The organism is Deefgea rivuli DSM 18356 (assembly GCF_000620145.1).
In the GTDB taxonomy this organism is placed as follows: Bacteria; Pseudomonadota; Gammaproteobacteria; order Burkholderiales; family Chitinibacteraceae; genus Deefgea; species Deefgea rivuli.
Genome location: NZ_JHVM01000012.1, coordinates 1 through 57,295, shown reverse-complemented (window position 1 = coordinate 57,295; position 57,295 = coordinate 1). Strand labels below are relative to the sequence as shown.

59 protein-coding genes, 1 tRNA gene and 1 rRNA gene (1 of these 61 cut by a window edge) are annotated in these 57,295 nt (G+C 50.0%); 22 read left to right on the top strand and 39 right to left on the bottom strand.

The annotated features are described in order from the left end of the window. The 4 genes from Q320_RS0105970 to fabI all read right to left on the bottom strand — a co-directional run. Window positions 1-667, bottom strand: the 5' portion of a protein-coding gene (locus Q320_RS0105970) for an acetate/propionate family kinase (protein WP_027468249.1). The gene continues 521 nt to the left of window position 1, outside the view; only the first 667 of its 1,188 coding nucleotides appear in the window; its start codon is at window positions 665-667; its stop codon lies off the left edge, out of view. Further along, the gene (locus Q320_RS0105965; protein WP_027468248.1) at window positions 667-1,608 is read right to left on the bottom strand and encodes a phosphate acetyltransferase; all 942 of its coding nucleotides are present in this window, start codon (window positions 1,606-1,608) and stop codon (window positions 667-669) included. Before Q320_RS0105965 ends, Q320_RS0105970 begins: the two co-directional genes overlap by 1 nt. A 9-nt stretch (window positions 1,609-1,617) precedes the next feature. Beyond that, window positions 1,618-3,837, bottom strand: coding sequence for a DUF3141 domain-containing protein (locus Q320_RS18685; protein ID WP_051534514.1), 2,220 nt, complete (start codon window positions 3,835-3,837; stop codon window positions 1,618-1,620). 65 nt (window positions 3,838-3,902) lie between these two features. Continuing rightward, the gene (fabI, locus tag Q320_RS0105955; RefSeq protein ID WP_027468247.1) at window positions 3,903-4,685 is read right to left on the bottom strand and encodes an enoyl-ACP reductase FabI; all 783 of its coding nucleotides are present in this window, start codon (window positions 4,683-4,685) and stop codon (window positions 3,903-3,905) included. Between the two features lie 452 nt (window positions 4,686-5,137). Here fabI and Q320_RS0105950 point away from each other — a divergent pair, with 452 nt between their 5' ends. Together Q320_RS0105950 and Q320_RS0105945 are read left to right on the top strand one after the other, a co-directional pair. Next, window positions 5,138-5,713, top strand: a complete 576-nt coding sequence (locus Q320_RS0105950) for a TetR/AcrR family transcriptional regulator (protein ID WP_027468246.1) — start codon at window positions 5,138-5,140, stop codon at window positions 5,711-5,713. Further along, the gene (locus Q320_RS0105945) at window positions 5,700-6,176 is read left to right on the top strand and encodes an HPP family protein (protein WP_027468245.1); all 477 of its coding nucleotides are present in this window, start codon (window positions 5,700-5,702) and stop codon (window positions 6,174-6,176) included. The genes Q320_RS0105950 and Q320_RS0105945 overlap by 14 nt, the downstream gene beginning before the upstream one ends. A gap of 33 nt (window positions 6,177-6,209) precedes the next feature. Here Q320_RS0105945 and Q320_RS0105940 read toward each other — a convergent pair whose 3' ends face one another. Together Q320_RS0105940 and Q320_RS18680 are read right to left on the bottom strand one after the other, a co-directional pair. Beyond that, window positions 6,210-7,178 carry a TDT family transporter gene (locus tag Q320_RS0105940; protein ID WP_156938996.1) on the bottom strand — a complete coding sequence of 323 codons (969 nt, stop codon included), beginning with the start codon at window positions 7,176-7,178 and terminating at the stop codon, window positions 6,210-6,212. Between the two features lie 497 nt (window positions 7,179-7,675). Then, complete coding sequence (locus Q320_RS18680; RefSeq protein ID WP_051534513.1) at window positions 7,676-8,611, bottom strand: Na/Pi cotransporter family protein; 936 nt, start codon at window positions 8,609-8,611, stop codon at window positions 7,676-7,678. A gap of 317 nt (window positions 8,612-8,928) precedes the next feature. On the opposite strand from Q320_RS18680, the gene Q320_RS0105930 reads away from it, so the two are divergent. Beyond that, a complete protein-coding gene (locus tag Q320_RS0105930) occupies window positions 8,929-9,333 on the top strand; it encodes a hypothetical protein (protein WP_027468243.1) in 405 nt (134 codons plus the stop codon). A gap of 243 nt (window positions 9,334-9,576) precedes the next feature. Here the strand turns inward: Q320_RS0105930 and Q320_RS0105925 are convergent, their stop codons facing one another. After that, window positions 9,577-9,942 carry a nucleotide pyrophosphohydrolase gene (locus Q320_RS0105925; RefSeq protein ID WP_035852697.1) on the bottom strand — a complete coding sequence of 122 codons (366 nt, stop codon included), beginning with the start codon at window positions 9,940-9,942 and terminating at the stop codon, window positions 9,577-9,579. Between the two features lie 502 nt (window positions 9,943-10,444). Between Q320_RS0105925 and Q320_RS22170 the strand changes: the two genes are divergently transcribed. Then, on the top strand, window positions 10,445-12,916 hold the full coding sequence (locus tag Q320_RS22170; protein ID WP_051534512.1) for a methyl-accepting chemotaxis protein: 2,472 nt from the start codon (window positions 10,445-10,447) through the stop codon (window positions 12,914-12,916). A 63-nt stretch (window positions 12,917-12,979) separates the two neighbouring features. Here the strand turns inward: Q320_RS22170 and Q320_RS0105910 are convergent, their stop codons facing one another. Both Q320_RS0105910 and Q320_RS0105905 read right to left on the bottom strand, forming a co-directional pair. Next, window positions 12,980-13,486 (bottom strand): DUF1269 domain-containing protein, encoded by a 507-nt coding sequence (locus tag Q320_RS0105910; RefSeq protein ID WP_027468240.1) that lies wholly within the window; start codon window positions 13,484-13,486, stop codon window positions 12,980-12,982. A gap of 173 nt (window positions 13,487-13,659) precedes the next feature. Then, a complete protein-coding gene (locus Q320_RS0105905) occupies window positions 13,660-14,040 on the bottom strand; it encodes a VOC family protein (protein WP_027468239.1) in 381 nt (126 codons plus the stop codon). 144 nt (window positions 14,041-14,184) lie between these two features. Between Q320_RS0105905 and Q320_RS18670 the strand changes: the two genes are divergently transcribed. Further along, window positions 14,185-15,039, top strand: a complete 855-nt coding sequence (locus Q320_RS18670) for a helix-turn-helix domain-containing protein (protein WP_051534511.1) — start codon at window positions 14,185-14,187, stop codon at window positions 15,037-15,039. On the opposite strand, the gene rlmF is transcribed toward Q320_RS18670, so the two are convergent. Both rlmF and Q320_RS0105890 read right to left on the bottom strand, forming a co-directional pair. Continuing rightward, a complete protein-coding gene (gene rlmF / locus Q320_RS0105895; protein ID WP_027468238.1) occupies window positions 14,995-16,005 on the bottom strand; it encodes a 23S rRNA (adenine(1618)-N(6))-methyltransferase RlmF in 1,011 nt (336 codons plus the stop codon). The two genes, Q320_RS18670 and rlmF, sit on opposite strands and share 45 nt — an antisense overlap. 102 nt (window positions 16,006-16,107) lie before the next feature. Further along, window positions 16,108-16,452: a hypothetical protein gene (locus Q320_RS0105890; protein WP_027468237.1), complete on the bottom strand. Its 345-nt coding sequence runs from the start codon at window positions 16,450-16,452 to the stop codon at window positions 16,108-16,110. A 102-nt stretch (window positions 16,453-16,554) separates the two neighbouring features. On the opposite strand from Q320_RS0105890, the gene Q320_RS0105885 reads away from it, so the two are divergent. The 7 genes from Q320_RS0105885 to Q320_RS0105855 all read left to right on the top strand — a co-directional run bounded on the left by Q320_RS0105885 (window position 16,555) and on the right by Q320_RS0105855 (window position 20,960). Next, on the top strand, window positions 16,555-16,977 hold the full coding sequence (locus Q320_RS0105885; RefSeq protein WP_027468236.1) for an SMI1/KNR4 family protein: 423 nt from the start codon (window positions 16,555-16,557) through the stop codon (window positions 16,975-16,977). An 89-nt stretch (window positions 16,978-17,066) separates the two neighbouring features. Continuing rightward, the gene (locus Q320_RS0105880) at window positions 17,067-17,420 is read left to right on the top strand and encodes a YkgJ family cysteine cluster protein (protein ID WP_027468235.1); all 354 of its coding nucleotides are present in this window, start codon (window positions 17,067-17,069) and stop codon (window positions 17,418-17,420) included. A gap of 391 nt (window positions 17,421-17,811) precedes the next feature. Further along, window positions 17,812-18,240, top strand: coding sequence for a protease inhibitor I42 family protein (locus Q320_RS0105875; RefSeq protein WP_027468234.1), 429 nt, complete (start codon window positions 17,812-17,814; stop codon window positions 18,238-18,240). Between the two features lie 61 nt (window positions 18,241-18,301). Then, window positions 18,302-18,838, top strand: coding sequence for a peptide deformylase (gene def, locus Q320_RS0105870; protein WP_027468233.1), 537 nt, complete (start codon window positions 18,302-18,304; stop codon window positions 18,836-18,838). Beyond that, on the top strand, window positions 18,831-19,172 hold the full coding sequence (locus Q320_RS0105865) for a translation initiation factor Sui1 (protein WP_027468232.1): 342 nt from the start codon (window positions 18,831-18,833) through the stop codon (window positions 19,170-19,172). The genes def and Q320_RS0105865 overlap by 8 nt, the downstream gene beginning before the upstream one ends. A 197-nt stretch (window positions 19,173-19,369) precedes the next feature. Next, window positions 19,370-20,095: a substrate-binding periplasmic protein gene (locus Q320_RS0105860; protein WP_027468231.1), complete on the top strand. Its 726-nt coding sequence runs from the start codon at window positions 19,370-19,372 to the stop codon at window positions 20,093-20,095. A 277-nt stretch (window positions 20,096-20,372) separates the two neighbouring features. After that, window positions 20,373-20,960, top strand: coding sequence for a GNAT family N-acetyltransferase (locus tag Q320_RS0105855; protein ID WP_027468230.1), 588 nt, complete (start codon window positions 20,373-20,375; stop codon window positions 20,958-20,960). 98 nt (window positions 20,961-21,058) lie between these two features. On the opposite strand, the gene Q320_RS0105850 is transcribed toward Q320_RS0105855, so the two are convergent. Continuing rightward, window positions 21,059-21,565: a DUF6622 family protein gene (locus Q320_RS0105850; RefSeq protein WP_035852692.1), complete on the bottom strand. Its 507-nt coding sequence runs from the start codon at window positions 21,563-21,565 to the stop codon at window positions 21,059-21,061. Between the two features lie 207 nt (window positions 21,566-21,772). Here Q320_RS0105850 and Q320_RS0105845 point away from each other — a divergent pair, with 207 nt between their 5' ends. Continuing rightward, the gene (locus tag Q320_RS0105845; RefSeq protein WP_027468228.1) at window positions 21,773-22,192 is read left to right on the top strand and encodes a VOC family protein; all 420 of its coding nucleotides are present in this window, start codon (window positions 21,773-21,775) and stop codon (window positions 22,190-22,192) included. A gap of 70 nt (window positions 22,193-22,262) precedes the next feature. Here the strand turns inward: Q320_RS0105845 and Q320_RS0105840 are convergent. The 3 genes from Q320_RS0105840 to Q320_RS0105830 form a co-directional block, all read right to left on the bottom strand. After that, a tRNA-Leu gene (locus Q320_RS0105840) sits at window positions 22,263-22,347 on the bottom strand. Between the two features lie 196 nt (window positions 22,348-22,543). Beyond that, window positions 22,544-24,034, bottom strand: coding sequence for a glycoside hydrolase family 13 protein (locus tag Q320_RS0105835; protein ID WP_027468227.1), 1,491 nt, complete (start codon window positions 24,032-24,034; stop codon window positions 22,544-22,546). A 175-nt stretch (window positions 24,035-24,209) separates the two neighbouring features. After that, complete coding sequence (locus Q320_RS0105830) at window positions 24,210-24,812, bottom strand: arylesterase (RefSeq protein ID WP_035852684.1); 603 nt, start codon at window positions 24,810-24,812, stop codon at window positions 24,210-24,212. Between the two features lie 435 nt (window positions 24,813-25,247). Between Q320_RS0105830 and Q320_RS0105825 the strand changes: the two genes are divergently transcribed. From Q320_RS0105825 to Q320_RS0105795, 7 genes are all read left to right on the top strand, one after another. Next, a complete protein-coding gene (locus Q320_RS0105825) occupies window positions 25,248-25,493 on the top strand; it encodes a hypothetical protein (protein ID WP_027468225.1) in 246 nt (81 codons plus the stop codon). A 227-nt stretch (window positions 25,494-25,720) separates the two neighbouring features. Then, on the top strand, window positions 25,721-26,776 hold the full coding sequence (gene dinB / locus Q320_RS0105820; protein ID WP_027468224.1) for a DNA polymerase IV: 1,056 nt from the start codon (window positions 25,721-25,723) through the stop codon (window positions 26,774-26,776). Between the two features lie 238 nt (window positions 26,777-27,014). Further along, window positions 27,015-28,928, top strand: coding sequence for a type IV pilus assembly protein FimV (locus tag Q320_RS0105815; protein WP_027468223.1), 1,914 nt, complete (start codon window positions 27,015-27,017; stop codon window positions 28,926-28,928). A 99-nt stretch (window positions 28,929-29,027) separates the two neighbouring features. Beyond that, window positions 29,028-29,963, top strand: a complete 936-nt coding sequence (gene hemC / locus Q320_RS0105810; protein ID WP_035852667.1) for a hydroxymethylbilane synthase — start codon at window positions 29,028-29,030, stop codon at window positions 29,961-29,963. Next, on the top strand, window positions 29,960-30,739 hold the full coding sequence (locus Q320_RS18665; protein ID WP_051534510.1) for a uroporphyrinogen-III synthase: 780 nt from the start codon (window positions 29,960-29,962) through the stop codon (window positions 30,737-30,739). Before hemC ends, Q320_RS18665 begins: the two co-directional genes overlap by 4 nt. A 36-nt stretch (window positions 30,740-30,775) precedes the next feature. Further along, a complete protein-coding gene (locus Q320_RS18660) occupies window positions 30,776-31,819 on the top strand; it encodes a uroporphyrinogen-III C-methyltransferase (protein WP_051534509.1) in 1,044 nt (347 codons plus the stop codon). After that, window positions 31,816-33,015, top strand: a complete 1,200-nt coding sequence (locus Q320_RS0105795) for a heme biosynthesis HemY N-terminal domain-containing protein (RefSeq protein WP_027468221.1) — start codon at window positions 31,816-31,818, stop codon at window positions 33,013-33,015. The genes Q320_RS18660 and Q320_RS0105795 overlap by 4 nt, the downstream gene beginning before the upstream one ends. A 71-nt stretch (window positions 33,016-33,086) precedes the next feature. Here Q320_RS0105795 and Q320_RS0105790 read toward each other — a convergent pair whose 3' ends face one another. From Q320_RS0105790 to pyrE, 22 genes are all read right to left on the bottom strand, one after another. After that, window positions 33,087-33,548: a SixA phosphatase family protein gene (locus Q320_RS0105790; RefSeq protein WP_027468220.1), complete on the bottom strand. Its 462-nt coding sequence runs from the start codon at window positions 33,546-33,548 to the stop codon at window positions 33,087-33,089. Window positions 33,549-33,632: 84 nt separating this feature from the next. Further along, window positions 33,633-35,711, bottom strand: coding sequence for a polyphosphate kinase 1 (gene ppk1 / locus Q320_RS0105785; protein ID WP_027468219.1), 2,079 nt, complete (start codon window positions 35,709-35,711; stop codon window positions 33,633-33,635). A 236-nt stretch (window positions 35,712-35,947) separates the two neighbouring features. Then, the gene (locus Q320_RS0105780; RefSeq protein WP_027468218.1) at window positions 35,948-36,214 is read right to left on the bottom strand and encodes an oxidative damage protection protein; all 267 of its coding nucleotides are present in this window, start codon (window positions 36,212-36,214) and stop codon (window positions 35,948-35,950) included. A 212-nt stretch (window positions 36,215-36,426) separates the two neighbouring features. Beyond that, complete coding sequence (gene ychF / locus Q320_RS0105775) at window positions 36,427-37,518, bottom strand: redox-regulated ATPase YchF (RefSeq protein WP_027468217.1); 1,092 nt, start codon at window positions 37,516-37,518, stop codon at window positions 36,427-36,429. Window positions 37,519-37,803: 285 nt separating this feature from the next. Then, complete coding sequence (locus tag Q320_RS20630) at window positions 37,804-38,415, bottom strand: YecA/YgfB family protein (RefSeq protein ID WP_027468216.1); 612 nt, start codon at window positions 38,413-38,415, stop codon at window positions 37,804-37,806. A gap of 144 nt (window positions 38,416-38,559) precedes the next feature. Beyond that, window positions 38,560-39,933, bottom strand: a complete 1,374-nt coding sequence (glmU, locus tag Q320_RS0105765) for a bifunctional UDP-N-acetylglucosamine diphosphorylase/glucosamine-1-phosphate N-acetyltransferase GlmU (RefSeq protein ID WP_027468215.1) — start codon at window positions 39,931-39,933, stop codon at window positions 38,560-38,562. A gap of 185 nt (window positions 39,934-40,118) precedes the next feature. Further along, entirely contained in the window at window positions 40,119-40,547 is a 429-nt protein-coding gene (locus Q320_RS0105760) for a F0F1 ATP synthase subunit epsilon (RefSeq protein ID WP_027468214.1), read from the bottom strand. 11 nt (window positions 40,548-40,558) lie between these two features. After that, the gene (gene atpD / locus Q320_RS0105755) at window positions 40,559-41,938 is read right to left on the bottom strand and encodes a F0F1 ATP synthase subunit beta (RefSeq protein ID WP_027468213.1); all 1,380 of its coding nucleotides are present in this window, start codon (window positions 41,936-41,938) and stop codon (window positions 40,559-40,561) included. A 36-nt stretch (window positions 41,939-41,974) separates the two neighbouring features. Beyond that, window positions 41,975-42,844, bottom strand: a complete 870-nt coding sequence (gene atpG / locus Q320_RS0105750) for a F0F1 ATP synthase subunit gamma (protein ID WP_027468212.1) — start codon at window positions 42,842-42,844, stop codon at window positions 41,975-41,977. A gap of 28 nt (window positions 42,845-42,872) precedes the next feature. Beyond that, entirely contained in the window at window positions 42,873-44,414 is a 1,542-nt protein-coding gene (gene atpA / locus Q320_RS0105745; RefSeq protein ID WP_027468211.1) for a F0F1 ATP synthase subunit alpha, read from the bottom strand. Window positions 44,415-44,422: 8 nt separating this feature from the next. Next, complete coding sequence (locus tag Q320_RS0105740; RefSeq protein ID WP_027468210.1) at window positions 44,423-44,959, bottom strand: F0F1 ATP synthase subunit delta; 537 nt, start codon at window positions 44,957-44,959, stop codon at window positions 44,423-44,425. Window positions 44,960-44,966: 7 nt separating this feature from the next. Continuing rightward, window positions 44,967-45,437, bottom strand: coding sequence for a F0F1 ATP synthase subunit B (locus Q320_RS0105735; RefSeq protein WP_027468209.1), 471 nt, complete (start codon window positions 45,435-45,437; stop codon window positions 44,967-44,969). A gap of 33 nt (window positions 45,438-45,470) precedes the next feature. After that, window positions 45,471-45,755, bottom strand: a complete 285-nt coding sequence (atpE, locus tag Q320_RS0105730) for a F0F1 ATP synthase subunit C (RefSeq protein ID WP_035852616.1) — start codon at window positions 45,753-45,755, stop codon at window positions 45,471-45,473. A 95-nt stretch (window positions 45,756-45,850) separates the two neighbouring features. Further along, window positions 45,851-46,672 carry a F0F1 ATP synthase subunit A gene (gene atpB, locus Q320_RS0105725; protein ID WP_027468207.1) on the bottom strand — a complete coding sequence of 274 codons (822 nt, stop codon included), beginning with the start codon at window positions 46,670-46,672 and terminating at the stop codon, window positions 45,851-45,853. After that, on the bottom strand, window positions 46,665-47,018 hold the full coding sequence (locus tag Q320_RS18650) for an ATP synthase subunit I (protein ID WP_051534508.1): 354 nt from the start codon (window positions 47,016-47,018) through the stop codon (window positions 46,665-46,667). The genes atpB and Q320_RS18650 overlap by 8 nt, the downstream gene beginning before the upstream one ends. A gap of 230 nt (window positions 47,019-47,248) precedes the next feature. Then, window positions 47,249-48,085, bottom strand: coding sequence for a ParB/RepB/Spo0J family partition protein (locus Q320_RS0105715; RefSeq protein ID WP_027468206.1), 837 nt, complete (start codon window positions 48,083-48,085; stop codon window positions 47,249-47,251). An 83-nt stretch (window positions 48,086-48,168) separates the two neighbouring features. Next, window positions 48,169-48,954 (bottom strand): ParA family protein, encoded by a 786-nt coding sequence (locus Q320_RS0105710; RefSeq protein WP_027468205.1) that lies wholly within the window; start codon window positions 48,952-48,954, stop codon window positions 48,169-48,171. Window positions 48,955-49,003: 49 nt separating this feature from the next. Further along, window positions 49,004-49,654 carry a 16S rRNA (guanine(527)-N(7))-methyltransferase RsmG gene (rsmG, locus tag Q320_RS0105705; protein ID WP_084282402.1) on the bottom strand — a complete coding sequence of 217 codons (651 nt, stop codon included), beginning with the start codon at window positions 49,652-49,654 and terminating at the stop codon, window positions 49,004-49,006. Then, the gene (mnmG, locus tag Q320_RS0105700) at window positions 49,651-51,567 is read right to left on the bottom strand and encodes a tRNA uridine-5-carboxymethylaminomethyl(34) synthesis enzyme MnmG (RefSeq protein WP_027468203.1); all 1,917 of its coding nucleotides are present in this window, start codon (window positions 51,565-51,567) and stop codon (window positions 49,651-49,653) included. Before mnmG ends, rsmG begins: the two co-directional genes overlap by 4 nt. 163 nt (window positions 51,568-51,730) lie before the next feature. Beyond that, the gene (ppgK, locus tag Q320_RS0105690) at window positions 51,731-52,510 is read right to left on the bottom strand and encodes a polyphosphate--glucose phosphotransferase (RefSeq protein WP_027468202.1); all 780 of its coding nucleotides are present in this window, start codon (window positions 52,508-52,510) and stop codon (window positions 51,731-51,733) included. A gap of 120 nt (window positions 52,511-52,630) precedes the next feature. After that, window positions 52,631-53,218 (bottom strand): DUF4124 domain-containing protein, encoded by a 588-nt coding sequence (locus tag Q320_RS0105685; RefSeq protein ID WP_027468201.1) that lies wholly within the window; start codon window positions 53,216-53,218, stop codon window positions 52,631-52,633. Window positions 53,219-53,232: 14 nt separating this feature from the next. After that, window positions 53,233-53,874 carry an orotate phosphoribosyltransferase gene (gene pyrE, locus Q320_RS0105680; protein WP_027468200.1) on the bottom strand — a complete coding sequence of 214 codons (642 nt, stop codon included), beginning with the start codon at window positions 53,872-53,874 and terminating at the stop codon, window positions 53,233-53,235. 199 nt (window positions 53,875-54,073) lie between these two features. On the opposite strand from pyrE, the gene Q320_RS0105675 reads away from it, so the two are divergent. Both Q320_RS0105675 and Q320_RS0105670 read left to right on the top strand, forming a co-directional pair. Then, window positions 54,074-54,847: an exodeoxyribonuclease III gene (locus tag Q320_RS0105675; RefSeq protein ID WP_027468199.1), complete on the top strand. Its 774-nt coding sequence runs from the start codon at window positions 54,074-54,076 to the stop codon at window positions 54,845-54,847. Between the two features lie 146 nt (window positions 54,848-54,993). Next, window positions 54,994-56,235: an AmpG family muropeptide MFS transporter gene (locus tag Q320_RS0105670; protein ID WP_035852583.1), complete on the top strand. Its 1,242-nt coding sequence runs from the start codon at window positions 54,994-54,996 to the stop codon at window positions 56,233-56,235. 2 nt (window positions 56,236-56,237) lie between these two features. On the opposite strand, the gene Q320_RS18645 is transcribed toward Q320_RS0105670, so the two are convergent. Together Q320_RS18645 and rrf are read right to left on the bottom strand one after the other, a co-directional pair. Further along, window positions 56,238-56,570: a GIY-YIG nuclease family protein gene (locus Q320_RS18645; RefSeq protein ID WP_035852579.1), complete on the bottom strand. Its 333-nt coding sequence runs from the start codon at window positions 56,568-56,570 to the stop codon at window positions 56,238-56,240. A 434-nt stretch (window positions 56,571-57,004) separates the two neighbouring features. Further along, a 5S ribosomal RNA gene (gene rrf, locus Q320_RS0105660) occupies window positions 57,005-57,118 on the bottom strand. Between the last annotated feature and the right edge of the window lie 177 nt (window positions 57,119-57,295).

The following is a 57,295-nucleotide window of genomic DNA, read 5'->3' as shown; positions in this document are numbered from 1 at the left end:
TCTGCCCATTTTGCATCGCGCACATGCTGGCGCCGTTCCCTAAATGCAAAACAACGGTGCGGCCTTGCGCGGCTTGAGCATCATAATCTGGCAAAACAGAGGCAATATATTCATAGGAAAGCCCATGAAAACCATAGCGCCGTACGCCGCGCTCAGAAATCTCGGCCGGAAGTGCAAAGGTTTGCGCCACTGCGGGCTGGGCGCAATGAAAGGCGGTATCAAAGCAGGCCACTTGCAGTAGCTCAGGGCGCTTTTCGAGCAAAGTACGGATGGGTGTTAGATTGTGCGGTTGATGCAAAGGCGCTAATGGAATCAGGCGCGCTAAATTTTTAACCGTGTCAGCATTCAAAGCCACTGGCGCAGCATAATCGACACCGCCATGCACCACTCGATGACCGACCGCGACGAGTTGATGCTCGCCCAATTGTTCACGCAGGAAAGCTGCTAAATAATTAATCCCACCATCGTGGCCGAGTTGCTCACCCTGCTCCCAGTGCTTTTCATTCATCAAATCGCCAGCGGCGTCTTTGGCCTTGAAGCGCGGTGAAGTGTAGAGCCCTTCGAGTTGACCACCCAGAAGCACATTCAAGACATCGCCTTGCTCAAGGAAAACCGAGAATTTGATGCTGGATGAACCTGCATTCAGAACTAAAATCGCCTTACTCATCACACCCCCACTTGGCTTGAATTGACTCGGTTCGCTTCGGCGACCAAGGCCGCAACGGCACAAGACGCTAAGCGGGTCATCACCGAGTCGGCACGACTAGTCAGAATAATCGGCACTCGCGCGCCCAAGACAATCCCAGCCGCATCGGCACCGGCCAAAAAGGTCAGACTTTTCGCCAACATATTGCCGGACTCAAGATCGGGCGCTACGAGGATATCGGCAACACCGGCAACAGGTGAGTCGATTTTTTTGATCTGGGCAGCCTTCAAATTGATCGCATTGTCTAATGCCAATGGGCCATCGAGAATGCCGCCCGTAATTTGCTTGCGATCTGCCATTTTGCACAGCGCAGCCGCTTCGACTGTGGATGGAATATCAGGATTCACCGTTTCCATCGCCGACAAAATCGCCACCTTCGGCTCAGCAAAACCCAGTGCGTGCGCCAGATCGATGGCGTTTTGCACGATATGCACCTTGTCTTTCAGCGTCGGGATGATATTGATCGCGGCGTCGGTGATGATGATCGCCCGATCTAAACTCGGCACATCCATAATAAAAGCATGGCTGATACGGCGTGCAGTTCGTAGCCCCGTGGCACTACGTACTACGGCCGCCATCAGCTCATCGGTATGCAAGCTGCCTTTCATTAGCAGCGCCGCTTTGCCTTCGCGAACCAATTGCACCGCCATCTCTGCCGAAGCTTGGCTATGCGGCGCATCGACCAATTCAAATCGCGAAATATCCAGCCCAAATTGCGCCGCCACCGCTTCTATTTTTCCACGCGGGCCGACCAATATCGGTTGCAAAATTCCGATTTCAGCGGCCTCGACCACGCCGCGCAGCGAGCTTTCGTCGCAAGGATGCGCCACCGCCGTTGCGGCTGGAGCTAACGCTTTGCAGCGGGCAATCAACTGCTCATATTTCTCGTGTTTGCGTTCCATAGCGCTCCCTTATTGAGGTGTTTTCGTAGCATTAAACAGCGCTTCAATCTCAGCCAATCGCTCAGCAGCCTCGCCACTCACTGAGCCTTTGGCTTGAACGATGCGCTGAATCATCGCCAGCATTTTTGTGCGCGCCGCAGCCGTGGTCGGTAACATTTTAGGAATGGCAGTCAGTGCGGCTTCACGATCAAGCAGCAAGGAAAAATATTGCTCGCGCACAGTTTGCTTAAACTCGACGAGGCTTTGTCCATCATGCTCAGCCCGAATCAAGCGTAATTGATTAAAGCTGCGCTCATCAGCCCCCGCTCCCGCCATGCCGATATAAAGCAGCACACGAATCACAGCTTCACGCGCGCCACCCTCGGTAATATTCGCTTTCAGCTCAGCAATGCGTTGCTGGATAAATGCCATCCGCTCTGGATCAAGCGCGGGTGCTACACGTTGCGACGCCTCGGGATCTGACAAACCAAGGATCAGCTGCAAGGCTGGCGAGCCATAAATAGCGAGGAAAATTTGCTCCATGCCGCTATCACGTAAATCACGATAGCTATCTAGTGCCGCAACAATCCCATCCGACATCATGCCTTGCCACGCCAGCAGCGGATTATCCGCAGACACGGGTTGACGCTGCTGGCGCACGAGTTCAGCGAGCTGTGCGAGGGGTTGCATCAAAGGATTACGACTGGAAAATAGCTGATCGGACAAATCGGATGGATTGAGCTGCTTAATCAACTCGGCGGTTTGCTCATTCATTGTTGCTCGGACGATAGGCTGGAACACGCTGCGATATAGGTCGAGATTCATTTCCGAAACCCGCTGCACTGCAGAAAAACGGCGCTCGTTAGCTGGATTGGGCTGCACGATGCTGCGGATATCCGCCAAGGTACGTGGTTCAAAGCGGACGATCCAATCGCCATTCGCCAGCTCAGAATTGTGCACATCGGCACTTTTTTCCGTCATCACGGCTTCATAGAGGCCGGGCGGCAACACATCGATAAAATCGATATTGCTCGCAAATTCTTGATGCTCTTTTTTAGCAATGCCACCTGAAACGAAAATCCCGAGGTGGCCGACGCTTTCATGAATCGCATAAATAATCGTTTGGCCGCAGGCGCGAACATCATCATCTGTCGCATAGAGATCGTTGATCCAGCCCAGAGCTTGTTGCGGCGGCGTGATATTGTCGCCTTTGGAGCAAAAGCAAATAATCGGTGAGCGGATATTTCGCAAATCGATGCGCTCGCCCTCGCTAGTGACAATTTGTACAGTCGAGAGCTTATTACCGATAAAGAGTTGATCCACGATCCACTGAATTTCTTCACCATTCAAATTAACGTGACCGCCCCACCATTTTTCAAACTCAAGAAAACGCGCCGCCCCCTTATCAATATTCGACCAAATGTCGTAGCTCTTGCTCCATAGGGTATTGGACGGGTTGAGGTTTTCAAAGTTTTTAACCAAATGGCCGCCGTCGAATTTGCCATTCCCCAAATCGCTAGTGAAGGCCGTAATCCAGCTGCCACCGCTTAAACCGCCGGTGTAACGCATTGGATTTTCGCCTTCCACGCCCGCCCAATAAGACAATGGCGAGCCAGGAATAATCACCGGACCACATAATTCAGGTCGGGTTGCCGCCAGCATCATCACCGCCCAACCCGCTTGGCAATTGCCGATGATGCAAGGTTTACCCTCTGCATCAGGGTGTAGCTCGATGACTTTCTCAAGAAAAATCGCCTCGGCATGCATGATGTCTTCGATGGTTTGACCGGGCATGGGGTCAGGCGTAAAGCCAACGAAATAGCATGGATGCCCAGCGGCCATCGCGACACCCAGCTCACTATCGGCTTTAAAGCCGCCAATGCCGGGGCCGTGACCCGCACGTGGATCAACCACAACAAACGGGCGCTGCTGTTGATTGATCGTTACGCCTTTGGGTGGATTAACGCGCACCAGCAAATAATTCACTGGTCGGGCAAACGTACGAGCATCGAGCACCAGCTCGGCGTCGAAACTCAATACATGCGGTACGGCTTTTTCTTTTTGCACATAATATTGTTCGCTGCGCTGACGCAACAAATCCCAGTACAAAATCGTGCGCTGCATCACGTCGACGGCATATTCACCCGGCGCTGTCCATGCTTGCAGGGTCGCGTTCATCAGGTTCGGCGATGTGCCCGTAGTGCGATCTGAAACTACCTTGGTGGCAGTCGTGTTGGTACTCTTGGGCATAGAATTCTCCAAAGTGAGCGGCTCTCGCACCTGATGAAGGCGCGCAGGATAGTGCTATAACAGGCTTACGCCATGATGTTGACGCCGCCATCGATATAGATCGTTTCACCAGTGAGGCGGCGGGCATAAGGGGTTGCGAGATAGGCGCAGGTGTAACCAACATCCATGATGTCGACCAACTCGCCCAGCGGCGCGCGCTCAGCCGCTTCATTCAGCAACTGATCAAAGTCTTTCAGCCCCGACGCGGCGCGAGTTTTGAGTGGACCTGGGGAAATCGGATGAACGCGAATGCCTTGCGGCCCCAGCTCATACGCCAAATAGCGGCAAGAGGCTTCCAGCGCGGCTTTCACCGGGCCCATGACGTTATAGTTGGGAACGACCTTACTGGCGCCCTGATAGGTCATTGCAAAAATACTACCGCCGTCTTTCATCAATGGTGCGGCGAGTTTGCTCATGCGAATCAGCGAGTGCACTGAAATATCCATCGCCAGCGCGAAACCATCTGCCGAGCAATCGAGTAGATCGCCTTTGATATCTTCTTTTTTCGCCGAAGCAATCGAGTGCACCAAGATATCCAGCTTGCCCCATTCCTTTTCGATTCGTGCAAACAAAGCCTCTAGCTCGCCCGGCTGCGAGACATCCAGTGGCGCAAAAATAGCGGCATTCAGTGCCTGCGCCAGCGGCTCGACGTGGGGTTTCGCTTTTTCATTCAAATAAGTCACAGCCACATCAGCGCCAACGGCGCGGAACGCCTGCGCGCAGCCATAGGCAATCGAGTCTTCGTTAGCGATGCCGATGACGAGTGCTTTGTAGCCAGCAAGAATAGGAGCAGGATTTTCAATAGACATCAGTCATTTCCGTTTAGTTGTCGACAAGGAGGGATGCTCCTTCGCACTTTACCTAGGCCATTAGACAGCTTTTAAAAAGCAAATGTAAAAAATATACATGCAAAATATTACAATAATATCTCTATTTTTATAAGGTAATTGCCAAAAAAATAACACGCCAAAACTTTAAATTGCTTTTAATGTGCGCTGCGGGGCTTGATCGACATCGCGATTAACTCGTCACCATTTACTCGGACTAAAACCCAATTTTCATCAAATCATTATTCCGGCATAGGGCAGAATCCTGCTGCAATGGTGATTTTGCCATCGCTCTAGATACCAGCCTACGCCGGTATGACAATTGATCATTTCATCTCGCGTACTGGCTTCACAGACTCTACTGCAAACCCCAGCAACATTTAATTGCTAAAAAACCAAACGTACGGTATGTTTTGTCTAAATAAGGAATACTGATGGCAAAACTGGCAGACAAACAAGAATTGGTCGATGTGGCGACGGCACTGTTCCGGCAAAAGGGCTATAGCGCGACCAGTGTGAGCGATATTGTTGCCGCTTGCGGGATTAGCAAAGGCAGCTTGTATCATCATTTTGATAGCAAAGAGGCGCTGGCGGTGGCGGCGCTGAACCGCGTCAGCGAGTATTTCCGCCGCGAGCTTTTTAGCTTGGTGCTGGATGCGCCGCAAGCGGGCGCGGCTGAGTTGGCGGCGTTTAATCAGGCGGTTGAGGTGTTTTTTAGCCAGCATCCTGATGGCTGTCTGTTGGCGAATTTAAGCCTCGAACTGGCTGCGCCTACCTCCTTATTTCAGCCCTGTATTCAGGCATTTTTTGCACAATGGGCGGAAGTTTACGCCTGTGTATTTCGCCCGCTTTATCCAGAGCAACAAGCGCAGCAAATGGCCGATGATGCGCTGGCCAGCGTGCACGGCGGGATTTTGCTGCAACGGATTCGCGGCTCGATGGCGTCATTGCAGCGCCAACACGCCCATTTACTGCAACTTGCAACAGGAACCCACAATGAGCTTTGCTAGCCTCAGCCCTATCCGCCGCGCCAGCTACGCCACCATCGGCGCAACGTTGGCGATTTTAATCTTACTTTTGGTCGGGCAGCAAAGCGGCTTGCCGCTGATTATGGCGCCGTTTGGTGCATCGTGCGTGCTGCTGTTTGCCGTACCCGAATCACCGTTGGCACAGCCGCGCAGCCTGATCGGCGGCCACCTTATTACCACCGCAATTGGCTTACTGTGGTTTGCACTATGGCCGCATTTGCCGCTGATGGCCTCAGTGGCGGTCGGGCTGGGTATTGGACTGATGGTGCTCAGCAAAACGCTGCATCCGCCGGCAGGAGCCAATCCCTTGCTGATTTTCCTCGCCGCCAAACCTTTGGGTTGGAGCTTTTTATTTACGCCAGTATTGAGCGGTGCGCTTTTATTAATGGGCGTTGCGTGGCTATACCATCGATATATTTCAAAAAAACCATATCCTGCACGCTGATTCAAATGAACGCAGGCTTATCGCACCATACGACTACGCCAGCTTGCGCTCATCACCGCACAGCAAAAACAGCACAAAGCGCAGCGCCACATAGCTGATAACTGCTGTGGCAATACCCAGCTCAATTCGCCCTAGTATATCGACTTGCCGGATCATCTCGGCGGGTAGTTGCCATTTCACAAACACCGCTTCCACTCGATACAAAGCCGTTGCGCCAATTGCCATTGGGAAGGTAAACGCCGCATATCCGGGCGAAAATGGCAGCCGCAGCAGATGGATAAACGCGCCATACACAATCAGCGTCATCGTGATGGCCAAGCCCAACATGACAATCACCAGCAAGGGATACGGCGTGGGTGACACGCGTAGATACGCTGCCAAGGTTAAACTGGCTGGCGCGGCTAAAATCGCAATCGTTGGCTGTGCGCCGACTGGAATCGACTCGCGGAACATAATCCGATAAAACATCAGCGGCATCATCACCGCATAGCAAAGCAGCGCAAACGCCATACAAGCCCAAGCCACCCCATGCGTGAAACTGCCGAACTCGCCCGTCCACGCCACCGCCGCAACGGCAATGCCAACTGGCGGCACAAACCAGCTGGGCACCATATGATGCAAAGAAAAATCGCGCCGCCGATAGCGAATAAACGCGACTAAAAAATACAGATGAATCGCAATCGCCAGCAACCATACCGCGCTACCGAGTTGCGGCCAATACAGCGAAATACCGTGGCTGACCACCATCAAGGCCATCGCAAAAGTCGGCGCTACACTGCCAACAACGGGGTGTTTCAGATCAGCTTTTAAGGTATCGGGATGCAGCGCCACGCGCAGGCACAGCGCCAAGAGCAGCAGTAAAGCTAGCGCCGCACTAACGGTTTCAATGCGCCCTTGCGCGCGGAGTACCGCATCCAAACACATGCCCAAACCACCGATCCCCAGCGCCAAACCTGCAAGCGGCGTGGGTAAGTGGCGTACTTTCTTAATCATCTGTTTCATCTGAACCTCCTCTGTTGAGGCATTAATCTCTACAAAAAAACACTGAAAACCAATCAATTTGTCATTCCGGCGAAGGCCGGAATCCAGCTGTAATGATAATTTGACCGCCACTTCTCGCTTTAGACACACAGAGCATCGCCGGTATGACGAACAGATTGGCAATTTCTGATTTGTGTCTATAGCTATAACGCATTGATGGCTTACCTGCCTTAGCGATCAAAGCAATAAGCGATATCGAATTTATAGAACCAAAAGTAATTTTTATATTCGATTTAATTATAATGCGAATGTGGTTTTTTAGGCTGGCACAATTACCAAGCGCGACAATTCAAAAGTAGAAATGCGAGAGTATTTTTAGGAAATGGGCAGAGAAATACAGCAGGAAAAAATCAATAGAAATGAAGCCTTATCGTGAGATTTAGCACAAAAATAAAGGGTATGCCTTGCATACCCTTTTACATCCCGCGATAGCAAGCCTATCGAGCCTTATGCATCGTTTAAGGCGTCACAGCGGGTAGTGGTTTTTTCTCAGCAAAATTAACAATCGGGTTGAGCATCAGCATAAAAATCAGCGACATCGTCAAATTAAAAATCAAATGCGCTGCCGCCACCACTTGCCCTGTGTCGTCGATGTGTTGATTCAAAAAATTCGACAGCGGCACAATCAGCGGAAAGAACACGATCACACCCGTGGTTTTAAAAAAGAAATTATAGCGTGCGGTTTTTTTGGCGATGGTGCTCATTCCCATGCTGGCGAGTAAGGCGGTCGATGTCGTGCCGGCATTCGCGCCAAACGCAATTGCAATCGCCGCTTGTGGTGGCAACATCCCTTGCTGCACCAACAAAATCGCCAAACCTGTCGTCACCGTGCTCGATTGCACGACTAAAGTGATAAACGCGCCCGCCAAAACGCCCACCAAAGGCGAGCTCGCTTGCGCCATCAATTCCATCACGGCGGGCAATTCACGCAGCGGCATCACCGCGCGCGAGATCAAATCCAGCGCGGCAAAAATCATCCCGAAATAAAACAGCGAACGACCAAAAAACCCAAACCGCTTGGGCAGCAAAGACACCAAAGCGCCAAGCGCAATAAAAAACGGGCCAATTGCCGTCAATTGCAGCGACACCAACCAAACCGTGCTGGTCTTGCCAACGCTCGCACCGAGCAACATCCCCAAGCTGGCACGAAACGAAATCACCGATGCGTTCACCAACGTCGTCGTTAGCGTCGATACCGCCGTGCTCGATTGCAAAATCGCCGTCGCCAATGCGCCAACACCAAACCCTGCCCAACGATTGGCAGTCACTTTGCACAACCAATCTTGCAGCGTTTCGCCACCGACCTTTTGCAACTCGCGGCTAAAGCCTTCCAAGGCGTACAAAAAAACGGCAATCGCTGCAATTACGGAAATCAGCGTTTCAAAAATACTCATGACACCCTTTTACGCAAACTTATTATTTATCTTCAATCGCCCAATCAATTTTTGATCGGGCGCTGATTTTAGCGCGGAATCACACGCGTTGCATCTGGCGATGCCAAATGGATCAACAATTCAATTCACAGCTTCCTCTTTTAAATACAATCAGTTAGCGACGCCTTTCCTGCGCGCCCATCAAGCCAGCGGCTTCAGGCATAATAGGCAGCACATCAGTACAATAATTAATATCAGCCTAGCTATAGGTATATAAATACAGGCTTTACTGAATAAAGCCTACATTGATATACCTATAAAATATCTGGAATCAAGCCGTGTACATCCCCACCATCAATACCGACATTCCCGCCTATGGTGTGGACGATCTGACTGAGCAAAGCTGGCAATGGCTGCACGCTGTGGCACATTTGGTCGCGCAAGAATTAGCCGAACAGCCCAAAGGCACGCTGGCGCTGCTCGAAGATCAAGATCGCGTGTACTGGCTGGCTTTGATTAATGACGAAGCCTATTTGGCGACAGCGACAATTTTTGAAGGTGAAATTGGCATCCAGCACGGCGCTTTATTGCGCGATTTGTACGGCTTTGCCGTAGAAGAACTGAATTATCTGCGCGAAGACTTAACCGCGTGGCTCAGTAATCAAACTACACTAAAAATCACTGATCACCGCAGCCTACAACTGTGGCGCGAGCTACCGCAACGCGGACAATTTGAAGATTAAATATTGCTCAACAGCAAAAAAATTGTCCACGAACGACACGAAAAGCACGAAAAGTAATCCTCAGCACTACTTGTTTCTTCCTGCATCGAGTCAGTGACACCCACAGCCTTGTTCGTGTGTTTCGTGAACTACGGTTTTGACTTTTTAATACGCGGTGTCACGTCAGTGAGGTCAGTAGTTTCCCAAGCACAGCCCTTCTTTCGCCTTCGTGCCTTTCGTGATCCGCCTTATGATTTGATCCAATCATAAATCCGCTGCTCGCGTCGCCTTCCCTTTTGCCAGTTCGACTGGATATTTCTCGGCATTGAGTTTAATTTTTGCTTCTGCTGCCGCAATTAAATCAATCTGCGTCATTTCGCAAAAGCGCAGCAAATACAGCAAAATATCAGCCACTTCATGCTCGCTCGCTACGCGCTGCGCCGCACTGAGCTGGTGTGATTCATCACTTTCTAGCCACTGAAAAATCTCCAGCAATTCTGCCGCTTCAACGGCCAGCGCCATCGATAAGTTTTTCGGGCTATGGAACTGCCGCCAATCGCGTTCCTGCGCAAATTGACTCACTTTGGCGCTTAAATTTTGCAAAGAATCTATTGGGGCAGGGGCAATCATCGGGCTTCTCTCAACGGGAACCTAGGGTCTGTTGACGTTTGGTTTACGATCGCGCTGGAGCGATTTTCGCGGTAGATCAAGGCATTTCGTGCGACGCATAGCCAGCTATTCGAGCACGGAATAACGCAGAGATGCCGCGAAAAGCGCCCAGCCCGCAGGGTTTGGCTGCTTTTGGCCTGACTCTGCGTTGCAAAACGCTTGAATATGGAATGACTATGCCACGCGTCTTGCGCCTTGTTTCAGGCCAAAATCAGCACAAACACGATTCGCAAACCAAACGTCAACAGACCCTAGGGATTTCCCTAGTCATTTTAATTATTTAATCAACAAAATCAGTGCTCTAACAACACCGCTCAAGCCAAAGTCCAGCACAGCGTCCTTGACATTCCATGAAATTACTTAAAAATTACTACTCAACAAAGCAATTATCGACTTCTCTCGTCTCTCCCGACAATCTAACGGACAGCGGCCAAGTGATATCGACCCAGCTCAAGAGGCCACTATGCAAATCTCAATCAAACAACGCCTGTGTTACACCGTACTTTTCCTATCGCTACTCTTGCTACTGCTGGGCGGCATTGGACTGTACAACCTCAAGCAAGTCAATGCATCGCTCAAAACCGTTTACGAAGATCGCGTCGTGCCACTCAAGCTACTCAAACACGTTGCCGATGCGTATGCGGTCAACATCATCGATGCGATGAATAAAGCCAATGCGGGCATGGTCAGTGCCGAAGACACCGCGAAAAATATCAAGCAAGCTCAGGCCGATATTCATCGCGAATGGGCCGCGTATAAATCCACCACACTCACCACCGAAGAAGCCAAACTCGCCAAAGAAACCGAGCTGCGCTTTACCAAGGCCGACGAGGAAATTAATAAACTCGATCAATTTCTAATCGGCAAAACCGCAATCATCCAAGGCGAACTCATCCAATTTATTGCCCCACTTTACAATGTCATTGATCCGGTTGGCGAAGCAATCGGCGCATTAATGAATTTGCAATTGGATGTCGCCAAAGCCGAATACACAGCGGCGCAGGCCAATTACGAAAACGTCAAATTGATCTCGATTGGCCTGATTAGCCTCGGCTTAATCCTTGCCTTCGTGTCCTGCATACTATTGATCAAAGCGATTTCACTGCCATTATCGCGTGCGGTACAAATTGCTGAAAATATCGCCCAAGGCCAGCTCGATAATCAAATTTTGGTGCATTCGCAAGACGAAACGGGCCGATTAATGCAATCCATGCAGTCGATGCAAACCGCGATTCAACGCTTTGTGCAGGCGCAAAATGAAATGGCACAGCAACACCGCGCGGGCTGGACTGCACATCGTATCGACGCGAATGCTTTTTCTGGCACGTTTAGCCAAATGGCCGTTGAGAGCAATCAACTCGTCGCTTCGCATATCCACATTACCGAGCAAACTGTCGCTGTCATCGCGCAATACGCCCAAGGCAATTTTGATGTCGATATGCTGCGACTCAATGGCGATCAAGCGCAAATTACTCAAGCGGTGGATCAAGTCAAAAACGCTTTGGTGGCGATTAGCAGCGATATTAAAATGCTGGCCGAAGCCGGTGCGCACGGCAATTTTAGCGTGCGCGGCGATGCAGGCCGCTATCAATTCAAATTCAAAGCGATGATTGAAGACTTGAATTTGCTGATTAGCACGTGTGACATCGGTTTTAACGATATTTTGCGCGTCGCTAATGCGCTCTCTGTCGGTGATTTAAGCCAAACCATCCAAAAAGACTATCCCGGCCTGTTTGGTAAAGCCAAAGACGGCGTCAACCATACGGTGTTTGCGCTGAGCAGTATCGTCGCCGAAATTGAAAACATCGTCGCCGCCGCCGCCGAACACGGCGACTTTAGCCCACGGCTAGATACTCGCGACAAACAAGGCTTTAGCGCACGCTTGACCACCTTACTCAATCGCTTATCAGACGTTACCGAAACCGGTTTACGCGATGTAATGCGCGTGGCCAATGCCTTGGCACAAGGCGATTTAACGCAGACGATACAGCAAGATTATCGCGGTCTCTTTGGCGAGACCAAAGAAGGCATCAATGCCACGGTGCATAAATTGCAGCAATTAGTCGGCGAGATCCAAGCCTCTGGCACCACAATTACGCTCGCCTCGCAAGAAATCGCACAAGGCAACGCCGATCTATCGCGCCGCACCGAAGCGCAGGCGGCTAATCTGGAAGAAACCGCCGCTAGCAGCGAGGAGCTAGCCAGTACCGTCAAACAAAATGCCGAAAATGCCATCGAAGCCAGCAACTTAGCCAGCAATGCCGAACTGATCGCCAAAAAAGGCTCAGGGCTGGTGCAAGAAGTAGTTACTAGCATGGCCTCGATCAATGTGGCTTCGCGCAAAATTGTCGACATTATTAGCGTGATTGACGGCATCGCATTTCAAACCAATATTTTGGCGCTCAACGCCGCAGTCGAAGCCGCACGAGCGGGCGAACAAGGTCGTGGCTTTGCCGTCGTTGCATCTGAAGTGCGCAATCTAGCGCAACGTTCAGCCGTTGCGGCCAAAGAAATTAAAAATCTGATTGGCGATAGCGTGTCTGAAGTCGAGCGCGGCAGCCAGATCGTAAATACCGCCGGCAGCACAATGAATGAGATTGAAACCAGCATTCAGCGCGTCACGCACATCATGGCGGAAATCGCAGCCGCGTCTAAAGAGCAAAGCGCAGGAATCGGCCAAGTGAATCAAGCAGTGAGCAATATGGATGAAGTGACGCAGCAAAATGCAGCCTTGGTCGAAGAGGCTGCGGCAGCCGCTGAGTCTTTACGTGAACAAGCCAGCCAATTATCCGAATTAGTCGGCGTATTTAAACTCAATGCCCACCACCAGCAATTAGCGGTGCACGCCCCCACCAAAACACCAAAGAAAGTACCCAGCAAACCCAAAGTTCTGCAGAGCGTCAAAGATGAAGACGAAGAATGGAGTGAGTTTTAAGCCTCAGCGCCCTCATAAAAAAGCCGACGTCGCAACGTCGGCTTTTTACTGCATCACAGAATATTAAGCGGGTGTTTCTTCGCTATTCACTGCGTTCAATACCGCTTGCAGCTTAGCTTCATCTTCGTGCGACAAGGACGTTTGAATCAACTTGCCACCTGTACCGCGCAGCTCTTCCAGCACTTTATCTGGCGTAGAGCTACGCACCAACACAAACAAAGCCGAGCTTTCTGGCTGCATATTGGCAGCCAAGTCTTTCATAAACTGATCGTTAATCCCCAAATCAGTCAAAGCACCCGACAATGCGCCCGTCGATGCGCCAATCGCCATACCCACTAGCGGCATCATAAAAATCATGCCGATCAATGCGCCCCAGAAACCGCCGCTGGCCGCGCCTGCCGCAGTCAAATTCACTGCTTGATGCAGCTTCACTTTACCCTTGCTGTCTTTGGTCGCCACAACGGCATCGCCCAAATCGATCAGGTAATCGGCCTGCAATTTACGCAAAGTTAAACGAACTTCTTCGGCTTTAAACATATCATCGTAGCCCACGACCACTAATGTACTCATTGCAATTCCTTTCAAAAGTTTAAAAGTAGATTTCAATATCGCCAAGAATGCGCGCTGCGATTATTGCATAGCCCCAGCATAAATACAGCCACTGCCGCAGACTGAAAATGGATTGCGTATTTTTACACTTTTCCACGCCCTTGCCTGCGACCTATTACCAATTCAACATTGACTCAAGCGACAGCGCTAAAGTGCAATTCAACCGTGTTATTAACTGGATCTTTGATAAAGATTTGCACGATGCCTTCATCATCAAAATGCTCAATCCGGTAGGCGATTCCCAATGATTGCAAGCGCGCTTCAAAGTGCGGCACATCCACACAGCTAAACGCAATATGATCCATTGGCTTGCCAAAACCTGTTGCTGGCGGCGCTTTGAACACCGATAAATGCAGCACCGGATGACCACTCGCATACAACCAATAGCCTTGCGAATCAAACGCAGGCCGAAATCCCACACTCAGTTCAACAACATCACAATAAAAATCCCGCATTACCTCCAACTGCTCGCGAGGCACGCGCAAATTAATATGATTCAATCCTAGATTTTTCATAGCCCTTACCTCAAATATGATTCGATGCGTTGATCAATAATCATGAAAAAACTTTGCTTTTAATTCAGCAGTATTTCGCAAATCCCACCCTGATAAATCCACATTAGGTACAATTAAATCCACTTATATACAAAGGCTGCGCCGATGTTATTTCGTGAATGGATAGGTAGCACCAATGCGCTTCCGTGGCGGCATAATCATTATGTCGGCGCGGAAATCCCGTTTCATCTGCACTATCACCCCGAATACGAAATCACTTTCACTGCTGGCGCTGGCGGTTTGCGCTATTTGGGCGACGATGTCAGTGAGTTTACCGATCTAGATCTCACACTGATTGCGCCCAACCTAGCGCATTCTTGGCAGGGAAAAACAGCATCCAATCACGCGCAAATCACGATTCATGTGGTGTTTTTTCGCGAAGAATGGCTGCATCAATTGGCGGAACAAGGCCTGCCAGAATTGCGTGAATTGGGGCAATGGTTAAGGCGAATTCGCCATGGCGTCGTATTTAGCCGCGAACTGGCAGCCACACTCGCGCCGCATTTCGCGCAGCTGCTCCAGCTCAAAGGCTTGGAGCGCGTGCTGTGCTTACTCGATATTTTGCGGCAATTGCCCAGCGACCAACGCGCCCGCTATCTGGAACTCGCGCCCGCCAACGAAGCCGTTGGCGATCCACGTCTCAAAATCGCGCTCGATTTCTTGCACCAACATTATCGCGAAAGCATCACGCTCAGCAGCTTGGCCGCAAAAGCCAAAATCAATGAAACCACGCTCAAGCGCTTGATTTCGCGACAAGTGGGCAAAAGCTTTAGCGAGCTACTGGCCGAGTTGCGCCTAGGCCACGCGTGCAATCTTTTGCTTTCAACGCAGTACGCACTACCGCGCGTGGCGCTCGACAGTGGCTTCCCAAGCTTGAGCAATTTTCATCGGCAATTTACCGCCAAAAAAGGCATTTCAGCGGCCAAATTCAGAAAGAACCGAGGAAAACCGCTCGTGTGATGCGGGCGGAATAAACGTCCATGCCAGCACGCGGCTTTGCTTTTGCCCTTGGCTCATGTCAATAGTGCGCACATCCAGCGCACCGGCTTTTTCTAGCGTACGGTACAGCACCGTCAAACTCGAGCCTTTTGACACCAAGCTGGTAAACCACAGGCAGCGCTGACCGATCTGGCGGCTTTCGGAAATCATCCGTTGGATAAACGCCTCTTCGCCGCCCTCGCACCACAACTCGCCACCTTGGCCGCCAAAATTGAGCACCGGAGCAGATTCAGTTTGCGCGGCATCGGCTTTACCACGTGGCGCTTTACCCAGATTTTTCCATTTACGCTGTGAGCCAGCCGTCGCCTCAGCCAGCGAAGCATGAAACGGCGGATTGCAGATCGTCAGATCAAAAAACTCGCCCTCTTGCACGATGCCTAAAAACATCGCCGCTGGAATCTTCTGCAAACGCAGCTCGATATTCAATTGCGGATTGGCCTCGACGATCTGCTGCGCGTTTTTGAGCGCCACGGCATCCACTTCCGAGCCAACGAATTCCCATTCGTATTCAGCCGCACCAATCAATGGATACACGCAATTCGCGCCGCAACCAATATCCAGCACCCGCACCACTTCGGGGATTTTGCCGCGATAGCTCGCATCCAATAAATCGGCCACATTGTGAATATAATCAGCGCGCCCCGGAATCGGCGGACACAAATAACCGGCCGGCACATCCCAATTTTTAACGCCGTAAAATTGCGCCAACAAAGCACGATTCAGCGTCTTCACCGCCGCCGGATTGGCAAAATCAATCGACTCATCGCCATACGGATTCACTGCGACAAACGATTTCAATTCAGGGCAAGCGGCAATCAAAGCCGGAAAATCATAACGCCCACGATGCCGATTACGCGGATGCAACTCAGCCGGAGCCTTAATCGTGTGGGGTTTAACAGGGGATTTAGAACGAGGTTTTGCGTGCATGGTTTTAGCCTTAATCAATAACGCCATTCTCGCACATTCGGGGTGGTGGCGATGCCGCGTCATCGTAGAACGGCTTGAGCGGATGGGCGGAAAGCCAGAAAACTAGTCACAAAGACCTAAAAGAGCTTGAGCATATGCAGAACCATCCAAGATTTCTATCCCTGTTATTCGGTCGAAATTATCTACGTCTAGATAGATATCGCACTGATGTTGCACCGCAAGTGTTCGAGAATGATGTGCGCCCATGATGTTTTTCTCCACGACATTTAAATTATCAACCGGCTCTACACGGATATAGCCAGCCATACATTCCTCATCGTAGTTACATACAAGGACTTTAAGAATAGGAAATTGATTAGCTAAATCGAGTTCTCCAGAAGCAATTAACTCCATTTGGAGCTCTTCAACGAGTTGAGGGAAAAGATTAAGTAACAATTTATTTGTCATAGATTCCTAGTTTGAATTAATGTACCTGCGACGGTGGATAGGCTGAACAAAGCAATAATCTATTATTTAGTACAAACCAAACACGAATTAGGAGCGCCACCAATGCACAACTTAAACACCATGCTAGAACGCTGGCGCTCAGAGAATGTGATTTTACTGCTTGCAGAGCAAGAAGAGACTGTTCGACAAGTGTTTAGCGCGCTCGGCATGAATGCAACGCAGGATGTCATCGACCTGTACACCACCCTCGGTGGAATGGCTGCGATGGATAATGAATATTGGCGATTGTGGTCGCTCGCAGAGATTCAAGAAGAAAATCCACAGCCGTCCAGCAAAGGAATTCTGTTTGCTGACTACTGTGTATCGTGTTGGTGCTACCGGCTCAAACCGATTTCAGCCTCAAGCTGCGCGGTCTATATTGATCATTTTATTAATGGCGAGGAACCCAAGTTAATTGCCTCCAGCTTGACCGAGTTTTTCGATTTATACGCCAACGACCCCTCCGAACTGCTCTACTGTAATTAAATCAGCAATGCCTTCCAAGTCTACGCATATAACACGCTCTCGCACTTCTCAGCGTAGACTACGCCTCAAACCTCACTCGGCCATTCACCATGACCCCGCACAGCCAAACGATCCGTTTTTTACGCCAGCGCATTCCAAGTTTTGAGTGTATTCCCGGCTGTCATGATTGCTGTGGGCCGGTGACGACATCGCCGGAAGAAATGTCGCGCTTGCCGCGTAAGACGGCAGCGGAACACGAGGCTGCTCTGGCGGAATTGAGTTGCCCGCATTTGGCCGAGAAAGGCTGTACGGTGTATTTAGAGCGGCCGCTGATTTGCCGTCTTTTTGGTACGACGCCCACACTCCCCTGCCCCCACGGCCGCCGCCCTGATTTGATGATTAATCCGGCAGTAGAACAGCAGATTCATCACTATATGGCGAGTACGCGGCAAGTGTTGGTTTGATGGGTATATCAATGCAAGTAAGAATAGATAAAGCCTTCAATTAAATACATCAACATCAAAGGTAATGTTCATGTTTGATGTTGATGCTATGCCGCGCTCGTGGAGCTGGGGCTTAAAAAACCCGTCTAAGCACACCGAGTGAAGGAGAGAGACAAACAGCCTTATCGTTTGGCTCACGACTGATCGAGGGCATCGGGGACCGATGTGCGCCCGGGTCGCCTTTCTTTGCTTCTTTCTTTGGCGACGCAAAGAAAGAAGTCCCCGTCGCGGATTGCGACACCAAAACACCGTGCCGCAGGCACTTAAAACCATCATGAGTAGGTAATAATTCCCTAGCCAAATCGCCGAGCACTCAGCATGCTGCTTTTCGATTCATTCGACTGAGCTAGCCATGAAAAAAATCCTCCTCACCTTGTTCGCACTGCTGCCCTCACTGGCGCAGGCCGAACAAGTGCTGAACGATGCCAATAATCAGCAAACCATTGTTGTAAAACCCAAAGAAAGATTGATCGTCAAACTGCCCGCCAATCCCAGCACCGGTTATATGTGGCAATTTACGCCGCCGGACGATGACGTAGTGAAACTGCTTGGCAATTGGAAACATACGCCAAGCAAGAAAAATACCGTCGGCGCAGGCGGCGAAACCACGTGGCGCTTGGCGGCTGGGCAAGCTGGCGAAACCACTTTGCAATTTTTCTACCGCCGCCCGTGGGAAGACGCCAGCGTTGCGCCTGCCGAAATCCGCGAATACAAAATCGTCATCCGCAGCACCAGCCCAGCGACTTCTGCACCTGCCAGCGCCGTCAAACCGTGGTTTTAGTTCCGCGCTCAGCGTACAACATCGGGTAAAATCGACGTTTTAATGACCTACGGCATCCATCATGGCTATTCGTCCTGTACTTAAAATGGGTGAGCCGCTGCTGCTGGCGACGGCGCAGACGGTGACCGAATTTGATACGCCCGAGCTACACGCGCTGATTGTCGATTTATTCGATACGATGATCGCCACCCAAGGCGTTGGCATTGCCGCGCCGCAGATTGGCGTGAGCTTGCAAGTGGTGGTGTTTGGTTTTCAACAGAACGAGCGCTATCCCGATGCTGATGCCGTGCCGCAAACCATTCTCATCAATCCGGTGATTACCGCATTAGATGAGGAAATAGAATCAGGCTGGGAGGGGTGTTTGTCGATACCCGGCTTGCGTGGCGTTGTTCCGCGCTATACCCAGATACGCTATCAAGGCTTCGATCAATTTGGCAATGCCATCGACCGCACCGTCAGCGATTTCCACGCCCGCGTCGTGCAACATGAATGCGACCATCTGTTTGGCGTGCTCTACCCGCAACGCATCACCGATATGACGCAATTTGGCTATACCGATGTGCTGTTTCCAAAGCTAGAAGCAGCACAAGATGAGTAAGAACAGCGGCTTAATTTACTCCACCGAACACGGCACCATGTGCCCTGAATGTCGCCAGCCCCAAGCGGCCTGCATCTGCAAAGCCACGCTACCGACAGGCGACGGCATCGCCCGAGTTGGGCGCGAGCTGCGCAAAGGCAAAGCGGTGATTGTGGTGACGGGATTGATTCTCGACGCTGCCGCGCTCACTACGCTCGGCAAACAGCTCAAAACCCTGTGCGGCACCGGCGGCACGGTGAAAGACGGCCAAATCGAAATTCAAGGCGAACATCGCGATGTGGTGATGGCCGAATTGGCGAAGCGGGGATTTAAGGTGAAACGCGGTGGTGGCTAATCTCGTAGCAAGCCATCACGAAGAACAACACAACATTTCACTACGCAATGCCGCCTAATACGACACGCAGAGAGGCTGGCGAACAAACATTTGATGTTCAATTTGTACGACATATACTTCAAGCATTCAATACATCTGCGAGGACAATAATTTTGCCAACCCGCTTCCTCGCTAATGTAAATAGCAGCATTGCCCGCATGAAATCCCTCATCAAATACATCGGCCTCATACTGACATTGGCTAGCCTGAATGCGCACGCACGCGAGCCCATTAAGCTCGCCGTACTCACCGCCAGCCCGCCCAGCGTGATTGATGCAAGCATTCTGACTGAAGTCTATCGGCAGGCTGGAATACCGATGATCTTGGTGACGCTGCCCGGGCTCCGCAGTAGCGCGGAAGCGGATATGGGCCATATCGACGGCGAGGTCGCTCGCGTGGACAGCTATGGCGAGCAACACCCCAATCTGATTCGAATCGACCCCGCGATTGATGCCCTTTCCATTTCCGCGTATTACAAAAAAAGCCTGCGCGCCAATATCAAAAGTAAGAGTGATTTGAAGAATTACAGCATCGGCTATGTTAAAGGGTTGAAATCGCCTTCCGACATGGTGAAGCACTTTCCCAAAGCCAGCGCCACTCATTCATCCAAATCGCTCGTCAAAATGCTGGAGGCCAATCGCTTTGACGTGATTGTGAATAACGACAGCTCGACTGATTTTTATATCGACAAATTGGGCCTCAAAGAAATTGAAAAAGTCGAACTTAGTCGCGAGCCACTGCATCACTACCTGCACCAAAACCATCGTGACTTAGCACCCATCCTCAGCGCCATTATCAAAAAAATGGCCGCCTCCGGCGAGTTGATCAAATTGCGCGCCAAAGCTGAAAAAGAATTATTACTCAGCAGCGCGCCGCCGGAGTAAACCGCTCACAATTTCAGCCACAACAGCCACACTCATTACGCCAGCATCTCAATTATGCAGCCCTATCGACGATGTTTTATGATGCGCTCGGCAGGTAAAAAGCCGCCTCTAGCCACGCGCGATTTGTGAAGTTTGATTTGAGTCGCTGACGTTGCAGGCGACTACAGCCCAAGCTTTCTGGGCATCTTTGCCATCAAAAGCAGTAGATTACGAGTTCAATTAGCCAAGTAGTAAGCGCAACGGTTAAGATATTTTTTTACCCATGCACAAACCCCCCATGTCCATCCTCTTACAACAAGCCAATCTAATAATCCGCCCTTTTATTGCTAGCGATGCTGCGGATTTTGTCGCCGCAGTCCATGAATCGATGATGTCGCTTGGCCGCTGGTTGCCATGGTGTCACGCTGAATTTTCAGAGCAGGATGCACTAGGCTGGTTTGCGCATTGCGAGCAAACACGTACCACAGGCTCCGCATATAGCCTAGGAATCTTCTCTGCCGATGGTCGCGAACTCATCGGTGGTGTCGGTTTGAATGAAATCATCCGCCACAACCGCAGCTCGGCCAACCTTGGCTATTGGGTACGTGAATCTCGGCAGCGCCAAGGGATTGCCACACAAGCGATTCAAATGATCAGCCAATTTGGTTTTCAAGAGTTGGATTTATTGCGGATTGAAATTGTGGCCATCGACAGCAACACCGCCAGCAATGCAGCCGCCAAAAAGTCCGGTGCGCAATTTGAATGTTTGGCGCGAAATCGCTTAATTCTGAATGGCGTCGCGCATACTGCGGCGGTTTATTCATTGATTCCAGAACCAACAAGTCAATCAAAAGCAAACGCTCAAGCTGCAGCATTCGCAGAATAAAAAACGACTCTTCCAAACAAAAAGCCGATGACAAAGATCGGCTTGTTGTTTGGTATTATTTCAAATCAACCTACAACTTATCTTGCAAACGCTATCGCTTAGCATGATTGCACGGCCAACTGCGCAGAGCGGCGCTGCAAAAACACCTGTAATAGGTTTCGAAACATCAGGCCATTAAAAACGCCATAAGTCAGCGCGATGAGGAAGGCAAAGCTCATTTGCGTCGCCCACTGTGGATTCACCGCCAGCGCTACTTCAAAGCAATATTTACTGATAAAAACCCCCAGCATCAGCGCCATCGGCAGCCAACTACCGGCGATGTACAGCGTTTTCTGCTGCGGATTAAATCGCATCCGTTCCGATACCCCAAGCAGTGCCATCCCCAGTAGCGCCAGTGCCAGCCCGACACCCCAAACCAGCCAAACTGTAGGCTGGCTAAAATGACCAAGCAGGCTTTTTGTCGTCAGCACCAAAATCACCAAAGGCAAGATCAGCGTTTGATTAAGCGACAACTCCCTATCTTGCCGTGCACGCCAACCCAGCACCAGCAATAACAACAAAACTCCCCAAACCCACAGCGGTGTATGACGCAGAATTTGATCCATGATGCGCAAGCCCCTTAAAAATGAGGCTCAAGCATAAGCGGCTTTGGCTGCCGCAAAATGACGCTGCGATAAAGCGGCATTTCTCAGGATTGAAATGCCATAGCAGCGAATGAGCTGTCAATGTCATGCTGATTTGTTGTCAGAAAATTGACATGCTAACGTTCAGCAGAAACAATCGCCATCTCCACATTCACTCAAGCCCACACCATGCGCCAACGCCTTAATTTAATTCTGCTCGGCGTCGACGATCTCGCCCAATCGATGGCTTTTTACGAAGCACTCGGCTGGCCAAAAGCTGCATCGAGCCATGCGCAATTTGTGAAATTTGATTTGGGCGGCGTTGTGCTTGGCATTCAATCACGCACGGCTTTTGCACAAGACGTGCAATTGCCCATCAGCCAAGATGGCGGTTTTTCTGGCTTTGCGCTGGCCTATATTGCGCGCGATCCCGCCGATGTGCCGCGTATCCTCGACAAAGCCGCCACGCTTGGCGCGACCATTGTGAAACCCGCGACGCGCAATGCTTGGGGCATCGCGGGTTATTTTCGCGACCCGAATGGGCATTTATTTGAAGTTTTATACGAAGATGGCTGGGTGTTTGATGAGGATGACAACTTAATTGTTTAATTCCACGCCGCTTGAACGCAGCGACCAGACGCAAAAAAGCCGATCATTGCTGATCGGCTTTTTTTAATCTTGGTGCCCGGGGCCGGACTCGAACCGGCACACCTTTCGGCGGCGGATTTTGAGTCCGCTGCGTCTACCAATTCCGCCACCCGGGCATGAGTGTGTTCTGTGTAGGAGGCGGATTATTCCTGAATTCATTAGGCTTGGCAAGCGTTTTCAGCAAAAAATATTGGGGTCACGAAATACACGAACAGAATCTAAAGCGGCGTTGCTTATATCAACGAAAAAATTTTGAAACACATCACCAATTTTATTTCGTCTTTTTTTCGTGTCTTTCGTGATCTTTGACCTTCAACGATTGCGCGGTTTAAAGAAGGTGTAGTTTTGATACGGCTCGAACGCCTCATAAATCGCCACCGAGCGCGCCGCGATTTCCAGCTGTACGCTGCCCGCTTGCAGCTTGGTATCCGGCGCAGCGCCGAGAGCATCGCGCAACGGCACGCCGTCGTACCAGTGTGAATACGGGATCAGCAATTTGGCGCTCAGTAGTGCATCGCTCAAATTCACGATCACCAAAGCAGCTTCGCCGGGCACTTCGGTGGCGCGCAGATAAATCAGGGTATTGCCCGCCAGCCTATCACCAAAAACAGTTACATCGCCATACTGTAGTGCCGTATTATTCTGCCGAATTGAAATCAATTGCTTCACCCACGCCCGTTGGCCGTGATTCCACTCGGCTTCATTCCAACGCATAGGGCGGCGGCAATCAGGATCGGCACCGCCTTCCATGCCAATTTCTTCGCCGTAATACAAGAGCGGAATCCCCGGCAGCGTGAATTGCATCGCCAACGCCAACTGCGCATCCGCGACATTGCCCACCGTAGTAATCAGCCGTGGCGTATCGTGGCTAGACAGCATATTCCACGAGCACAGCAAGCCTTTCAGCCCATACGCTGCGCGCGCGTCGCGGATCGCCGCATTCATTTGCACCGCATCGATTTCACCGGCCAACCACGCCAGAATTGCCGTGCGATACCAGTAATTCATCATGCCGCTAAAACCGCCACCGGCCTGAAACCAGCTTCCCGAAAAACCGTTCAACTCACCGAGTAATCCTGCCTGTGGATAAGCTTCGCCAATAATCTGCGCCATTTCTTGTGCGATGGGTATACCGACGTCCTGCGCGACATCAAAGCGCCAGCTGTTGATACCCCTAGCTAGCCAATGCTGCACCAAACTTTTTGGCTTGGCGTACAGTACATCGCGTACCGCTGGATTGGACAAATTCAGCTCCGGCATCAAGCCATAATCTTGCCAGCACAAATAGCTGCCATCGTCCCGAAACGTAAACCAATCGCGTTTTTCTGCGTCGCCCGCAAGTGCCGCCAAAAACCACGGGTGAAATTCGGAAACGTGATTGAGTACTGCGTCGAGCGTCAAACTCATCTCATTTTGATGCAGCGTTTCGATTAAGCGCAGCAACGCCGCTTCGCCGCCAAACATTGCATCAATGGTGAAAAAATCCGTCGCATCGTATTTATGATTACTCGGTGCACTAAACACTGGCGTTAAATACACACCAGTAACGCCAAGATCAGTTAAATACACGATTTTATCGCTAATGCCGTCCAAATCACCGCCAAAAAATTGCTTGCCCCAAGGCTGATTCAGCGTCGTTGCATCCCAATCACATTTCGCCGCCTCCGGCACCTCATAAGCGGCGCTGGCAAGTTTTTCTGCACTATTTAAGCCACCACCAATCGCAAAGCGCTCGGGGAAAATTTGATAAATAATCTGGCTGGCACGTTGGCGAGTTAAATCATCAAGCGGCGTAACGGTCATAGCTGGCTCACAGAGTTGGGTAAAGAAGGTCAACAACATTTTGTCCACGAAAGGCACGAAAACACACGAAAACAGCAAAAAATCTGGATCAAATTATCGCTAATTTCGCTTGGTATTTTTTCGTGCTTTTCGTGCTTTTCGTGCTTTTCGTGGACTCAAGTTTTAGGTTTTGCTTTCAATCACGAATCGCGCCGTGTGCTTTTAGAAAGTCGGCCATTGTCTGCGCAAATTGCGCATAGCCTGCGGCATTCGGATGCACCGGATCAGATTTCAAACTGCCTTTACGCAAAATATCTGTCCATTCATCCTCCAGCAGCGGCACGTCCGCCTGCTGCGCGACCTCAGCAAACACCGGATGCGGCTGCGGCGGCAAACTGATTTTAGGCACTGCGAGCAAGATCACCGGAATTTTTCGATTTTTTAATTCCACCAACATTGCCGTCAAATTGGCTTCGGTTTCTTCCTGCGGCAAGCGTTGCAAAAAATCATTACCACCCAGGCCGAGCAGCACCAGCTTGGGCTGAGTTTCATCCAACGTCGCCACCAAGCGCGCTCGGCCTTGCGCTGATGTTTCACCCGGAACGCCCGCATTCACAACCGGATGACCGATTATTCGGCTCAATTGCGCCGGATAATCCTCACCTGCCGCCGCCCCCGTGCCGTGAGTCAAGCTATCGCCAAATGCCAAAATAACGGCTTCTTTAGGCAACGGCTGCAATTGGCTACGGCCACATGCAGACAACATCAACAAAACCAAAAGCCCGCAAATAAAGCGCATCAATCACCTCGAAATAATCGGTACAAGACCGAAAAACAACAGCCTGCAAGTTTTACTTAACTGCAACAAAACCGTAAAAATATAATCGGATACTAGGTTCTGTTAACGTTTGTTTTGCGAATCGCGTTTGAGCTGATTTTGGCCTGAAGCAAGGCACAAGACGCGTAGCATAGTCACTCTATGCCAGCGTTTTGTAACGCAGGGTCAGGCCAAAAACAGCCAAACCCGAAGGGCTGGGCGGTTTTCGCAGCGACTCTATGTTGTTCCGTACTTGCATAGCGGGCTATGCATCGCACGAAACGCCTTGATTCCCCGCGAAAAACGCACCAGCGCGATCGTAAAACAAACATTAACAGAACCTAGTCCTCTTAAGCGCGAATGTCGCTGTGAATTGCGACGCAAATGCGCTTCAATAAGCTGTAAATTGGAGTCCTCATGACCGAGCACAATTACATTCTGAAGCTTATTTCCATCCACGGCACTGAACGCGCCGTTGCCACCGGCACTTACGATTCCATCCTTAACGCCTACAACAATAAACGTAAAAAACTCACCATCGGCCAGCGCGTCACGATGTCACGACGCTGCGATACCGGTGATATCGTACTCAAAACGTGCGCACCGGGAGGGCGAAAATATCCCGAACAGCGCGGTTATTCTATGGCCAGCTATTGCCGCTAAATACCCTCGTCTCAGCCTCATCACCCTCGTGTCACAGCGAGGGTGAATTCAATCTTCGAATCAATATTAGATGTATTTAGCGCCAGCCCTTATTGATTAAAGCCCCCTAAGCAATACCTAAACAAAATCCAAAACAGCCTCACCGTTCAGATACGATATGCGCAGAAAACCCTGACTTTCAAATAGAACGAACGTACAATAACATTTATTTGCTCGGCCAGATCCGCGTGCTTATTCAGCGAAAAATCATCCATATCGACTGCGATTGTTTTTATGCCGCCGTTGAAATGCGCGACCGTCCCGAATGGCGCGAGCTGCCTTTGGCAGTCGGTGGCGCAGCAGATCGGCGCGGCGTGATTGCAACGTGCAATTATCCAGCACGCAAATTAGGTATTCGCTCGGCGATGTCGACTTTTCGCGCCCAGCAATTGTGCCGCGATCTCATCATCGTACCGCCCGATTTTGCGCGCTACAAAGCGGCATCGATGGCGATGCGCGCGATTTTTGCTGATTACGCCGATTTGATCGAACCACTGTCGCTGGATGAAGCGTATCTGGATGTGAGCGGCCAGCCGCATTGCGAAGGTAGCGCTTCGCGAATGGCACAAGAAATTCGCGCGCGGATTGAGCGCGACATCGGCATTACCGCCAGCGCCGGCATTGCGCCAAATAAATTGCTCGCTAAAATCGCCAGCGATTGGCGCAAACCGAATGGGCAGTTTGTCATTCGGCCGCAAGACATTGCTGATTTCATGCCCGAATTGCCAACGCGCAAACTATGGGGTATTGGCAAGGTAACAGCGAAACGATTGGCTCAGCGCGGCATACATAGCTGTGCGGATATTCATGCTTGGCCGCTCGAAAAGCTAATCGCCGAATTCGGTCGGCTCGGCACGCAATTATTTGAACAAGCACAAGGCATCGATCATCGCCCTGTCGCCAGCGCCGAGCGCCGAAAATCTCTCTCCGTCGAAAATACCTACGCGCATGATTTAACATCAAGTACGGATTGTCAGAACGCGCTGCCCGAACTGTTTGACGATTGGCACCGCCGCATGCAACGCGTTCAAAATGAACGCGCGCATAAAGCCTTTATCAAAATCAAATTCGCCGACTTCACACAAACGACGGTGGAATGCCTGTGTACTGCGCCCAACCTAGCAATTTATACGCATTTGCTAGAGCAAGGCCTCAAACGCAGCGCACAAGCAGTCCGCTTACTGGGACTGGGCGTACGCTTTCATGAATCCGCCATCAAGCCGGAACAGCTTTGCCTATGGTAAACCGCCAAAGGTGCTCTTTTAATGTTTGCGATCCCTTAAATGCTGCAACACTAATTTCAGGCAGAAAACAATTGGTGATTCATCGCAGGAAATTAAGTGCCTTTAAATTAAATCATTTATCCAACAGTGTATTTATATTTACTAATATTTTGAATATCACGACTAAGATTGTCTAAATATTACAGTGGTACGCTTTTTGTTGAATTGAATACAATAAGGCCTGACAATGAATAAAACAATGAATTCATGGCTCAAATTATCAATGTCGCATTTCAAATATCGTCGCACCACACTGCTTTTCGCCCTCACGGCACTCAGCCTGAGCACGCCAATCGCGCACAGCATTACACTCGGCGAATTGCAATTGCAATCTTATGTCGGCCAGCATTTTCAAGGTCTAGTACCCTACCGCCTCAACGCGGGCGAATCGTTAAACGAACAATGTATTGAGCTTTTACCTGCCAATAATGAATTACCTAGCATGGGCGTGGCCACCATTCGGCTTCGCCCCAATAGCGAACAAGCAGGATTTATTATTGTCGAATCACGCTCGGCTGTCGGCGAGCCGACCGTGGGATTTAGCCTCAAAGTCGCCTGCGGCAACCAGCAATTCACACGAGATTTCACGGCATTTTTAAATATTGCGCCGGTTAATAATGAGCGCGAAGCGTTAACACGCTCTACGGCACGCGAAGTTGAAAAAAAACCGCGTGATTTTACGTTTGCGCCACTAAAAGAAACTGAGCAGTTCATCGTTAAAAAACCAATTAGCTTGCAAGAGCTAGCCAAACGTTATTACCCCGCAAATACACCGCAATACCCGCGCTATTTGCAAAAGCTCAGTAATACCAACCCTGAGCTAGATCCCACTGCCGAATTAAGTATTGGCACTACCGTTGTCATTCCGGAGCGATTGCGCTCCAGCAAGAAAAAACCCGCAGCAGCCGCCATTAGCGAAAGCGGGCAATTGCGCCTTGATGCAGCAGCGCCCACAGCGCAGCACAATACCGCGCCGGTTTCATCAGCGCAGTACGCCAAAGAATTAGAACAAAAAGTAAAAATGCTCGAAGAGCTGCAACTCAAAATGCAGCTTGAAGTCGAACAACTTAACACCCAACTCAAGCAGATCAATGCGCTTAATGCGACCCACGCAAGCTCAGTCGCCGCAGTGATGACGAGCCAGCCCAGTATCGCCAGCGCAGGCGCTTCTGTTGCGACAGTCGCCGCAATTGCTCCTGCAACCCCGCAAGCCAGCAGTCCGCCAATCGAATCGCAGCCTTTTTCTCAACATAAAACCTGGTTCATCGGCATCGGTGTTCTATTCTTGGCCGCCATCGCCGGCATAATGGCATGGCGTCGTCGCCAAGCGGCCGATGATTACGGCAGCGAGTCCATCGCCGGTGCGCCCACTTTACTCGGCCAGCTTAATCCTTTTACTAAACACAAATACAGTGAGCATGCGACTCAGATGTCGATGATGCATCCCCCGGGCGCAGGCATCGAAGTGAGCGACTATGGCAGTAATGACTTGGCGCAAATCCAAGTGATGTTGGCCCAAGGCGATGTCGCTGAAGCGATTGATTTGCTCTACAAGAGCATCGACGAAGAACCTGAGGATATCGAACGTTGGTTAATGTTATTCCGTGTTTTCCGCCAGCAAGGGATGAAAACCGAGTACGCTAACTTAGCAAAAAATCTGCGTACGATAGTCAAAGACGAAGCAGACTGGGAGCTAGTGCGGAATATCGGTGCCAAGCTCGATCCAGAAAATCATTTGTATCGCCGCACTGAAAATCCCTTATCCGATGTCGTTGAGAGCGCCACCGCTCGCCCAGCCTCACCCCATGTTGAGCTGGATATTCATCCCGAACCAACGCCGGCCAGCATGATGCACGCGTTTTTAGAGATTGAGGAACAGCCACCTTATGTGCCCTATACGCCGCCGGTACAAAGCGCCCCGATGAGCGATATTTTATTAGACCTGCATTTGCCCAATACCACGGGCGATTTAATCCAAGATAGTCAGCCGCTAGAAACACAGCATGAAAGCCTGCCGGTATTCGATGTGGACTTCATTCCGCCGCTGGATATCTCCACGGATTTTGAATTAGAAAAACCCACACCCAACAAGCCAGAAGATCGTAAGTCTTAATCAGCCTTCAGGTTTGCCTTAAACCCGCCGCGACATGCAACTCATCGCGGCGGCACCCATGTTAAACTTCGGTTTTTGATTTGCTGAAGGATTTTTCTAATGAGCCTAACCCTGCCCTCTAAAGTGGTGATCGCCACCCGCGAAAGCCCATTGGCGCTTTGGCAAGCTCATTTTGTGAAATCGTGGCTAGAAAAAACTTACCCTCAGCTTGTCGTTGAATTGTTGGGCATCACGACGCAAGGCGACAAAATCCTTGATGTCACGCTCAACAAAATCGGCGGCAAAGGCTTATTCGTCAAAGAGCTCGAACAAGCCATGACGGAAGGCCGCGCCGATTTAGCAGTACATTCAATGAAAGACGTACCGATGGTCTTACCAGAAGGCTTTGCCTTGGCTGCAATTGGCGAACGCGAAGATCCGCGCGATGCCTTTGTATCGAACCGTTTTAAACATCCTGATGAATTGCCGGAAGGTGCGATTGTTGGCACCGCCAGCCTGCGCCGCGAAAGCCAAATCCGTGCGCTCTACCCACATTTAGTCATCAAACCTTTGCGCGGCAATGTCGGCACCCGCTTAAAGAAACTCGACGATGGCGAATTTGACGCGATTATTCTTGCCGCTGCCGGTTTAAAACGCTTGGGTTTATCTGAACGAATTACGTGCGAATTGTCACCTGAAATTAGTTTGCCTGCGCCCGGCCAAGGCGCTGTCGGCATTGAAATCCGCGCCGATCGGGCGGATTTAATCGAACTACTTGCGCCATTTAATCACGCGGTGACTGCCGCTTGCGTTACTGCCGAGCGCGCGCTATCGCGTCGTTTAAATGGCTCTTGCCAAATTCCACTCGCCGCCTACGCCACCGATGAAGAAGGCTTTTTGCGCTTGCGCGGCCTTGTCGCAATGCCCGATGGCAGCCACCGCGTCGTTGCCGAATCCAATGGCTCGCATGCCGCTGCCGATGGTTTGGGTCGTATCGTCGCCGATTTACTCTGTACCGAAGGCGCACGCGAGATTCTGAAACAACTCGCCGTATGAATTTAGCACCGATAGCGAAGCGGATTTGGGTGACGCGGCCGAAGGATCAGGCTGGGTATTTAACTGAATGCCTTAATAAAGAAGGGATAGATACATATACCCTTCCGCTACTTAATATTAGCGCTGCCGCAGATTCAAGCCAGCTTAACGCCGCCCTCGCTCAGCTCACTCAATTTGATTTGGCGGTATTTATTAGTCCATCGGCACTCAACGCGGTGTTTGCTGCACTGAATGCACCGTGGCCAGCCGATTTAGCCGTTGCCGTGGTTGGCCCCGGTAGTGCGCAACGGGCGGCTGAACTGGGCGTGCAGCGCATTATCGTTCCGCCACAGCAATTTGATGGTGAAGGTTTACTCGAACAATTGAAAAAGTTGGGGCCGCAAACCGGCAAAAAAATCGTGCTATTCCGTGGCAATGGCGGGCGCGATATTTTGCCAGCTGGCTTGACCGCCGCAGGTGCAGAAGTCACCCTCGTCACCGCCTATCAACGCAGTGCACCACAACTGGATTCCGCAGAAATCGAACGGCAACTTCAGCTCGGCTGCGATGGCATTGTCATTTCGAGTTCAGAAGCCGCACAACACTTATTTAACTGGGCTGGAGGCGAGACGCGCCTCAAGCTACAATGTGCATTATATTTTGTGCCGCACCCGCAAATTGCGGAAGCTTTACGCGCAAATGGGGTTCGCAATATAGTACAAACAGCTGCAGGCGATGATGGCATTACCCGTTCGATTTGCCGGTATTTTTCACCGGATTTTTCTTCAAATGAATAATCTCCAGAAAAGCAATCTCCAAAAGAGTAGAGCCCGATGACGCAAGAAAATACATCCAATACTTTTTCCGCCGCGCTAAGTACTCCACCACGTCGCAGCCTGCCGCAACCCGCGCTGATCTTGGCCTTGGTCGCCTTGCTGGCCAGTGGTGGCACTTGGCTCTATCAGCAAAATGCAATGGAAACGCTCAAACTGGATTTAAGCCGCGAGCTGGCGAGCAATAATAAATTGCAACAAGAATTGCGCCAGCAAAGCCTCGCACAAAGCCAAGTACAGCAACAATTAATGGCGCGCTTGGCGGTGCAAGAAGACAAGCAAGTCGAAGCGCTGGCGCGTCAAGAATCACTGAATAATATGTACGACACGCTCACTCGCGGCGAAGCCTTGCATAGTTTGGCTGAAATCGAGCAAATGTTGTCTTTTGCCAGCCAACAGTTGCAAATTGCTGGCGACATCAACAGCGCGTTAACGGCGCTGAATAATATCGATCTGCAATTGGCGCGCCTTAATCGCCCAGAGCTGATTAGCGTGCGGCAAGCGCTGACCAAAGATATCAATACGCTAAAAAGTACGCCTTATTTGGACGTCATTGGCATTACCGCCAAACTCAATAGCCTGATCGATACCATCGATAAACTGCCATTGATCGTCGATGCAGGGCACAACCCAGTGATTGCCCCACTCAAAGCAGATACCAACCGCAATCTGCTGCAGCAATTTTCTGCCGAAATCTGGCATGGATTTAAGCAGCTGATCCAAATCCGTCGTACCGATCAACCTGATTTAATCCTGCTGTCGCCAGAACAAGGTTTCTTCCTGCGCGAAAACATCAAGCTACGCCTGCTCAATGCGCGCTCGGCCTTGCTAATGCGTAATGAAGCGGCCTTCCGTGCCGATATTGCCGCCACTGAGCGCTACCTACAGCAATTCTTTGATGCCCGCGTACCTGCGACGGACAACGCAATCAAAATGCTACGCCAGCTTGAAGCGCAGCCATTGGCGATTGCATTACCCGATCTGAGCGCCAGCCTCACCGCCGTTCGCAGCGCCCGCACCACGGCTGAGAGGGCAAACCCGTGAAATTTTTAATTTGGTTTATTGGCCTGTTCTCCCTCGCCGTCGGTTTAACGCTATTTGCCGAATTTAATACTGGCTATGCTTTGATTTTCTTGCCGCCATGGCGCGTAGAAATTTCGCTGAATATTTTCGTCGTGCTGCTGCTCGCCAGCGTCATTGCGCTGTATTTGGGTTTGCGCATGTTTGCTGAGCTCAGCGGCTTGCCACAGCGCGTGAAACTCTATCGCGCGCGGCAACAAGAACGCGCGTCTGTACAATTAGAGCGCGAAGCACGCATTGCGTTTTACGAAGGTCGCTATCAGCGCGCCGAACGACTCGCCAGTGAGGCCTTCAAAGCAAGCTCTGCCAGCCATGCCGATGATGCCTTTGCCGCCAACGGAATGCTAGGCGCACGCGCCGCGCATGCAATGCGTGATTATGACAAGCGCAATAGCTATTTCGACCAGTTGCAAGCGCGCCTTGGACAAAGGCATTTAGCGACCTTGATGTCGATGGCGGAGCTGTATTTAGATGAACGCCGTTACAACGAAGCTAGTTTGGCAATTACTGCCGCGCGTGAAATCACACCCAAACTCACTGCTGCGATGAAAATCGAGCTGCGCTTGCGCCAACGTGAACGCAATCCTGAAGCCGTACTCAAACTCTTAGAGCAACTCACGCGCGCTGATGCAATGGATGCTGAACAAGCCGCCCACATCCGTATCGCCGCTTATCAGCAGCAACTGCGCCAGCACCCAATGACGCCGCGCGAACTCAAAGATTGGTGCCGCAAACTGCCTGAAACCGAGCGACTCAATCCACAACTGGCCGCCAGCATCGCCACACAATATCAAGAACAAGGTGAAGTCATCTTGGCGCGCGATATTTTGGCTGCCGCGATTGATGCCGAATGGAATAGTGAATTGGTCGAACAATACGGTCAGCTCAATATGAGTGGCGATGAATTGACCAGCCAATTGCAGCAAGCCGAAAAATGGCTGAAATTGCATCCCAACGATCATCGTTTATTGCTGACTTTAGGCCGACTCTGCCGCCAACGCGAATTGTGGGGCAAAGCGCAGACCTACTTTGAAGCCAGTATCGCGATCAAAGCAACAGCAATTGCTCACGCGGAACTGGCGGCTTTACTCGATCGACTTGAGCGCAGCGAAGAATCTAATTTCCATTATCGCGCTAGTTTGGCGATTGCTTTGAAGTAAGTGCGGATTTAACAAGTCCAATAAAAAAGGTGGCCTAAGCCACCTTTTTTCATATCCAAGCATTCAGCCAATTACAGCAAATCAGGGCTGAGCGCGGCTTTTAGCACATACTTCACGCGGCCATCAATCACACGGCGCTGTATCCACCAAATGCCGCCTTTGCGCGTATTCCAATCCAGCTCTTTACCCGTCAATAACAGCGCCGCCACTTCACCAATATTGGGTTGATGACCAACCACAACAACGAATTTACCAATATCACGCGGCCAATGCGACACTTCTAAATAGGCGGCATTATGGCAATTTGGATTGATTTTTGCGTCGATTTCAAACGTCTCGCGCAGCTGCTGTGCTGTCATTTGGCTACGCACGGCTTCGCTGGCAATCAAGCGATACTCCGCAACGTCTTTCAGCTGCTCACGCAGCCAAGCTGCGACTTTCTTCGCCTGCTTGATGCCTTTCGGTGTCAGTGGGCGGGCAAGATCATCTTCGCCATCGAACGCCTCAGCATGCCGCCATAAAATTAAATCCATCAGCGCACTTCCCTCAGCATGCCGCAATCTGAAATCAAATCCATTTGAGCACATCCAACATACCGCGATATAAGATCCAATCCATTACGAGCGCTCGCCTGCGGCCAAATCGGCCAGTAACTGGGCTTGTGCCGAACGAATCTTCGCACCGCGCGCCACTTTGCGACGATAACGGCCATCCGACAACATTTCCCAAGCTTGGGTGTTATCCACCAAGAACGGCCGCAAGCTCTCACGAATCACACGGCGCTTCACTTTTGGATTCAGCACTGGGAAGGCGATTTCAATGCGGCGGAATAAATTACGCCCCATCCAATCGGCGCTCGAAAGATAAACATTTTCTGCGCCATCATTCAGGAAGTAAAACACGCGATGATGCTCAAGGAAGCGGCCAATAATCGAACGCACGCGGATGTTTTCCGATACGCCTGGCAAGCCAGGACGCAGCGCGCACACACCGCGCACAATCAAATGAATCGTTACGCCAGCGCTCGATGCTTCATACAGCTTGTCGATAATCGACGGCTCAAGCAGCGAGTTCATTTTGGCGATAATCACCGCTTTTTTACCCGCTTTGGCGTGGACAATTTCTTGTTCAATTGCTTCGATAAACTTGCTATGCAGCGTAAACGGCGCTTGCCACAATTGATGATGATCGCCAGCCAAACCCAAGCCGGTCAACTGCATAAACACATCATTCACGTCGCTGGTGATTTCGCTATTGGCCGTGAGTAAGCCAAAATCGGTATAGAGCTTCGCAGTGCGCGGATGGTAATTACCCGTGCCAACGTGTGCATAGCGCTTTAATTTACCTTCTTCACGACGCACAATCAGCAGCATTTTGGCGTGCGTTTTATAACCATACACGCCATATACCACATGCGCGCCAGCGCGCTCCAGCTTAGCCGCCCAGTTGATATTGGCTTCTTCATCAAAACGCGCCATTAACTCAACAACGACAGTCACTTCTTTACCACGCACCGCCGCTTCTTGCAGCGCATCCATCAACACCGACTCGGCGCCTGTGCGATAAATCGTCATTTTCAGCGCGACGACTTGCGGATCGCGCGCGGCTTGTTGCAGCAAATCCACCACGGGCGTAAAGCTTTGATATGGATGGTGTAGCAAAATATCAGTTTGGCGAATGGCGGCAAAATAATCCGCTTGCTTGCGTAGCTCCGGCGGAACGCCTGGCATAAACGGCAAGAACTTTAAATCTGGGCGATCAACTTGATCGGGCACTTGCATCAAGCGCACCATATTCACCGGTCCATTCACGCGATAAATATCATCCGGCGTCAAACCAAATTGCTCGGATAAGAAATCTTGTAAATGACGTGGGCAGTTATCGGCCAACTCTAAACGCACCGCATCGCCGTACGGGCGTTGCGATAGTTCCCCCTCAATCGCAGCGCGTAAATCTTTGATGTCTTCATCATCGACCGATACGTCTGAATCGCGCGTCACACGGAATTGATAGCAACCGAGCACGTGCATACCGGCAAACAGCTCATCAATATGCGCATGCAAAATCGACGACAAGAACACGAAGCCATGCTGCGTACCGGCGATTTCATCCGGCATTTTGACAAAACGCGGCAAAATCCGTGGCGCTTGCACAATCGCAATGCCAGAATTGCGGCCAAATGCATCGCGGCCTTCTAGCTCGACAATAAAATTCAGGATTTTGTTGGATAAACGCGGGAAGGGATGCGAAGGATCAAGCCCAATTGGCGTCAAAATTGGCATCAATTCACGGAAGAAAAAGTCTCGTACCCATTCGCGCTGCGCATCAGTCCACAAGCTGCGGCGGAAGAAATAAATCCCTTCGGTTTCCATTGCTGGAAATACATTTTCGCGCAAAATACGATACTGTTTTTCGACCAAATCATGCGCTTCTTTGGTCACCAAATCGAAGGCTTGATGCGGCGTCATCCCTTCGGGCAAAAGCCGTGATGGATTGTGGCGCATGTTTTCTTTCAACCACGCCATTCGCACTTCAAAAAACTCATCCAAATTGCTCGACACAATACATAAAAACTTCAAGCGTTCGAGCAAAGGATTACGAACGTCTTCGGCCTGAGCCAAAACCCGGCGGTTAAATTCGAGCAAACCCAATTCACGATTGAGTAAGAGTTGATTATCGGCAGGTTTATACGTCATAGCAGCGCTCTTTAGTGGCGATCGATGAAAGTGAAATGAGGTTTATTTTCGGCGGCCAAAAACAAACCTCATTCAACGATGTTAAGTACTCGTGCAAAAGTTTTAGCCTAAGGCCACCTCGTATGGCAAAACGGACAAACCGCAGGCCTCATATCGAGTACAGCAAAGCAAAACTTTTGTTTACTACTTACAGACACAACAGGCCGCATTATGCGGCCTGTTTGATGACATTACGTTTACTGCGGGACGTAGCCTTGAATTGCATCAGCGCCCGAACCAAAGAAATAATTCTCTAGTTGTTGTTGCAAGTATTTACGTGCGCTTGGATCAGCCAAGCTCAAACGATTTTCATTGATCAACATGGTTTGGTGTTTAACCCACGCAGCCCAAGCTTCTTTGGAAACTTGGTTATAAATCTTTTTACCCAGCTCACCCGGCAAAGGCGCAAAGTCCAAGCCTTCCGCTTCGCGGCCCAATTTCACACATTGCACGGTGCGACTCATTGTATTCTCCAATAATATGACAATAATGTTTCAATTTAATGACTGGCAGTTGTAGCACAAACCGATTTCAGTGCTAATGTCATATAAGTGCGCAAGCAAATTAGCTAGGTATATTAATGTAGCCAATACAATAAAAGCACTACAGCAATATACCTACACTATTAAATTTAAATTCTGCGCATTACTCAGCGAACTTTGCCATCACAATCGACTTAGACGTTAAATAAGAAATTCAATACATCGCCATCTTTAACGACGTATTCCTTACCCTCAGCACGCATCTTGCCGGCTTCTTTTGCGCCTTGCTCACCCTTGTAGGCGATGAAATCTTCAAACGCAATCGTTTGCGCACGAATAAAGCCGCGCTCGAAATCGGTATGGATCACGCCAGCAGCTTGTGGTGCGGTATCGCCTTTATGAATCGTCCACGCGCGAACTTCTTTCACGCCAGCAGTGAAATAAGTTTGCAAACCGAGCAACTCGTAACCCGCACGAATCAAACGATTCAGACCAGGTTCGGCTTGGCCGAGTGATTCCAAAAACTCCACTTTATCGGCTTCGTCGAGTTCGGCAATTTCACTTTCAATCGAAGCGCAAACCGCAACAACGGGAGCGCCTTCAAGTGCGGCGTGAGCCTTCACTTTGTCGAGCAATGGATTGTTATCAAAACCATCTTCTGCAACGTTCGCCACGTACATCGCAGGCTTGATCGTCAGTAAGCACAACGGTTTGATCGCGGCTTTTTCTTCATCAGTCAATTTGAGCGAACGCGCTGGCAGGCCTTCGTTCAGATGCGGTAGGAGTTTTTCCAGCACGGCAACGGTTGCGAGTGCGTCTTTATCGCCAGAGCGGGCTTTTTTACCATCGCGTTGGATCGCTTTTTCAACGGTACTCATATCGGCCAAAGCCAATTCAGTGCCGATGACGATGATGTCATCGATGGGATCAACACGACCCGCAACGTGAATGATGTTGTCGTTTTCAAAACAACGCACCACATTCACAATCGCATCAGTTTCGCGGATATTGGCCAAGAATTGGTTGCCCAAGCCTTCGCCTTTACTTGCACCAGCAACCAAGCCCGCGATATCAACAAACTCAACAATCGCTGATTGAATTTTTTGCGGATTCACGATTTTGGCCAGTTCAGCCAAGCGATGATCTGGCACTTCAACGATGCCGACGTTAGGCTCAATGGTGCAGAAAGGATAGTTGGCTGCTTCGATACCTGAATTGGTCAGCGCATTAAACAGCGTGGATTTACCGACGTTGGGCAAGCCAACAATACCGCACTTGAGACTCATGAATCATTCCTTGCAGGACGAATGCCGCCCAATAAATACTAAACCGTCAATTTTAACCGATGCAAGCGCCCGTGGGCGCGCATCAGGCAAAATTCAAAACCGTTTGTCTACGAAAGACACGAAAAAAGCGGAAAAAACAAAAATTAAGTGGCCTAGGCGTAGATTGGGTTAGCTGATTTGTTGGCCGATTTTGGCTGACAAACCAACGTAACCCAACATGCTCACACAGAAAAGCATGTTGGGTTACGCGATAAAACTGCTAACCCAACCTACAAATTTCGCCATTTAATGCAATTGATGTTTGCTACGCGATGTTTCGGTGTTTTCACGGAAGAAATCGCGAATTTCGATGACCATTTCGGGGATTTGCTCAGCGACTTCATTATCGTGACGCACGAGATCAATGCCTTCCTTAACCATATCTTCGCGCATTTCATCGTCCGAACCGCTCATGATCGCCATAAACATAAACTGGCCTTCTTCTTCATCAATCAGCGGCTGCCATTCGTCTTCAGCCAAACCCGCGCCAAAGCAGAAACCCAAGCTCCATTCTTCGATGCTAGAATTTTGCATCGACTCATCTTCCCAATACAGCAATGGCTCGTAAACCGGCGGATCTTGCGCCAGTTCGTCGGCGATTTGATTGTATAAACGCATCACCAAATTAATAATTGCATCGCCTTCTGGTAGCGCAAAAATCACCGCTTCAGGTCGATCCCAAATTTGACCCAACCATTGACTTGGCATCACGGACGCTGGGCCAATCAAAATGGCGGTCAGATAACCGTGTAGCATCGACAAAGACATTGCGTCTTTACCGACCGCATCTGAGTATAAAAATTGATCCAGCTGATCCATTTCTTCATCAGTTAAGGGTTGGTCAAGTAATAGGGACATAGCGTACTCCAGATATAAAACACTTAAACAGACCGCTGAAAGCGACGATACATCGCATTCAACGGTCTGTTATCGAAAACTGATTACCATGGGTATTTATTTGTAGCCTTTACCAATAAATGGCCACATCAAAATACCCATCAATTATTTTGTAATCTTGCTGGGACGCGCCCAGCCTGTTAATGTCAATTGCTTAGCGCGCGCGATAGTGAGTTCGCCGGCGGGTGCATCTTGGGTAATGACCGAGCCTGCACCGGTCGTCGCACCTGCGCCGATGGTAACTGGCGCAACGAGGCAATTATTACTGCCAATTCGCACGTCATCTTCAATCACCGTAATGAATTTATTCACGCCATCATAATTGCAAGTAATTGTACCCGCGCCGACATTCACGCCTGCGCCGATTTTCGTATCACCGATATAGCTTAAGTGATTCACTTTCGAGCCAACACCGACGATGGATTTTTTAACTTCTACAAAATTGCCCACATGAACTTGCTCGGCCAACTCCGCCCCTGGGCGCAAGCGCGCGTATGGGCCAATCAAACTACCTGCACCAACGATGGCGTCTTCCAAATGGCAGAATGGATGAATGACTGCACCATCAGCAATCGTCACATTTTTCAACACGCAATTGGCACCAATTGTCACGCCCTTACCGAGCACCACGTCACCTTCAAACACGCAGTTCACGTCGATCAACACATCTTGACCGTGCTTAAGCGTACCACGGACATCAATCCTTGCGGGATCGGCTAAACCGACACCTGCGGTGAGCAAAGCTTTGGCGATTTCAGCTTGGTGAATTCGCTCCAAGCCCGCCAACTGCAATTTATTATTAATGCCTTCCGCTTCCCAATGATCTTGAGGCTGCACGGTGGCAATCTCCACGCCATCACGCACCGCCAGCGCGATCAAATCAGTGGCGTAATATTCGCCCTGCGCGTTGTCATTTTTTAGTTCCGACAACCAACCCGCCACACGCGCCGTTGGCAGCGCCAAAATACCGGTATTCATTTCGCCAATTTGCGCTTGCTCACGCGTGCAATCTTTTTGCTCAACGATGGATGTGACTTCACCAGCCGCATTCCTAACGATGCGGCCATAGCCCGTAGCATCGTCCAAAATATCAGTCAAAATACCCAACTTGCCGTCACTACTCGCAGCCAGCAAAGCTTGAATCGTGGCAAGGCGAGTTAATGGCACATCACCATACAGCATCAGGGTAATGCCACCCACGCATTGTGGGATGGCCTGTGCCAGCGCATGCCCCGTACCGAGTTGCTGAGCTTGATGCGCCCAAGTCAGGTCGGTTTGCGCGGCTAATTCTTGCTGAACTTGCTCACCGCCATGACCATACACAATAACCATTTTCTGTGGCTGCAATTGACGTGCCGTATCAATAACATGCTGAACCAGCGGTTTACCCGCTAAACGATGCAGTACTTTCGGCAAGCTCGAATACATGCGCTTGCCTTGACCCGCCGCTAAAATCACCACGTTTAATACAGAACTCATTTTGACTATCCCATGAAATATATTGTTTGGCGCTATTCTAAACTTCAACGTAATTCACGGACAGCATGACATCACTTTATTGCAAATAATCTGTCATTAAGCAGGAATAATAGGCAAAGAAAAAGGCAGCCTAAGCTGCCTTTTTTAGTTTTCTATCGCTCAATCTTGCAAGATCACCGCAATAATTAGTGGCCGTTCCGTTTCAATTTCGATACCACAGCGAGTTTCGCTACAGCATCCATCAATTCGGCCTGCGCCATAGCAAAGTCCATCGACGTAGAATAATTTTTCAATGATTCTTCTGCGCGGCGTTTTGCTTCCAACGCCTTCGCTTCGTCAATGTCCGTACCACGAATCGCAGTGTCGGCCAATACCGTTACCCCATCCGGCTGAACTTCGAGTAAGCCACCCGATACAAACAGGATGACATCATCTTCGTTCGAATTCGCGATCTTGATACGGATCGCGCCCGGGCGAATGCGGGTTAGCAGCGGTGCATGACGCGGATAAACACCGATCTCGCCCTTGTCGGCAGGTGCCGTAATAAACTCGGCAGTACCTGAGTAGATCAGTTCTTCAGCGCTAACTACGTCCACACGCATGGTCATGGCCATCACTTAACCCCTTATTGCATCGACTTGGCTTTTTCGATCGCTTCTTCGATGCCGCCAACCATATAGAAGGCTTGCTCTGGAAGGTGATCGTAATCGCCATTCAAGATGCCCTTGAAGCCCTTGAGGGTTTCTTTGAGCGGAACGTACTTGCCTGGTGAGCCTGTGAAGACTTCAGCAACGTGGAACGGTTGCGACAAGAAACGTTGAATCTTACGTGCACGTGATACAGCCAATTTGTCTTCTGGTGACAATTCGTCCATACCCAGAATCGCGATAATGTCTTGCAATTCTTTGTACTTTTGCAGAGTTTGCTGAACGCCGCGCGCTACAGAGTAGTGCTCTTCACCAACAACTTGCGGATCCATCTGGCGAGATGTCGAATCCAGCGGATCGATTGCTGGATAAATACCCAACGATGCAATATCACGGCTCAGAACAACAGTCGCATCCAAATGGGCGAAAGTTGTTGCTGGTGATGGATCGGTCAAGTCATCCGCAGGAACATAAACGGCTTGAATCGATGTGATCGAGCCAGTTTTAGTCGAAGTGATACGCTCTTGCAGCGCACCCATCTCTTCAGCCAATGTAGGTTGGTAACCCACGGCAGAAGGCATACGACCCAACAATGCAGATACTTCAGTACCAGCAAGGGTGTAGCGGTAGATGTTATCAACGAAAAACAAAATGTCACGGCCTTGATCGCGGAAATGTTCCGCAATCGACAAGCCCGTCAACGCTACGCGCAAACGGTTGCCTGGTGGCTCGTTCATTTGACCGTAAACCATCGCCACTTTATCAAGAACGTTAGAGTCCTTCATTTCGTGGTAGAAGTCATTACCCTCACGAGTACGCTCACCTACACCAGCAAACACAGACAAACCACTGTGCGCTTTAGCGATGTTATTGATCAATTCCATCATGTTTACGGTTTTGCCTACACCGGCACCACCGAACAGACCAACCTTACCACCCTTAGCAAACGGGCAAATCAAGTCAATAACCTTGATACCTGTTTCTAAGAGATCAACACTTTGGTTCAACTCATCAAATTTTGGTGCAAGTTGGTGAATGGCACGAGTTGCCTCTGCATTCACGGGACCCGCATCATCAATTGGGTTGCCCAATACATCCATAATACGGCCCAGAGTTGCACTACCTACTGGCACCATGATTGGTGCGCCAGTATTGGTAACGCCTGTACCGCGTTTAAGACCATCGGTTGTACCCATGGCAATGGCGCGCACTACGCCGTCGCCGAGCTGTTGCTGAACTTCCAGCGTCAGTTCTGCGCCAACTAGTTTGAGCGCGTCATACACCTTGGGGATGTTGTCACGTGGGAATTCCACGTCAACAACTGGCCCAATGATTTGTACGATTTTACCTTGGCTCATCGTTTTTCCTAATCCAGTTAATCCGTCAGGGCCCAATTAAACTGCTGCTGCGCCGCCAACAATTTCCGAAAGTTCTTTCGTAATTGCTGCTTGACGCGTTTTGTTATACAGCAGTTGCAGGGAGCCGATTACATTGTCAGCGTTGTCAGTTGCAGCCTTCATTGCCACCATACGCGCCGCATTTTCAGATGCGATGTTTTCCGCTACGGCTTGGTAAACCAAAGCCTCTACATAGCGGTTCATCAAATCATCAATCACCGTTTTTGCATCTGGCTCATACAGGTATTCCCAGTTGTGCGCAGATTTCGGTTTTTCAAACGCTTCGCTTGCGAGCGGTAGCAATTGCTCAATCACTGGCTCTTGTCTCATCGTATTGATGAAACGTGTGTAAACGATATGCACTTCGTCTACTTCACCAGCAATGAAAGCATCGATCATTACTTTGATCGGGCCAATCAGCTGTTCAAGATGTGGCGCATCACCAAGACCAATTGCCGAAGAAACCACCTTCGCGCCATTGCGCTTCATGAAACCCAAACCTTTATTACCGATTGCTGTTACAACGGTTTCAACGCCATTGTTATGCAATTCTTTCATTTTATTGAAAGCCGAACGCAGGGCGTTGGTGTTTAAACCACCACACAAACCTTTGTCCGAAGACACCATAATCAGGCCAACCCGCTTGACGGTGTCGCGCGTTTGGAGATATGGATGCTCATAGTCAACCAAGGCTTGGCTCAAGTGACCAGCCACATTACGGATTTTTTCACCGTAAGGGCGGGCCGCTTTCATACGCTCTTGAGCCTTGCGCATTTTCGACGTGGCAACCATTTCCATGGCGCGGGTGATCTTCTGCGTATTTTTTACGCTTTTGATCTTAGTACGAATTTCTTTACCGCTTGCCATGATTTGATCCTTTTATCAACGTCTCAAATCAGTAAGCAGCGCCGGCTTTAAAGGCATTCGCCGCTTTCATGATGATCGCTTCGTCGTCGCTTGACAGGTCGCCCTTGTCATCAACACGATTCAATACATCAGCGTGATTTGCTTTGAGTTCGCTCAAGAATGCAGCTTCGAAAGCCAAAGCACGATCAACAGCAACGTCGTCATACACGCCTTTGTTAATCAGCAGCAGGGTTACACCCAACTCGCCAACTTTCAATGGGCTGTACTGAGCTTGTTTCATCAACTCAGTGACCATCTTGCCGCGTTCCAGCTGCTTACGAGTTGCTTCGTCTAGGTCAGAAGCGAACTGGGCAAATGCCGCCAATTCACGATACTGAGCCAAAGCCAAACGTACACCGCCACCCAACTTCTTGATGACTTTAGTTTGTGCCGCACCACCCACACGCGATACCGAAATACCCGCGTTCATCGCTGGGCGAATACCCGCGTTGAACAAGTCAGTTTCCAAGAAAATCTGACCGTCAGTAATCGAAATTACGTTAGTTGGAACGAAAGCAGAAACGTCACCCGCTTGAGTTTCGATGATAGGCAATGCAGTCAATGAACCGGTTTTGCCTTTCACTGCGCCGTTCGTCAATTTCTCAACTTCAACTTCATTGATACGCGATGCGCGTTCCAACAAGCGGCTGTGGAGATAGAAAACGTCGCCAGGGAATGCTTCACGGCCCGGAGGACGGCGCAATAGCAAGGAAATTTGACGATAAGCAACAGCTTGTTTCGACAAATCATCGTATACGATCAAGGCATCTTCACCGAGGTCACGGAAGTACTCACCCATCGTGCAACCTGAGTACGCAGCGATGTATTGCAATGCAGCAGCTTCAGAAGCAGCAGCAGCAACAATAATCGTGTGGCTCAAAGCACCGTGTTCTTCCAACTTGCGAACCACGTTAGCAATCGAAGATGCTTTTTGACCAATAGCCACATAGATACACGTAACGCCAGTACCTTTTTGGTTAATGATCGCATCGAGTGCAACAGCAGTTTTACCGGTTTGACGGTCACCAATGATCAACTCACGTTGACCACGGCCCACTGGCACCATGGTATCAATTGATTTGATACCAGTTTGCAGTGGTTGTGATACTGATTGACGTGCAATAACGCCTGGCGCGATTTTTTCAATCGGCGCAGAAAGCGTTGTGCCCAATGGGCCTTTGCCGTCGATAGGTTGGCCCAAAGCGTTAACAACGCGACCGATCAATTCACGACCGATAGGCACTTCCAAAATACGACCAGTACACTTAACAACATCACCTTCGGCGATGTGTTTGTAGTCACCTAAAATAACAGCACCTACAGAATCGCGCTCTAAGTTAAGCGCCAGACCAAAGGTATTACCCGGGAACTCCAACATCTCACCTTGCATAACTTCCGACAAACCGTGCACGCGCACGATACCGTCAGTTACCGACACTACAGTACCAGTCGTGCTGGATTGTGCGCCTTGGGGTAGATTTTGGATCCGAGCTTTAATCAGTTCACTGATTTCGGACGGATTAAGTTGCATGATTTCTCCTAACTCTTCAGGCTTGTCGCAAGGGCGGTTAATTTGCCACTAACAGAGGCATCAATAACCAAGTCACCAATCGTTACTTTCACACCACCGATTAACTCGGGGTTGACGCTAACGTCGGCACTGATCTTGCGTTTAAGTTGCTGAGTGAGCGTAGCCGTCAGTTCGGCCAGTTGGGCATCAGTCATAGCAAAAGCAGATTCAATGTGCGCTTGCGCTACACCTTCGTCTGCCGCTTTCAGTTCTTCAAATAAAGCCGACATTGCCGGTAAAGTGGCAAAACGACGATTTTCGAGCACTGCTGCCAGGAAGTTTTTAACCTCGGCGTTTGCGTCAGCACCCAGGAGCCCAACCAACAGCTCCTGTACTTGAACAGCAGAACACTTTGGATTAGCCACTACGTCAAGAACGGTTGGGTCATTAGCAATTAATGCTAAGTTACCCAACACATCTGACCATAGGGAAAGCGTATTGCTTTCTTTAGCCAGCCGGAATACGGCCTCGGCGTAGGGTCTAGCGACGGTTATAAGTTCTGCCATGACTGTCTTACAGTTCCGCTTTGATGGATGACAGCATATCAGCATGCTTCGCAGCGTCGATTTCGCGACGCAAGATTTGCTCTGCACCAGCAACAGCCAAAGTGGCTACTTGCTGACGGAGCGTTTCTTTTGCTTGCTGAATTTGCTGCTCGATTTCACCTTGGGCGCCAGCGATCAGGCGTTCGCCCTCTACTTTGGCAGTACCCTTAGCTTCATCGACAAGTTGCGCTGCACGCTTTTCTGCGTGGGCAATGATCTCGGCTGCGCTTAGCTTTGCTTCGCGAAGTTTTTCTGCTGATTTTTTCTCAGCATTTTCCAGATCTTGCTTGGCACGATCTGCAGAGGCTAGGCCATCTGCAATGCGTTTAGCACGCTCATCCATCATCTTGGTCAGCGGAGGCCAAACGAACTTCATCGTGAACAGGATCAAGAGACCAAAAGTGATCATCTGACCTATGAGAGACGAATTAAATTCCACGCTGAATGTCCTCCTTAAAGGCTGATCAAATGATTATTGAGCAGCAACAGTCAGAGCAGCAAGGAATGGGTTGTTGAAGGTGTAAAGCATAGCCACACCAACGCCAATCATCGAAATCGCATCCAAAAGACCAGCGATAATAAACAGTTTAGTTTGCAAAACTGGAATCATTTCTGGTTGACGTGCAGCAGACTCAAGGAATTTGCCACCGAGGATAGCAAAACCAAGTGCAGTACCGATAGCAGCCAAACCAATGATGATCGCAGCAGCGATTACAGTCATGCCTTGTACGGAAGCAATTACTTCAGGTGCAGCCATTTTAATACTCCTAGTTTGATTCAAAAGTTACGAGGGTTGGGTAAAACTGAGTCTAATGTCGCGCACCCAACCGATACACGCCACCAGACATAAAATCAATGGTCTTCGACTGCCAAGCTCAGGTAAACAATCGTCAACATCATAAATACGAAGGCTTGCAAAGTAACAACCAAGATATGGAAGATCGCCCATGGCGTACCCAGTACCCAGTTCACCCACCATGGCAGCAACGCGATCAAGATGAAGATCAATTCACCAGCATACATATTGCCGAACAACCGCAGTGCCAATGAAATTGGTTTCGCAATTAATTCAACCACTTGCATTGCGAAGTTAGCTGGTGCCAACAAAATAATCATAAGCGGTGTTTCAGCATGGAATGGCGCAGTAAACACTTCTTTAATCCAGCCGAACAAACCTTTCGATGCAATCGAGAAACCAATAATCATGAACATCACCGTGAGTGACATCGCGAAGGTTTGATTCACGTCAGCAGTAGGCACAACGCGTAAATACACATGATGAGGATCGGCACCAAAGAAGGTCATACCAATCCATTGTGCAATCGTTGGCAGCAAATCAACTGGCAAAAAGTCCATCGCATTCATTAAGAACACCCAGCAGAAAATCGTCAGCGCCAATGGGCCGATCACTTTTGATTTTGCATGGAAAGTGTCTTTAACTTGACCGTCAACCATTTCGACAATCAACTCAACGAAGTTTTGCAAACGGCCTGGCACACCCGGCGTTGCTTTACGTGCGACATAAGCGAATACGCCAACAAACAACAAGCCCAATGCCAATGCAATCCAGAAGGTATCCATATGGAAACCTGAACCCAGATTCGCCTTCGCAAAGGTCAAGTGATGCTGAATATATTGCGTTGGTGTTTGTGCAACGTGTACGGTTTCAGACATTTTTATTTTTACCATCAAATTTAATTAAAAGCCCAAACCAGTAGGCGCTAGCTGCAACAAGGTATCCCACGAACACCCAAAGCCAAGCGACCTCCCGATAAAACATAAAGAATGCTGCAAACGCAATCAGCGTTAACGACAGCTTTGCCATTTCTGCGGCAAAGTGACGGCGCAGCAATTCTGCTGCGGCGGCTAATCCTGCGCTATAGGCAATCAGCGAATACAAGGTGCTGCCTAGAACTGCAATTAAACCACCGGAAAAACCTGCAATTGCCGCCTTTTGACCCAAGATCAAAAACAACGCAATTGTGAGGGCTATCGTAAATCCGATCTGTAATCGAATCACGCCCCGAATCTGTGCCTTCCCGTACATAGCACCACCGTAAGAGAAACGACGCGATTATACGGAGTTGATTTGCTCTGAGTCAATTTATTACCGTTGACTTTGATGGATTTATTTTTATTTCATGACAAATAAAAAGTGCCACAAATCCTTTCAAAAACAGTAACAAACCATCCGCTTATCCTTCAGCAATTCAAACGCGCTAAATTGATGCACTGCTCCGCACCAAAAACTTACAAGCGACTCAGTAGCGAATCCAATTGATCTAAACTGCCGTATTCAATCGTCACTTTGCCACTCCCCTTCTTACCCGATTGAATCAGCACTCGCGCACCGATGCGCTCAGAAACAGATTCTTGCAAGCGCAGCACATCAGGATCGACTTTTTTCTCCGCCGCTACGACTGGCTCTTGCTGCATTTTTTTCACTAAGGCTTCAACATCGCGCACAGACAAGCCTTTCAACACAACCAATCTAGCGGCTTCAAGTTGTTGCAGGGTATCGAGCGGCAGCAAAGCACGGGCGTGGCCCATATCCAGATGCCCCGCCATCAACATATCGCGCACCGGCTCGGTTAAATTCAGCAAGCGCAATAAATTAGCCACGCTAGAACGTGATTTTCCCACCGCTTGCGCCGCCGATTCTTGCGTCAAGCCAAATTCATCGACTAAACGCTGAATACCAATGGCTTCTTCGAGTGGATTTAAGTTTTCGCGCTGAATATTTTCGATCAAGGCCATCGCCAGCGCCGTTTCATCGGCAATCACGCGCACCAAGGCCGGAATCTCAGTCAATCCCGCGCGTTGTGAAGCACGCCAACGACGCTCGCCCGCAATGATTTCGTAACGATCAATATCAATTTCACGCACCAACACGGGCTGCATCAAGCCTTGCGCACGAATGGAATCAGCCAATTCTTCTAACGCCTCTTCATTCATCATCGTGCGCGGCTGGTATTTACCCGGCTGCAGCGCATCAAGCGGCAAGGTTTTTAGCATATCGCCCGCCGATGGATCGCCCATCAATGCGTCCAAACCGCGGCCTAAACCTTTAAATTTTTTGCTAACCATGCATGTAAACCTTAAAACCTTGAACCACAGAGGCACAGAGACACCGAGCTACGCCAAAACGCGTTCCGTATCACTGAATGTTTTTATACCACCGGAACCGCATCGAGCGCGTCGTGCCGCGCCAGCATTTCTTCAGCGAGCTGCAAATACGCTTGCGCACCTTTTGAGGATTTATCGTAAGCCAAAATCGGGCGGCCATAGCTCGGCGCTTCGGCCAAACGCACATTGCGTGGAATGACGGTGTGATACAGCTTGCTAGTGAAATGCTTAACGAGCTGCTCGGACACTTGCTGCGCCAAGGTTGAACGTGGGTCAAACATCGTCCGTAGCAAGCCTTCGATCTCAATTTTTTTATTCAGATTTTGCTTAATTCGGCGCAATGTATTCACCAAGTCGGACAAGCCTTCGAGCGCATAGTACTCGCACTGCATTGGAATCATCACCGCATCAGCGGCAACGAGGCCGTTGAGCGTCAACAAATTGAGCGCGGGCGGGCAATCAAGCAAGACGTAATCGTAATTATTTTTGACTTGTGCCAGCGCTGATTTCAACCGTGTTTCACGCTCAGTGGCATCAACCAACTCCACCTCAGCGCCGGCCAAATCGCGCGATGCAGGCAGCAAATCATAGCCGCCGCTTTCCGAATACTGCAGCGTCTCGGTAATCGTCGAATGACCCAGCAATAGCGAATACGTCGAGTGCTTGAGTTTGGACTTATCAATCCCCGAACCCATCGTTGCATTGGCTTGCGGATCCAAATCGACCAGCAAGACACGCTTACCCAAATGCGCCAAGCTCGCCGCTAAATTCACCGCCGTCGTCGTTTTACCGACGCCGCCTTTCTGATTCGCAATTGCCAACACTTTCATCGTCGTTCCCATCGAGGTGTGAACTGCTTTAGCGTGAATAGCCGACAGATCAAACAACTTTAACCACATGCACCAAATGGCGTTCGGCATCTAAACCCGGTACAGCCAGGCTATCTACCCCTACTACGTGTACGCTTGTAGGCAAGAGTGCAATTTCCTCATAGGGATATACCCCTTTCAGTGCAGCCCATTCTCCACCTTCGGCCAAGAGATGCGTCGTCAAACGAATAAACTCCGCCAAATCCGAAAATGCCCGTGACGTAATCACTTGAAAGCCACTTTCTGGCTGATACAGCTCAACGCGATCGGTCACTACCGTCACATTGTCCAGCTTCAATTCCATAATGGCTTGGCGCAAAAAGGTGGTTTTTTTATGGTTTGAATCGAGCAAAGTCAGTTGCCAATCGGGGCGCGCAATCGCCAATGGAATGCCGGGCGTACCAAAGCCCGAACCGACATCCAGCATACGCAAAGCTTGGTTTGGCAACTTGCTCAAAGGCGCGAGAGAATCAAGTAAATGATGCGGCACCATCCGTTCTGGCTCGCGAATCGCCGTCAAACTGTAGGTTTTATTCCATTTTTCGAGCAAACCAACGTAGGCCAATAATTTGGCTTGTTGCTCAGCGCTCAGCGCCAAACCCATTGCCGCCAAGCCCTTGGCTAACATGTCGGCCAAGCCGTTTTCTGTGATGACGCTCATTTCGCTTCCTCTGTATTTTGTATCCGCTGGCTCGCTGCGACCAACTGGCTTTTCTTTAAATAAACGACCAACAGCGCCAACGCGGCCGGCGTTACGCCCGAAATCCGCGACGCCAAACCCAAGGTTTGTGGGCGCTGTGTGCTGAGTTTTTGCTGAATTTCTTTGGATAGACCAGACACCACGCTGTAATCAAAATCAGCTGGCAGCGCCACATCCTCTAGCGTATCGCGTTTTGCGACTTCAAACTGTTGCCGTTCGATGTAACCTTGATATTTAACCTGAATTTCGATTTGCTCGGCGACTTTCTCGTCCGTAACGCCGGGTCCAGCAACATCGAGCGTCATCAAGCTTTCATAAGTCACTTCTGGGCGGCGCAAGAGTTCGGCCAAGGTGTATTCACGCTCAATTGCTTTTCCGAGCACACGCTCAGCCTCAGAGGCCGCGAGAATCTTCGGATTCACCCACGTTGATTTGATGCGCTCCAATTCTAGGGCGACCGCTTCGCGCTTGATTTCAAATGCCTGCCATTGTGCATCACCCACCAAGCCCAAACGACGGCCATGTTCAGTCAACCGCAAATCAGCATTGTCTTCGCGCAATTGCAGGCGGAATTCGGCGCGACTCGTAAACATACGGTATGGCTCAGTAACGCCCTTGCTAACTAGATCGTCGACCAATACCCCGATATAGGCCTCTTCACGACCCGGGCACCACGGCGCTTCATCACGCGCGTACAAGGCTGCATTCAAACCGGCAAACAAGCCTTGCGCTGCAGCTTCTTCGTAGCCCGTTGTACCGTTAATTTGCCCAGCAAAAAACAGCCCCGCAATCGCTTTAGATTCAAAACTATTTTTTAAGGCGCGTGGATCAAAATAATCGTATTCAATTGCATAGCCCGGACGAATAATCCGCGCATTTTCCAAGCCAACCATAGACTGAACCGCCGCCAATTGAATATCAAACGGCAAGCTGGTTGAAATCCCGTTCGGATAAAACTCGTGCGTCGTTAAGCCTTCAGGCTCAAGGAAAATTTGATGGCTGTCTTTATCGGCAAAACGATTGATTTTGTCTTCAATACTTGGGCAATAACGTGGGCCCACGCCTTCGATTTTGCCGGTAAACATGGGGCTGCGATCAAAGCCAGAGCGAATAATATCGTGCGTGCGCTCATTGGTGTGGGCGATCCAGCACGGCATTTGGCGGGGATGCATCGCTTGCGTACCGCGCACAGAGAACACTGGCTCTGGCGTATCGCCGGGCTGAATGTCGAGAATATCTAAATTGATGGTACGGCCATCGATGCGTGGTGGCGTACCGGTTTTCAAACGACCAACGGGTAAATTGAGTTCGCGCAATTTGTGCGAGAGCGTAATCGACGCGGGATCGCCAGCGCGACCACCGACCGAGTTCTCCATCCCGACGTGAATCTTGCCGCCGAGAAAAGTCCCTGCCGTCAACACCACGCTGGATGCCATAAATTGAATGCCGATTTGCGTCACCGCGCCGACGACTTTGTCGCCATCAAGCAGCAAGTCATCCACCGCTTGCTGGAAAATATCGAGGTTTTCTTGGTTTTCGAGCATGCCGCGAATCGCGGCTTTATACAAAATCCGATCCGCTTGCGCACGCGTGGCGCGTACGGCGGGGCCTTTGCTGGCATTGAGCGTCTTAAATTGAATCCCTCCCATATCGGTCGCCAACGCCATCGCACCACCCAGCGCATCGACTTCTTTAACCAAATGGCCTTTGCCAATACCGCCAATTGACGGATTGCAGCTCATTTGCCCCAGCGTTTCAATATTGTGCGTCAGCAGCAAAGTTTTACGCCCCATCCGGGCGCTGGCCAGCGCGGCTTCGGTGCCGGCGTGACCACCACCGACCACAATCACATCATATCGAACGGGATAGCGCATGGCGCACTTCCAAATAAAGGCAAAGGGCGAATATTTTAAGGCAAAACAGAGACTTGCGCGAGTTATTCACTGCTTTTCAAAGGAAAATTTACTCCGCCTAGCGCCCAAAATGCAAAACGCCCAGCACAAGCTGAGCGTTTTTAATGTCATGCCGCAATTTGCTTCACGCCTTTAGGCCATTGCAACGCGCTGCTTCTAAGGCGGCACCGACGATACCGGCATCATTTTTCAAATCCGCCGGAACGACTTCAAAGCGCAAGTCTTTCAAATCTGGAATAAATTTCTCATGCTTTTTACTAATTCCGCCACCAATAATCATAAAATCTGGCGAAAACAGCAGTTGGAGATGCAGCAGATATTTATTCAGGCGTTCAGTAAATTCGCCCCACTTCATATCCGTTTCTTCTTTGACTTTGGCAGAGCAATATTTCTCGGCAATTTCATTTTTTGGGAAAATCAAATGACCAAATTCAGTGTTGCTAATCAATTTACCATCGACAATCAGCGCGCTGCCAATGCCTGTACCCAAGGTAATCACAATCGTCTTACCGCCCCGGCCCTTTGCAGCACCAAATACCACTTCCGCCAAACCCGCGGCATCGGCATCATTCAGTAGCACCAAAGGCAGGCCGACAGCCTTAGCCAAAATGTCTTGTGCTGGTGCATTAATCCAACTTTGGTCGACATTGGCCGCCGACATCGTCATGCCATTGTGCACAATCGCAGGGAAAGTACAGCCTATCGGCCCCGTCCAGTTAAAGTGCTCTACCAGCGCCTTTACAACCTGACCGACCGCCTCAGGCGTGGCCGGTTGCGGCGTTTCAATTCGATGGCGCTCAGCTAAAAACTCACCGGTATCAATATTGACCGGCGCACCTTTGATGCCCGTCCCCCCAATATCGATGCCGAGTACCGCACGTATTTGCGTATTTTGTTCTGTCATTTTTGCTTACTTCTTATAAAGGAGGAATTTTGACATTACTGCCCATATTTTCAAACACGGTAAAACCCGCAGCATAGAGCGATTCATGCCCAGCCCATTTGTGGCAGCGCAAACTGCGGCTTAATTGGGCTGTACGCTTTTAAGCTCCAAAAAGCGTTTTTTCTGCGCTACTGCGCGCTCTTTAATCAGCTCAATATCGCTCTGCTGCCCAGCAATCGCCTTATCAATATCATCAATTTCTTTACGGCTTACATCCATCTCTGCCTGTAAATCCGCAGGAATTGGTCGCTTCGCCTTCTGCAGACGTTGCAATTGCTCCTGCTGCTGTCCGGCACGTTTCGCAATCGTTGTCCGACGTAATTGATTCGTTTGAATACCAGCCTCGACCGCTTCAATTTGTCGGTCCCGCAATAAATCAATTTCGCTGGTCTTAGAAAACGACTGTAGCAACGCCTTATCCGCGCGACGGCGCTCTTGTTCAATGCGGTTTTTTTCTTCCAAGGCGGCTTTTTCTACTGGCGAAAGTAATTGTTCGTCACCCTTGCGGACACGACCTGACTTATCCAATTCCTTTAGCGTTTTGGATTGGCCAACGGGTGGCTTATCGCTGTATTGGACTTTGCCCGTTTCATCGACCCAGCGATAGACACTCGCCGCATACGTTAGCGGACAAAGTAAACTTAACATCAACACATACGCAAAACGCATAGCCGCCCTTTCAATTATTCAATACCGTATTGATTACGGTAATTTTGCACACGGGAGAGATTGTCAGTCATTCCCTCTTTCTCGGCAAGAAAACCCAATAAATCTTGCAAGCTAGCAATTGGAATCACCGGAATACCAACAGATTGCTCCACTTCTTGCACTGCCGACAGCGCGCCTTGACCGCGTTCCATCCGATCCAGCGCAATCAACACGCCCGCAGGCTCTGCGCCAGCATCGCGAATAATCTTCACTGATTCACGCACTGATGTACCGGCCGAAATCACATCATCGATAATCATCACTCGACCTTTCAGTGGTGCGCCAACGAGAACGCCGCCTTCACCGTGATCTTTGGCTTCTTTGCGATTAAACACAAACGGTACATTGTGACCCGCATTAGCCAAAGCCACCGCCGTGCTTGACGCCAACACAATTCCTTTATAGGCCGGTCCAAACAAAATATCGAACGCCACGCCAGATGCCAGTGCCGCTTGCGCATAAAAACGCGCCAATTCGCCGACAGACGTGCCGTCGCTAAATAATCCAGCATTAAAAAAGTACGGCGAAGCACGGCCCGCTTTGGTGATAAAATCGCCAAAACAGAGTACTTGGCTATCTACAGCAAATTGGATGAAGTCGCGGCGAAAGTCGGTCATGCGGAAGAATCCCTCTAAAATGTTAAGTACCTGTGCAAAAGTTTTATTGCAAGGCGTCGAAGCCAAAGACAGTACTTTTAGTACAGCAAAGCTAGACAACGCTGCAAGACTAGGTGGCCTTAGGCCAAAACTTATTGCTTTACTACTTGATTTAAATATAACCCCGAAGCATATCACCCTTGAACAAGGATTTCTCTCCGTGCGCATCATTTCTGCCAACCTCAACGGTATTCGTTCAGCCACGACCAAAGGCTTTTTCACTTGGCTGGCGGCGCAAGACGCCGATGTGGTTGGGGTGCAGGAATTGAAAGCACAGGCGTCTGACCTCAGCCCCGAGATGCAAAATCCAGAAGGGCTTTACGGCTATTTTCACTACGCCGAGAAAAAAGGTTATAGCGGTGTTGGCCTGTATTGCCGCAGTCAACCTGATGCCGTTATCGTCGGTTTAGGTATTGAAGATATCGACTTTGAAGGCCGCTATCTGGAAGTTCAATTTGGCAGCCTATCCATCATTTCGCTGTACCTACCGTCGGGATCATCATCCGAAGAACGACAAGCGGTGAAATTTCAATTCCTTGAGCATTTCTGGCCACGTTTGGCCGAGCTGGCTGCATCGGGCCGCGAAGTCATCATCATGGGCGACTGGAATATTGCGCACAACGAGATCGACTTGAAAAACTGGAAAGGCAATCGGAAGAATTCCGGCTTCCTACCTGAAGAGCGCGCATGGTTTAGCAAAATGCTCAGCGAACTAAAATGGGTCGACGTCTGGCGCACGCTCTACCCAGAAATCCCCGGTTACACTTGGTGGAGCAATCGTGGCCAAGCCTACGCCAAAGACGTCGGCTGGCGCATTGATTACCAAATCGCCACACCCAAACTCGCTGCACTGGCGATGCAGGCCAGCATTTATAAAGATGAGAAATTCTCGGATCATGCGCCATTAATCGTCGACTACGACTACACCCTATAAGTCATCGTACAAAAGTTTGCACGCAAGGCGTAAAGTCGAAGATAGTAGCAATCGTACGGCGAGAAAAGCCTCGATGCGTGAGGATTTTTGTTTAAGCAGGTATTGCCTTCTGGCAATTATTAATTAAGCCCTAGAGAGCAATACCCATGTTTTCAAAGTATTTAGCTGTTTTTAATAACCGCCGTATTTGCGCAGCGATGTTGCTGGGTTTTGCCTCTGGCCTACCTTTAGCCTTAACTGGCTCAACGCTGCAAGCGTGGTTGTCTGATGCTGGGCTAGACATCAAAACCATAGGCTGGTTTACGCTGGTTGGCCAACCGTATACGTGGAAATTTCTCTGGTCGCCCTTAGTTGACCGCTTCCCGATGCCCTTTCTGGGTCGCCGCCGTGGCTGGATTTTAATCAGCCAAATCGCGCTCGCGCTGACCATCGCCGCAATGAGTGGCCTCGATCCCAAAACGCATTTAGCCACTTTCGCCATGCTGGCGGTGCTGATTGCTTTCTTCTCGGCGACGCAAGACGTCGTTATCGATGCCTATCGCACCGAAGTACTGCACAGCGACGAGCGGGGCGCGGGTGCGGCGGTTGGCGTGTTTGGTTATCGAATGGCGATGTTGACGTCTGGCGCAATCGCACTCATTCTGGCTGACGGCTATTTAACGTGGGAACAAACTTATCTGGTGATGGCAGGCTTAATGGGCACAATGGCGCTGATTACCTTTATGTCGCCCGAACCTAGCTTACAAATACAGCAGCCAAAAACCTTGGGCGAAGCGATTGTTGAACCATTAAAAGAGTTTTTCTCGCGCAAAGGCGCATGGATTTTATTGGCACTGGTCATCGGCTACAAACTCGGCGACGCATTTGCCGGTAGTTTATCGACCAAATTTCTACTGGATATGGGTTACAGCAAATCCATCATCGGCCAAGCGTACAAAGTTTTCGGCCTGATCGCGACCTTGATCGGCGGCTTTGCGGGTGCAGTTTTGATGCTGCGCTGGGGATTATTCCGCTCTTTGCTGATTTTTGGTGTGCTGCAAGCCTTCACGAATTTAGGTTATTGGTTAATTGCGATTCACGGCAGCCCTGACGTTACGCTCTTACTCTTCGCAATTAGCGCAGAGAATTTAGCCGGCGGCATGGGCACCACCGCCGCCGTCGCGCTATTAATGAGCTTATGCAACCCCAATTTTACCGCTACGCAATACGCACTATTGTCAGCTTTAGCCTCATTTGGCCGCGTCTACGTTGGACCTGCTTCAGGCTATTTAGTCGTTGCGCTCGGCTGGGCAAACTTCTTTGTGGTCTCGGCACTGATCGCCATTCCGGGATTATTGCTCGTTTGCTGGCTGCGCAGCACCATCGAACAGCTTGATCAAAAACACTAAAATCACGAAATACATTCCGCTTCAATCGCAGAGCACGGTTCGCACCAAACGCCGTGCTCTAGCACCAATTGGCTCGATAATTTAACGCTCTGCCCTGCAATCAATGCCTGCTTTTGCGGCGCGCTCAACTGCTTAATCGCATATTCAAGCTGCAAAGCGACACGTCGATTCGCACAACACCAGCTCACTAAAATGGAATCCGGCGGAAATGCCCGCGTAAAACGTGCGCCTTTACCCGCCAAATGCTGCGCAAAACGCCGCTCAACATCCAGCGCCACGCCAGTGTACAAGCGGCCACCACGACAATTTAAAATATACACAAACCAACTCGTCATCAATCGCACCTAGCTTTGACCGAAAGCACAATAAAAACATCTCAGCGGTCTATCGCATCCACATACTAAGTGTATAAATCGGCTCAGAAATCGACAGGTATTTATCTAGAACCTATCTTTAGCAGAGTCTTTAAGCAGATACATCCACTACGTCTATTTATATACACCCCAGCAACACACTAAACTATTGCAATACCACTGTCACCACACCGCCAGTATGAAAGCCGTATCAAATACATCGAGTATACGGGTGCAAATACCAATGATGCACAATGCTTTACAAACAATCGAGTAAAAATATCAAAGGGTATATCACTGCAGGTCTTTCTATTTATTACTTAGCGAGCAATACTATTGGCTATCCTTGATCTCGCGTTTCTCGCGGACAGCAAAAAGCCCGACTCTTTCGAATCGGGCTTCTTACTTAAAGGGGAGTCTGGCAATGACCTACTTTCACACGGGCAATCCGCACTATCATCGGCGCTGAGGTGTTTCACTGTCCTGTTCGGGATGGGAAGGAGTGGGACCACCTCGCTATGGTCGCCAGACAAAAACTTGTCTGATGCAACTCTTGCGAGTTACACGAGAGTTATCGCATTCTGCTTTTCGCTCGATTTAAACATTTTCATGTCTCATCTCCGCAATCAGCCTACAGCGCTAACTCGAATTCAATAGAAGAAGTAATTATACTACACACCAATCAACACTATTTAAGTATTTTTGTT

Coding starts and splice junctions, on each gene's coding strand:
- Q320_RS0105965 (WP_027468248.1), bottom strand. CDS start 1,608: ATGGAACGCAAACACGAGAAATATGAGCAGTTGATTGCCCGCTGCAAA.
- Q320_RS18685 (WP_051534514.1), bottom strand. CDS start 3,837: ATGCCCAAGAGTACCAACACGACTGCCACCAAGGTAGTTTCAGATCGC.
- fabI (WP_027468247.1), bottom strand. CDS start 4,685: ATGTCTATTGAAAATCCTGCTCCTATTCTTGCTGGCTACAAAGCACTC.
- Q320_RS0105950 (WP_027468246.1), top strand. CDS start 5,138: ATGGCAAAACTGGCAGACAAACAAGAATTGGTCGATGTGGCGACGGCA.
- Q320_RS0105945 (WP_027468245.1), top strand. CDS start 5,700: ATGAGCTTTGCTAGCCTCAGCCCTATCCGCCGCGCCAGCTACGCCACC.
- Q320_RS0105940 (WP_156938996.1), bottom strand. CDS start 7,178: ATGAAACAGATGATTAAGAAAGTACGCCACTTACCCACGCCGCTTGCA.
- Q320_RS18680 (WP_051534513.1), bottom strand. CDS start 8,611: ATGAGTATTTTTGAAACGCTGATTTCCGTAATTGCAGCGATTGCCGTT.
- Q320_RS0105925 (WP_035852697.1), bottom strand. CDS start 9,942: ATGATTGCCCCTGCCCCAATAGATTCTTTGCAAAATTTAAGCGCCAAA.
- Q320_RS22170 (WP_051534512.1), top strand. CDS start 10,445: ATGCAAATCTCAATCAAACAACGCCTGTGTTACACCGTACTTTTCCTA.
- Q320_RS0105910 (WP_027468240.1), bottom strand. CDS start 13,486: ATGAGTACATTAGTGGTCGTGGGCTACGATGATATGTTTAAAGCCGAA.
- Q320_RS0105905 (WP_027468239.1), bottom strand. CDS start 14,040: ATGAAAAATCTAGGATTGAATCATATTAATTTGCGCGTGCCTCGCGAG.
- Q320_RS18670 (WP_051534511.1), top strand. CDS start 14,185: ATGTTATTTCGTGAATGGATAGGTAGCACCAATGCGCTTCCGTGGCGG.
- rlmF (WP_027468238.1), bottom strand. CDS start 16,005: ATGCACGCAAAACCTCGTTCTAAATCCCCTGTTAAACCCCACACGATT.
- Q320_RS0105890 (WP_027468237.1), bottom strand. CDS start 16,452: ATGACAAATAAATTGTTACTTAATCTTTTCCCTCAACTCGTTGAAGAG.
- Q320_RS0105885 (WP_027468236.1), top strand. CDS start 16,555: ATGCACAACTTAAACACCATGCTAGAACGCTGGCGCTCAGAGAATGTG.
- Q320_RS0105880 (WP_027468235.1), top strand. CDS start 17,067: ATGACCCCGCACAGCCAAACGATCCGTTTTTTACGCCAGCGCATTCCA.
- Q320_RS0105875 (WP_027468234.1), top strand. CDS start 17,812: ATGAAAAAAATCCTCCTCACCTTGTTCGCACTGCTGCCCTCACTGGCG.
- def (WP_027468233.1), top strand. CDS start 18,302: ATGGCTATTCGTCCTGTACTTAAAATGGGTGAGCCGCTGCTGCTGGCG.
- Q320_RS0105865 (WP_027468232.1), top strand. CDS start 18,831: ATGAGTAAGAACAGCGGCTTAATTTACTCCACCGAACACGGCACCATG.
- Q320_RS0105860 (WP_027468231.1), top strand. CDS start 19,370: ATGAAATCCCTCATCAAATACATCGGCCTCATACTGACATTGGCTAGC.
- Q320_RS0105855 (WP_027468230.1), top strand. CDS start 20,373: ATGTCCATCCTCTTACAACAAGCCAATCTAATAATCCGCCCTTTTATT.
- Q320_RS0105850 (WP_035852692.1), bottom strand. CDS start 21,565: ATGGATCAAATTCTGCGTCATACACCGCTGTGGGTTTGGGGAGTTTTG.
- Q320_RS0105845 (WP_027468228.1), top strand. CDS start 21,773: ATGCGCCAACGCCTTAATTTAATTCTGCTCGGCGTCGACGATCTCGCC.
- Q320_RS0105835 (WP_027468227.1), bottom strand. CDS start 24,034: ATGACCGTTACGCCGCTTGATGATTTAACTCGCCAACGTGCCAGCCAG.
- Q320_RS0105830 (WP_035852684.1), bottom strand. CDS start 24,812: ATGCGCTTTATTTGCGGGCTTTTGGTTTTGTTGATGTTGTCTGCATGT.
- Q320_RS0105825 (WP_027468225.1), top strand. CDS start 25,248: ATGACCGAGCACAATTACATTCTGAAGCTTATTTCCATCCACGGCACT.
- Q320_RS0105815 (WP_027468223.1), top strand. CDS start 27,015: ATGAATTCATGGCTCAAATTATCAATGTCGCATTTCAAATATCGTCGC.
- hemC (WP_035852667.1), top strand. CDS start 29,028: ATGAGCCTAACCCTGCCCTCTAAAGTGGTGATCGCCACCCGCGAAAGC.
- Q320_RS18665 (WP_051534510.1), top strand. CDS start 29,960: ATGAATTTAGCACCGATAGCGAAGCGGATTTGGGTGACGCGGCCGAAG.
- Q320_RS18660 (WP_051534509.1), top strand. CDS start 30,776: ATGACGCAAGAAAATACATCCAATACTTTTTCCGCCGCGCTAAGTACT.
- Q320_RS0105790 (WP_027468220.1), bottom strand. CDS start 33,548: ATGGATTTAATTTTATGGCGGCATGCTGAGGCGTTCGATGGCGAAGAT.
- ppk1 (WP_027468219.1), bottom strand. CDS start 35,711: ATGACGTATAAACCTGCCGATAATCAACTCTTACTCAATCGTGAATTG.
- Q320_RS0105780 (WP_027468218.1), bottom strand. CDS start 36,214: ATGAGTCGCACCGTGCAATGTGTGAAATTGGGCCGCGAAGCGGAAGGC.
- ychF (WP_027468217.1), bottom strand. CDS start 37,518: ATGAGTCTCAAGTGCGGTATTGTTGGCTTGCCCAACGTCGGTAAATCC.
- Q320_RS20630 (WP_027468216.1), bottom strand. CDS start 38,415: ATGTCCCTATTACTTGACCAACCCTTAACTGATGAAGAAATGGATCAG.
- glmU (WP_027468215.1), bottom strand. CDS start 39,933: ATGAGTTCTGTATTAAACGTGGTGATTTTAGCGGCGGGTCAAGGCAAG.
- Q320_RS0105760 (WP_027468214.1), bottom strand. CDS start 40,547: ATGGCCATGACCATGCGTGTGGACGTAGTTAGCGCTGAAGAACTGATC.
- atpD (WP_027468213.1), bottom strand. CDS start 41,938: ATGAGCCAAGGTAAAATCGTACAAATCATTGGGCCAGTTGTTGACGTG.
- atpG (WP_027468212.1), bottom strand. CDS start 42,844: ATGGCAAGCGGTAAAGAAATTCGTACTAAGATCAAAAGCGTAAAAAAT.
- atpA (WP_027468211.1), bottom strand. CDS start 44,414: ATGCAACTTAATCCGTCCGAAATCAGTGAACTGATTAAAGCTCGGATC.
- Q320_RS0105740 (WP_027468210.1), bottom strand. CDS start 44,959: ATGGCAGAACTTATAACCGTCGCTAGACCCTACGCCGAGGCCGTATTC.
- atpE (WP_035852616.1), bottom strand. CDS start 45,755: ATGGCTGCACCTGAAGTAATTGCTTCCGTACAAGGCATGACTGTAATC.
- atpB (WP_027468207.1), bottom strand. CDS start 46,672: ATGTCTGAAACCGTACACGTTGCACAAACACCAACGCAATATATTCAG.
- Q320_RS0105715 (WP_027468206.1), bottom strand. CDS start 48,085: ATGGTTAGCAAAAAATTTAAAGGTTTAGGCCGCGGTTTGGACGCATTG.
- Q320_RS0105710 (WP_027468205.1), bottom strand. CDS start 48,954: ATGAAAGTGTTGGCAATTGCGAATCAGAAAGGCGGCGTCGGTAAAACG.
- rsmG (WP_084282402.1), bottom strand. CDS start 49,654: ATGAGCGTCATCACAGAAAACGGCTTGGCCGACATGTTAGCCAAGGGC.
- mnmG (WP_027468203.1), bottom strand. CDS start 51,567: ATGCGCTATCCCGTTCGATATGATGTGATTGTGGTCGGTGGTGGTCAC.
- ppgK (WP_027468202.1), bottom strand. CDS start 52,510: ATGACAGAACAAAATACGCAAATACGTGCGGTACTCGGCATCGATATT.
- Q320_RS0105685 (WP_027468201.1), bottom strand. CDS start 53,218: ATGCGTTTTGCGTATGTGTTGATGTTAAGTTTACTTTGTCCGCTAACG.
- pyrE (WP_027468200.1), bottom strand. CDS start 53,874: ATGACCGACTTTCGCCGCGACTTCATCCAATTTGCTGTAGATAGCCAA.
- Q320_RS0105670 (WP_035852583.1), top strand. CDS start 54,994: ATGTTTTCAAAGTATTTAGCTGTTTTTAATAACCGCCGTATTTGCGCA.
- Q320_RS18645 (WP_035852579.1), bottom strand. CDS start 56,570: ATGACGAGTTGGTTTGTGTATATTTTAAATTGTCGTGGTGGCCGCTTG.